Below are 55,512 nucleotides of genomic sequence, written 5' to 3' on the forward strand. Positions count from 1 at the left end.
CGCCCTGCCCGCCACCGGCACCCAGTCCATGCCCGTCCAGGAACCCGGCGAACGCCCCCACCGCCACCTGCCCTACCAGCCCTGGGCCGACATCGCCGTCGACCGCACCACCGGCCTGATCACCTGCACCCTGAGCAACAACGGCACGGTCGCCTTCCCCTACACCGTCTACCCCAACATCGTGTACGCCTTCGCCGGCACCCCGTTCACCGTCGCTCCCGGCGCCACCCGCGGCTACACCTGGGACGCCGCCGCCACCGACGGCCGCTACGACTTCACCGTCCACGGCCCCGACGGCTTCGTCCGCCGCTTCGCCGGCACCGTCGTCCGCACCGACCAGGACGACATCGCCGTGCCCGTGGTGACCGCCACCCCGGGCGCCACCGCGCTCACCGTCCGCCTGGCCAACGCCGGCCGGACCGCGATCACCTTCACCCTCACCCCCAACGACTACGCGGGCACCGTCCAGACCGTCCGGGTCGCCCCGGGGGCCGACACCACCGTCGCCTACCCCCTCGACCGCTCCCGCTACGACGTCGTCGTCACCGCCCCCACCGGCACCCGCTTCACCCAGCGCTACGCGGGCACCCTGCACTGAGCCCGTGCACCGTGCGAGCGGGACGTCGGCCCGCCCGACGTCCCGCTCCTCCTATCCTGCGGACATGATCGAACCGATAGAACTGGTGATATTCGACTGCGACGGCGTCCTGGTCGACAGCGAACGCATCGCGGCCCGGGTCCAGACCGCCCTGGGTGCGGAGTTCGGCTGGCCGCTGACCGAGGCGGAGGTGATCGAGCGCTTCATCGGCCGCTCCCAGGCCTCGATCACCGAGCAGATCACCGCCCGGCTCGGCGAGGCGACGGCCGCGCTCTGGTGGAAGCGCTTCGAGCAGCTCCACGCCGAGGAGGTGGACGCCGGCCTCACCGCCGTCGACGGACTCCCCGAGGCCCTGGCCGCCCTCACCCTGCCGACCTGTGTCGCCTCCAGCGGCTCGCACGAGAAGATGCGCCACACCCTCGGCCGTACCGGCCTCTACGAGCACTTCGCGGGCCGGATCCACAGCGCCACCGAGGTCGACCGCGGCAAGCCCGCCCCGGACCTCTTCCTGTACGCGGCCTCGAAGATGGGCGTCCCGCCGTCCGCCTGCGCCGTGGTCGAGGACAGCGCGCCCGGCGTCCAGGCCGCCCGCGCGGCCGGCATGCGCGCCTTCGGGTACGCCGGCGGTCCCACCCCCGCCGACCGCCTGGCCGGCCCCGGCACCGTCGTCTTCCACGACATGCGCGAACTGCCCGCGCTCCTCGGAGTCCGCTGAACCTCGCCCGGGGCCCGCCTCCGGTGCCCCGGGGGCGGGCGGGAACTCCGCTGCCGGGCGGGCGCGTCCGCCCCGCCGCAGCCGAACGCCCGGGACGCGAACCCGGAAACCCTGTAACGCGCGACCGGTCCCGGCGCGTGCATACGGGTGACATCAGATCGAGAAGGGACCAATCGGTGGGGAACACACCCGCGGACTTCCTGGAGTTCGCCCATGCCCGCAGCGACCAGCTCTTCCGCACGGCGTGCCTGCTCACCGGCGACCGTCACCGCCGCAACGGCCGATCGGTGTGCGCGCACGGGTGCGCCGGGTGGTCCGCGCTCACCCGGAGCGGTCGGCTCCCGGGGGCAGTTCCTTGCGCAGCAGGGTGCACATCGTCTCGTACCGGCGCAGCGAGCCGTCCGGGGCCCGCTCGTCCCACGCGTCGGGCCGGCGGTCGTAGGCGACGTAGCCCAGCCGCTCGTACAGGGCCCGGGCCCGCGGGTTGTCCTCCTCCACCGCGAGCTCGGCACGGCGCAGCCCGCGGCCCCTGATCCGCTGCTCCGCGGCCCCGACGAGGAGCGTGCCGATCCCGCAGGACTGCAACGCGGGGTGGACGGCCAGCTGCCAGATCGTCCCGGCGCCCGCTGCCGCCCGGTAGTCGACACCGGCCTTCGCCACCGGCACGTCCGTCGGCGTGCAGACCGCGAGGTAGTCGACCTCACCGCGCCCGGCACGCACCAACTGTTCCGCCACATCGGCGAGATGGAGATCCGAACCCGACCACCCGCACGACTCCAGGTCGGCGCGCAGCAGATCCCGCACCGACAGTTCCAGTACCACCTCGGTCATGTTCACCGCCTCCGGCCGGTCAGCCTCCCGGCGAACCGGCCCGGGCGCAACGGCTTTTGCGCGACACCGCACCGCCCCCGCCCCGCCGGCGAGGGCGGGACGGGGGCGGTGCGGTGCCGGAACCGGTGTCCGCTCAGCCCTGCGCGAGCAGGCCGGGCAGCTCGGCGATCGACTTCAGCACGTGCGTCGCCCCGTCGGCCCGCAGGCGCGCCTCGTCGTGGGCGCCGGTCAGCACGCCGGCCACCACCGAGGCACCCGCCCGGGTGCCGGTCAGCATGTCGTAGCCGGTGTCCCCGGCGACGGCGATCTGCCGGACCGACTCCGTCCCGGTGCGCAGCAGGGCGGCGAGCGCCAGGTCCGGGTACGGGCGGCCGCGGCCGGCCTCGGCCGGGCAGAGGGTGAGGTCGGCGATCGACTCCCACCCGAGCGCGGCCAGGATGCGGTCCTGGGTGGCCCGGGAGAAGCCGGTGGTGAGGACCACCTTCCGGCCCTGGCCGCGGAGTTCGGCGATCGCCTCGGCCGCGCCCGGCAGCGCGGCGCAGTGGCCCGCGTCGACGAGGTCGTGGTAGGCGGCCTCGAAGGCGGCGTTGGCGGTCTGCGCCTTCTCCTCCGCGCCGAACAGGTGACGGAAGACGGAGATCTTGGACTCGCCCATGGTGACCCGGACGTGCTCCAGCATGCGCGCGTGCTCGGGGCTGCCGGCCTCGACGCCGAGCGAGCCGGCGGCGGCCTGGAAGGCCCGCTCGACCAGGCCGTCGTCGGCCACCGTGGTGCCGGCCATGTCGAGCACGACGAGACGGATATCAATCGACATGTCAACTACCTCTAGAGATTCGTGAGTTCTGCGGTGGTCTCGGCGATGGCCGGCGAGCAGGTCATACCGCGGCCGCCGGGACCGGTGACCAGCCAGACGGCGTCGCGGACCCGCTCCCGGTGGACGACCCGGGTGGTGTCCACGCACTGCGCGTACACCCCGGCCCAGCGGCGGCGCACCCGGGGCAGCGGCCGGCCGAGCAGCTCCTCGGCCACCCCGACCAGGTGGTCGTACGGGTCCTCGACGACGTCGAAGCCGAACGGCTGGTCGTACTCGTGGGTGTCGCCGATGGTGAGGCCGCCGTCCTCGCGCTGGACCATCAGCAGCTGCATCTTGTGCTCGGCGGCGACCGGCGGCTGCGGCTGCGCGGCCTTCAGCCGCTCCAGCGCGTCGCCGGCGAAGGCGGGGTAGTAGCGGAAGCTGTCGCCGTCGGCGACCGAGGTGGTGAGCTCCTCGCCGAGCGGGTCGGTCTGCATCATCTGCAGCCGCACCTTGCGGACCGGCAGCTCGGGCGCCAGCTCGCGCACCAGGCCGCCCAGCCAGGCGCCGGTGCAGAGGATGACCAGGTCGCCGGTGTGGACGTCGCCGTGGTCGTCGCGGACGGCGTTCTCTCCGATCACCTCGCGGACCTCGCGCCCGGGGAGGAAGGTGTACCGGCCGCTGGCGAGCAGCGCGGCGCGCAGTGCGGGCTGGGCGGTGCGCGGCTCGACGGCGGCGTCCCGCTCGCACCACAGCGCGCCGAGCAGCTCGCCGCGCAGTGCCGGGTTGGCGGCCCGCGTCTCGGCCGCGTCGAGCAGCCGGTAGCCGCGCGCGGCCGCGTCGGGCAGGGTCAGCGCCTGCTCGGCGACGGCGAGTTCGGCCTCGGTGCGGATCGCGGTGAGCGAGCCGTTGGCCCGGAAGCCGAGGTCGGGCACCTTCGCGCCGATCCGCTCCCACAGTTCGCGGGCCCGCAGTGCGGTGTCCAGCTCCTCGCCCGCGGCCCGGCCGCTGACCCAGACCAGACCGAAGTTGCGCACGGAGGCGCCGCGCGCCTCGGCCTCGCGCTCCAGGTGGACGACCTCGTGGCCGCGCTCCACGGCCTGCCAGGCGTGCATGCTGCCGAGCACGCCTGCTCCTACGACGATGACTCTCATGCGGCCAGACTGGTGCGGCGAGGTGGCCAAGGGGAGTCCGAACAGCGGCGCACAGGTGAACCGACCGAAAAGTTGTACAGCCAACCTGGTCCGCAAGGGTCGACCGGGACGGGTCCGGCCGACCCGGTCGCGCCCTGCCGGTCGGCGCGGCCCCGCCGCTCAGCGCACCACGGTCGCCCGCAGGTAGTTGCGCCGGCCGAAGTGGAGCTCGTCCACCACCGTCAGCCCCTCCACCTGGAACCGGTAGAGCGCCGCCGCCCCGCCGCCGGTCAGGAACTGCCGCCGGTCGTCCTCCTCCCGGGCGAAGGACGGGAACCGCCCCCGGTAGGCGGCCAGCGCCGACTCCGCCTGGTGCCCCCACGCCTCCCCCGCGCGGCCGGTCAGCTGGATCCCGCGCAGCTGCTCGCCGAAGGCCGGTGGCGGCACGAAGACGGTGGCCGCCGCCCGGGCCTGATCGGCGAGGTGGTGGCTGTGCCGGGTGGCGCGCTCGCCGACGAAGTACAGGACGAGATCGTCGTCGTGGGCGAAGAAGGCCAGGTTGGCGTGCGGGCCGTGCTCGTGGCCGGCGGTGGCGAGCGTGAGCACCATGGCTTCGGCCAGCAGCCCCTCCACGCCCTTGCGGAGTTCCTCGGCGGGCCGGTCGCCCTGGGTGAGGTCGAGTCGGTACGGCATCGGCGGCACTTCCCTCCACGGGCACGCCGGGGTGCCGCGGCAGCCCGGCACGACTGAGCCGGGCGGGTGCCCGTCCGAAGGGGCCCCACGCCCGGCTCACATGCTCTCCCCGCCACCCCCGCCGCACAAGGGTCGGGCAGGTCACGGAACTCAGCGCCGCTGCGCCTCCAGCGACGGCCGGCCACCGGCCGCCGAGGCGACGGCGCCCGCGCCCAGCAGCGGCCGCAGCGCACCGTCGCGCGCCCGGTCCACCAGCGGTGCGGCCCGTCCGGCGGCCAGCGCGAGCGGGACCGCCACCAGGACCCCGACCAGCGCGCCGACCAGCACGTCGTGCGGGTAGTGCACGCCGACCCAGACCCGGGAGGCGCCCATCAGCACGGCGGCGACCGCGGCGACCGCGCCCAGTCGCCGGTCGGCGAACCAGAGCGCCGTCGCGGCGGCGAAGGCGATCACGGTGTGGTTGCTCGGGAAGGACCAGTCACCGGCGCCCGGGCAGGTCTCCAGCGTGCCGCGCACCCCGAGCTGGGCGCACGGCCGGACCTCCTCCACCACGCTCTTGAACCCGGAGTTGACGGCGTAGGCGACGACCACGACCAGCGGCGAGGCCAGCACCCGGGCCATCGCGGTCGAGCCGGCACCGCGCGCCCGCCACCACGCCAGGAGCATGAGGACGGCGAACAGGCCGAGCCCCAGCGCGGACCAGACCTTGATCACCTGGTCGAGCCAGTGCGGCGCGGCGTCCGCCCACCCGACCACCCGGGTGTAGAGGCCGCCGTCGATACCGCTGCCGTCGTAGACGGCCAGCGCGCGGGAGAGGGTCACCGGGCGTCACCACCGTGACGCCGGGCCCTCCGGGCCCGGAACAATTCAAGAACAATCGGAATCACGGAGACAACTACTACCAGACCGATGATGGGAAGCAGGTACCGGTCGATATTGGGCACCGACGAGCCGAGCGCGTACCCGGCCATCACCACCCCGACGGTCCAGACCACGCCGCCCACCACCTGCCAGAGGGTGAAGGTGCGGACCGGCACCTCCAGCACGCCGCAGAGCGGATTGAGCACCGTCCGGACCACCGGGATGAACCGCCCGAGCACGATCGCCTTGCCGTACCCGTACCTGGCGAGCAGCTCCTCGGCCCGCTCGACACCGTGCCGCAGGCTCTTGTTGTCGAACCGCTGCAACAGCGCGCGGCCGCCGCGCCGGCCGATCAGGAAACCGACCTGGGCGCCGATCAGCGCACCGGCCAGGGCCGCGGGCAGCACCTGGTAGAGCTCCAGCTGCGGCCCCTCGGTGGCACCGGGGACGCAGAGCAGCCCGGCGGTGAACAGCAGCGAGTCGCCGGGCAGGAAGAACCCGACGAGCAACCCGGTCTCGGCGAACAGCACGACGGCGATGCCGAGCGCCCCGAAGGCCGCGAGCAGCGACGAGGCGTCCAGCAGGTTCACGGCGAGCGCGTGAACGGCGGGAGCGGCGGACGACTGGAGCAAGGCTGGCGGACCTCTCGTACGTTGGAGGGCGGCTTCTGCGCAGCAGGCCCTCGAACGTCTACAGTGACGTAGACGGTCTACATGACTGTAGACGAGTCCTGGAGGAACCGACGCCATGTCCGACGTACCGTCCGCCCGCCGGCCCGCCGGGGAGCTGGAGGCCGAGGTGCTGACCACCCTCTGGGCCGCACGCGAACCGCTGACGCCGCAGGACGTCCAGACGGCCCTCGGCGGCGACCTGGCGCGGACCACCGTCGCGACGATCCTCGCCCGCCTGCACGACAAGGGCACGGTGGAGCGCACCCGGGCGGGGCGCGCCTACTCCTACACCCCGACCGTCCAGGACCCGGCCGGCCTGGCCGCCCGCCGGATGCACACCGAGCTGGGGCGGGAGGCGGACCACTCCACCGTCCTGGCCCGCTTCGTCTCCGACCTCTCCACCGAGGACGAGCGGCTGCTGCGCGAGCTCCTCGGCGGGGGCGAGGGCGGGAACGACAGCGCGGGCGGGAACGGCGACGCGGGCGGGGGCGCGGACCCGAGGAGCACCACCGGACCGGTCACCCCGTGATCCTCGCCGTCCGGGTCCCGCTGCCGCCGTTCCCCGCCGCCCCGCCGTCCCGGACCGCCACCCGGAGCAGTGGCGCCCGGCCGAACCGCGCGCCGGTGACCAGCATGCGGACATGCGCCCCCCGTGCGCCTCCATGCGCCGCGCGCGCACCCATGGCACCCGCCGGGCCAGTTGTTCACGCGCCCTCACGCACTACCTCCACGCCGTAGCCACCGCACCCACACCCTGCTGCGCCCCGCCGGACCGCACCCCCTGGGCGACGACCGGGCCGACGCCCTCGCCCTCCCCGGCCGCCGACCTCGACCACGCCGTCGAGGCCGCCCAGCAGCGCGCGGGCGGATCGCGCCGATCCGCGCCGGGGGCGGGCCCGGCCCCTCGGTACGGATCGACCCCGGGCGCGCCCGGCCGATTCCCGACGTCAGGACACCCATAGCTTGTTGGCATGTCCACTCTGATACCGCTCACCGGCCCTAGTTGGCAGACCCCATCCCCAGGACCGGACAGCCCCCGTACTCTTTCGTCAGCGCGTCGGCCCCGACGCGCCCTCGATCGGCGGCGAGGAGCAAACCGAGTGCGGCAGACCGGACGGCAGACCCTACGGCCCGAGCGCCGAACTCCGTCGAGCGCGGCGGAGCTGGCCAGGCTCCACGACCACGCCCTGACCGAACCGGCCACCCGCGGCCCGACCCGGGAGGCCGACCCGACCGAACAGGAGCAGCCGCCGACCGGGCCCCGCCCCGAGATCGGCGACTCCTGGGCCCGCCTGCGCCGCCTCGGCCTGGACCCGGACGCCGGCGCCGCCACCGTCCACCTGGGCCCCGCCGAGGTCGAGCACCGCCGCCGCGCCAGCGGCCTCGACGTCCTGCTGCCGGTGCTGCGCGACACCCTGCTGGAGCCGGGCGACCAGGTCCCGCTGATCCTCGCCATAGCCGACGCCGAGGGCCACATCCTCTGGCAGGAGGGCGAGCGCGCCCTGCGCCGCAGCGCCGACCGGATCGGGTTCCTCACCGGCGCCCGCTGGATCGAGGAGAGCGTCGGCACCAACGGCATCGCCGCCGCCCTGCGCGCCCAGCGGCCGATGCACGTCCACTCCGCCGAGCACTACCTGCGCAGCCACCACTCCTGGTCCTGCGTCGCCGCACCCGTGCACGACCCGGGCACCGGCCGGCTGGTCGGCGCCATCAACCTCAGCGGCCCGGCCAGCAACGTCCGGCCGTACCTGCTGCAACTGACCGCCACCGCCGCCCGGCTCGCCGAGACCGAGCTGCGGGCCCGCCGCCTGGAGTCGCTGCACCACCTGCGCACCCTGGCCGCCCCGCTGCTGGCCCGGGTGAACGGCCCGGCCCTGGTGGTCGACGCCGCCGGCTGGATCGCCTGCGCGGCCGGCCTGCCGCCGCCCGCCCGGCTGCGGCTGCCCGCCGAGGGCTGGAGCTCGGCCGCCGTGCACTGGCTGCCCGGCCTCGGCGAGTGCGTCATCGAGCCGTTCGCCGACGGCTGGCTGGTCCGGCCGGTCCGACCGCTGGACGGCGAGCGGGCCGGCGAGGGCGCCACCGCGGTGACCGCCGAGCAGGCCGAGGGGGCCCGGCTCCGGCTGGACCTGCGCCGACCGGACCGCCCCGAGCTGTCGGTGCGCGGGGCCGCCGGCAGCTGGTCGCACGCGCTCAGCCCGCGCCACGCCGAACTGCTGCTGCTGCTCGCCACCGAGCGCTCCGGGCACAGCGCGGCGCAGCTCGCCGACGCGCTCTTCGGCGACCCGGCCCGGACGGTGACCGTGCGGGCCGAACTGTCCCGGCTGCGCCGCTACCTGGGGGGCCTGCTGGCCCACCGGCCGTACCGGTTCGCCGAGTCGGTGCTGGTCACCGTGGACGGGCCGGACGACCCGTACGACCTGCTGCCGGTCTCCTCCGCGCCGGCCGTGCGCCGGCTGCGGGCGGGCCTGGCCACCGGTGCCGTCCGACTCCCGGGGACGCCCCCGTTACCGGGCCCGCGCACCCCGGGCGACACCGTCGCCGCGGCTCCCGCGCGTCAGCCGCCGGTCAGCAAGGCGGACAGCTGGGCGTCGGTCGGGCCGTAGGCGTGCTCGGCCTCCTCCGAGACCAGCGCGTACGTCCGGTCCAGCCACGCCTGCACCCTGGGCTTGGAGACCTCCAACAGTGCACTTCCGTGGGGTGATTCGAGCGCCAGGTGCAACGTCGAGCCGTGGCACGGGCAGTAGGCCGGCCACAGCTTGACGTCGCCCTGGCCGCTCAATGAGCGCAGGCCGTCGCGCAGCAGATCGCGCGAGAACACCCAATCGGCCTCGTCCGGCCGGCCCAGATGGAACGTCAGCAGCACCTCGTACGGGCGCTCGGCGTCGAACCGGAACCGCGTCCGCACCTCACCGACCACTTCCTCGCCCAGCGAGATCCGCAGCGTCAGCACCTCCTCCACCGCCGCCGGAGCGGCGGTGGAGCCTGCCTCTTCGCCGCCCGTGGGGGTGGCGGCGAGAGGGGCACTGGAGGGTGCTGACAGCGGGTCGGACGGCATGACGGTCTCTCCGGGACGGCGTGGGATGCCCCCACCCTGCGGCACCACCGGGCGGACCGGCAAGGGTTGCAAGGAGGTTGCAATAATCCCCGTGCCCACCGGTGGATCCTTACCCGCCTTGTCAGACGGACCGTCAACTTCCGTTCAGTGAAAGGCCGTCCACGGAGTTGATCGATCCCGCCCGAGGGCTGGCCGGCGCCCGGGCGCCCGCTGGTACGCTCGTCCCCCTGCCGGCGCGGGCCCACGCGCGTCCACCGGCGGACCCGCGCGAGCGGCCCCGGACGAACCCGGGCGATTCGGCGGCAGTCCGCCCGTGACGGCGGTTCGGACCCGTCGGTGGCGCATGGGAGAATGCGGCGAATCCGGCGACGACTTCGGGGAGGGAGGGTCGGGTGGCTCTGCGCGAGGAGATCGAGCAGGACGCGCAGCGCGAGCGGCACGGCCGGCACGGCCGTCCCAAGCCGTTCGGCGGCCGGCTCCGGCTGCCGACCCTGCGGTTCTCCGGCGCCGCGATGGCGATGTCCACCGTGGTCGGCATCAGCATCGCCACCACCTGGCTGCTCCACGAGCAGCAGGGCGTCGGACGCCGGGCCGGAGTGGCCCGGGTCGGGTCGAGCCCGCCGCCCACCCCGGGCACCGAACGGGCCGACGCCGCCTCCGCCCCCGACGCCTCGCGCGCCCCGACGGCGCCACTGCCCTCCGGGCGGCCCTCGGGCACGGCCTCCCCCGGCCTCCACGCCTCGTACCCGCCGGCCTCCGCCGTTCCGGCGCCCCGCTCGCCCTCCACGGGCACGACCGTGCCGCTCGCCGAGGGCCGGACCGACAGCCGGGGGCCGTCCGACGGCCCGTCGGCGCACGCCGTCGGCCCCGCCCAGCAGCAGGACGGCCCCGCGACCACCGCCGGGCGGTCTCCCGCGGACCGTCCGCCCTACCAGCAGCCCGAGGCGCCGGAGTCGGCGGCCCAGCCGCTCCCGACCCAATCACCCTCGCCGCAGCGGCCGTTCGCCCCCGCACCGAACCCCGTCGCGCCCGGGGCCCGGCCGCCCGGGGAGTTCGGGGAGCTCGCCGACGGCTGGACCGGCGTGACACCCGAGGCCCCGACGGTCCCGAAGGACCAGAGCGGCGAGACCGACCCGGCCCCGGACGGTACGGTCGACCTCGCGCTCACCGGGGCCGCCCTGGTCCAGCAGCTCGGCCGCGACGGCACCCGCCACGTCCTCGCCCTGACCGTCGCCGAGCCGCTCACCGCGCTCCAGGCCGAGCTCCGCCTCACCCCCGACGAACCGGTCGCCGACGAACCGGCCCGCGGCATCGCCGGCGTCCCCGGCACCGTCTGGACCGACCTCGCCGGCGCCGTGGTCACCACCCACCACGAACGCGGCACCCTGGTCTACCGCTTCACCACCCCGGCCGGTGTCGACGTGGCGCCCGGGCGCTACACCTTCGGCGTCCGCAGCGCCCTGCCCGCCACCGCGCCCACCACCGGCGCATCCGCCACGGGCCGGCCCACGCCCGCCGGGCCCACCCCCGCGGCGCCCACGTCCCCGGCACCCACGTCCGTCGGGCCCAGCCCCGGGGCGACCGCTCCCGGCGGGCCCCGCAAGGCCGCCCCGGTCGAGAGCTGGAGCGCCTCCGCGTTCGGCATCCAGCGCCCGCGGGCCGTCGCCGCGCTGGGCACGTTCGCAGCCCCGCCGAGCTGACCGACCGTCCGACAACCCGACAGGTCACCGCCTTGATCGGGCTCGTCTCGACAACCCCGTTCGTTACTGTGGGTACCACTCGGCACGGCGCCCCCGACTCGGGTCCGCACGCCGTGCCACCGCATCCGAGGAGGAGTTCGTGTCCACGGTCCTGACCCAAGGCGGCAACGCCCCGCTGACCGCCGCGCGGGTGACCGTCGAGGTCACCGCACCCAAGGCGCTGGACGTCTCCGGCCTGCTCCTGACCGATGCCGGAAAGGTCCGCTCGGACGCCGACTTCGTGTTCTTCAACGCCCCGCACGGCCCCGGTGTCACCCACCGCCCGGCCTCCGGCGGCACCCCGGACGCGATCACCATCGACACCTCCGCCGTCCCGGCCGGCATCACCAAGATCGTCGTCACGGCGAGCCCCGACGAGGCCGGCGCCACCTTCGCGGGCATCGAGCCGACCGCGACCGTCCGGGACGCCGACTCCGGCCAGGTCCTGGTCACCTTCACCCCGCCCCAGCTGGGCCGCGAGACCGCGCTGATCGTGGTCGAGGTCTACCAGCGGGGCGGCGCCTGGAAGGTCCGCGCGGTCGGCCAGGGCTACGCCAACGGCCTGGCCGGCATCGCCACCGACTTCGGCGTCACCGTGGAGGACGAGCCCGCCCCGGCGGCCGCCACCGCGGCCCCGGTCACCGCTCCGGTCGCCCCGCCGGTCGCTGCCCCGGTCGCCCCGCCGCTGCCGCAGAGCGCGCCCCCGATGCCGCCGGCCCCGCCCGCACCGCCCGCCGCCGCGCCGAGCCTGACCAAGGTCACCCTGGACAAGGGCCGGGTGAGCCTCACCAAGGGCGGCTCGGTCTCGCTGGAGAAGAACGGCAAGCCCTTCCTCTCCTCCGTCCGGATGGGCCTCGGCTGGGAGCCCGCCGGGCGCGGCCGCAACATCGACCTGGACGCCTCCTGCATCGCCTTCGACGCCAAGCGCGAGAAGCTGGACACCGCCTGGTTCATGAAGCTGGGCATCTTCAACGGCGCCGTCGTCCACTCCGGCGACAACCTCACCGGCGAGGGCGGCGGTGACGACGAGTCGATCACCGTCCACCTCGACGGCCTGCCGCCCGAGGTCTGCGGCCTGGTCTTCGTGGTCAACTCCTTCTCCGGGCAGAAGTTCACCGACGTCAAGAACGCCTACTGCCGCCTGCTGGACGCGGGCTCCAACCAGGAGCTGGTCCGGTTCGACCTCACCCAGTCCGAGCCGCACACCGGCGTGGTGATGTGCAAGCTGGTCCGCCAGTACTCCGGCGAGTGGGTGATGACCGCGATCGGCGAGTACGTGGACGCCAAGACCGCCCGCGCCATGGTCAAGCCCGCCGCCTCGATGCTCTGACATTCCGGGTGCCCGGGCCCACCACCCGGGCACCCGAAAACCGCTGGCCGGCGGACCGCTGAGCTGCCATCCTGTCCGGATGTTGATCAGGGAAGCCACCCCCGAGGACTGGCCGTCCGTCTGGCCGTTCTTCCACGCCATCGCCGCCGCGGGCGAGACGTTCACCTACCCCCTCGACCTGACCTTCGAGCAGGGCCGCGAGTGGTGGCTCCTCCCCGCTCCGAACCGCACCGTCGTCGCGGTCGACGAGGACGGCACGGTCCTCGGCAGCGCCAAGATGAACCGCAACCACATGGGCAACGGCTCGCACATCGCGAGCGCCAGCTACATGGTCGACCCGGCACACTCCGGCCGGGGCGTCGGGCGCGCGCTCACCGAGTACACCCTGGACTGGGCACGCGCAGCGGGCTACCGCGCCATGCAGTTCAACGCCGTGGTGGCCTCCAACGAGCGCGCGGTGAAGCTGTACCGGTCGCTCGGCTTCGAGATCCTGGGCACCCTCCCCGAGGGCTTCCGCCACCCCGTCCACGGCTACGTCGGCCTGCACGTCATGCACCGCGCGCTCTAGGCCCTGTCCGACCCCGGGGTCCTACTCCTCGATGGCGCCGCCGACCCGCCGCAGATGCTGCCGGAAGCTGTACGAGGGATCGGCGGCCCGGCGCGCCAGGTAGTCGTCGAACGCGGTCTGCCGACGCAGCGTGTCGCCCGAGCGGATCCGCTCCGCCTGCGCGCGTTCGGTCCGCGCGATCCCGACGGCCGTCTCCACCACCTCGTCCAGCCGCGCGGCCGGCACGAACAGCAGGCCGTCGGCGTCCCCGAACACCACGTCCTCGGCGCTCACCAGGTGCGCCCCGAACCGGGCGGTGACCAGCGCCTCCGGCTCCCGCGTGTCGAGCCGCACCGGGCCGAGCGGCAACGCACCGTAGCTGAACAGCGGCAGCCCGATCTCCACCAGCTCCGGCGTGTCCCGGTGCAGGCCCCACACCGCCACCCCGGCCACCCCGGCGGACCGCGCCTCCAGCACCGCGAGGTCCCCGACGCAGGCCTCGTCGACCCGCCCGCCGTTGTCGACGACCAGCACGTCCCCGGGCCCGGCGGTGCCGTAGGCCTCCAGGAACACGTCCACGCTCCCGTAGTGCCGCACCGGCAGCACCCGCCCCGCGACCCGGTGCCCCGCCACCACCGGCCCGACCCCCGCCGGCGCCGCCCGCAGCTCCACCCCCAGCCGCACGCACGCGTCCGCCACCAACGGCGTCGACAACTCCGCGAAGGCCTTCAGCATCCCCAACTCCTCTCACCAGACACCAAGTTCACCAGCAACGCGATCGTAGGCCCGCCCCCGGACTCACACCATCGAGTGATCCTCACTCACCATCGCCCCCACCACGCTCGAACCACCTAGCCTGGTGACGAGACTCGATCGAGGGACAACTCATGGACACAGTGGAGAACGCCATCCTTCTCGAACTGTTCCTGGCCCTGGATACGCCTGAGGGTCTGCGAGCCGAGCTCATCGACGGCGAGATCCTCATTGCGCTTCCCCGCGACGGCGATCACGAGGATCTCCTCTCCCGTGTCATCACTCAGCTGTCCCGCAACGCCGCCGTGAACATGCAGGTGTCCGGCAACAAGGGCCTCCGTCTTCGCAGCGGCGGACACCACCCGCCCGACCACGTCATCCCGGACGCGACCTTCGCCCCGGAGGAACTCCGCCTCTTCCGCGGCGCCCCTTCCTGGACGGACCCGCAGGGCGTGGCCATGGTCGCCGAGGTGACGTCCACCAAGCCCGACCAGGACCGGATCGCCAAACGGCACTGCTACGCCCGCGCGGCGATCCCGCTCTACCTGCTCATCGACCGCGAGCGCTCCCAGGTCAGCATCTTCGGCACGCCGCACCGCGACGAGTACACCGAAGTGCACATCGCCGCCTTCGGCGAGCCGCTCGACCTGCCCGCCCCCTTCGGCTTCGAGCTGGACACCAAGCCCTTCCTGTAGGCCGGAAAAGACGAACGGCCCGCACCCCCCTTCCACAAGGGGTGCGGGCCGTTCGCGGCACGGGGGTGAAACAGCGGGCCTCAGCCCCGCGTCGCCATGGCGCGCAGGAAGAAGGTCAGGTTGGCCGGGCGCTCGGCCAGGCGGCGCATGAAGTAGCCGTACCACTCCTCGCCGTAGGGCAGGTACACCCGCATGGTGTTGCCCTCGCCGGCCAGGCGCAGCTGCTCCTCGGGGCGGATGCCGAACAGCATCTGGTACTCGAAGGAGTCGCGCTTGCGGCCGTTCCACTGGGCGAGCTGGCCGGCGATCTTGATCATGTTGGGGTCGTGCGAGGCGATCATCGGGTAGCCCTCGCCGGCCATCAGGATCTTCAGCGCGCGGACGTACGCGAGGTCCACCTCGTGCTTGCCCTGGTAGGCGACCGACTCGGGCTCCTTGTAGGCGCCCTTGCACAGGCGCACCCGGGAGCCGGGGCCGGAGAACTCGCGGCAGTCGGCCTCGGTGCGGCGCAGGTAGGCCTGGAGCACGACGCCCAGCCACGGGAAGTCGACCCGCAGCTCCCGCGCGATGGCGAGGGTGGAGTCGGTGGTGGTGTGGTCCTCCATGTCGAGGGTCACCGTGGTGCCCGCGTCGGCGGCGGCCTCGCAGATCCGGCGGGCGTTCTCCAGCGCGATCTTCTCGCCGTCCACCGGCAGGAACTGGCCGACGGCCGACAGCTTCACCGAGACCTCGGCGCCGGCCGCCAGGCCGGTGTCCTTGAGCGCGGCGAGCAGGTGCTCGTACGCCTCGGCGGTCCCGGCGGCCTGGGCGGCGTCCTTGGTGTCCTCACCGAGGTGGTCCAGGGTGACCTTGCGGCCGGTGGCGACCAGGTCGTCGCAGGCGGTGACGGCGTCGTCGAGGGCCTCGCCGGCGACGAACCGCTCGACTATCGCGTGGGTCGGCGGGAACTTCTCGACGACGGTGCGGACCTGCGGGGAGCGGGAGGCCGCGAGAAGGGCGGAACGGAGCATCGTGACTCCTGGAGCTGGTGCTTCTAAGGGTGGCAGAAGGGGGACCGGGGCGGCGGTGCGGGTCGCCGCCGCCCCGGTGGGGACGCCCGGCTGCGGGGCCGGGCGTCCGGGGGCGGGTACTCAGCCCATGTGCGGGTAGCGGTAGTCCGTCGGCGGGACGAAGGTCTCCTTGACCGAGCGGGTCGAGCTCCAGCGCGCCAGGTTCTGCTTGGCGCCGGCCTTGTCGTTGGTGCCCGAGGCCCGGCCGCCGCCGAAGGGCTGCTGGCCGACGACCGCGCCGGTCGGCTTGTCGTTGATGTAGAAGTTGCCGGCCGCGAACCGCAGCTTGTGCATCGCGTCCTGGGCGGCCGCGCGGTCCTGGGAGATGATCGAGCCGGTCAGGCCGTAGGGCGACACCGACTCCATCTGGGTCAGCATCTCCTCGTACTTCTCGTCCTCGTAGACGTGCACGGCGAGGATCGGGCCGAAGTACTCGTCCTTGAAGTACTCGCTCGCCGGGTCCTGGCAGACCAGCACGGTCGGGCGGACGAAGTAGCCCACCGAGTCGTCGTACGTGCCGCCGGCCAGGACCTCGACCGACGGGTCCGCCTGGGCCCGGTCGATCGCGGCCTTGTTCTTGGCGAAGGAGCGCTCGTCGATGACGGCCGACATGAAGTTCGACAGGTCGCTGACGTCGCCCATGGTGAGGCCCTCGACCTCGTCGCGGAAGGCGTCCTTGAGGCCGGCCCAGAGCGAGGCCGGGACGTACGCCCGGGAGAGCGCCGAACACTTCTGGCCCTGGAACTCGAAGGCGCCGCGGGTCATCGCGGTCTTCAGCACGGCCGGGTCGGCGGACGGGTGGGCGACCAGGAAGTCCTTGCCGCCGGTCTCGCCGACGATCCGCGGGTAGGTGCGGTAGCCGGAGATGTTGTTGCCGACCTCGCGCCACAGGTGCTGGAAGGTCGCGGTGGAGCCGGTGAAGTGGATGCCCGCCAGCGCCGGGTGCTTCAGCGCGACGGCGGAGACGTCCAGGCCGTCGCCGGTCACCATGTTGATGACGCCCTTGGGCAGCCCTGCCTCCTCCAGCAGCTGCATCAGCAGGTGCGCGGAGAACTGCTGGGTGGGGGACGGCTTCCACAGCACCACGTTGCCCATCAGCGCCGGCGCGGTCGGCAGGTTGCCGGCGATGGCGGTGAAGTTGAACGGGGTGATCGCGTAGACGAAGCCCTCCAGCGGGCGGTGGTCGCTGCGGTTCCAGACACCGTCCGAGGAGATCGGCTGCTCGGCCAGGATCTGGCGGGCGAAGTGCACGTTGAAGCGCAGGAAGTCGACCAGCTCGCACGGGGTGTCGATCTCGGCCTGCTGGGCGGTCTTGGACTGGCCGAGCATGGTGGCGGCGGCCAGCGTCTCGCGCCAGGGGCCGGCCAGCAGGTCGGCGGCCCGGAGGAAGATCGCGGCGCGCGAGTCGAAGGAGAGCGCCTGCCAGGCCGGGGCAGCGGCCAGGGCAGCGTCGATGGCGTCCTGCGCGTCGGCCTGGGTGGCGTTGCGCAGCGTTCCGAGCCTCGCCGCGTGGTTGTGCGGCTGGACGACGTGGATCTCGGTGCCGCCGCCGAGGCGGCGCTCACCGTTGATCGTCATGGTCAGCTGGACCGGCTCCTGGCCGCCCAGCTCCTTCAGCTTGGCCTCCAGGCGGGCCCGTTCCGGGCTGCCGGGGGCGTAGCTGTGGACCGGCTCGTTCACCGGCGCGGGGACCTGGGTCACAGCATCCATGAGCGCACGCTCTCCTTCGGTTCATGCGGGGGATGCCGACGCGGGTCGCACGTCGGCCACAGGACGAACGCTATTCCTGCACCGGGCCCCACTTGATTGGCCGGGCGGCTAAAGTCCCCCGTACGGCGTTGTCCGTGCCGACGAAGGAGTCACGGAGAGGTCACGGTGACCGGCGCACGAGCGGGGGTGCCGCGGACCGCTCCGCCGGCCCCGGCCCGGCCGCTCACGACCCCGAGCCCTGTCCGCCCGGCTAAAATCGGCGGTACGCCGTTGTCCGTTCGCATGAAGGAGCCCCCGGTGTCACAGCCCGCCGGCCTCCCGCTCCGTCAACTGCTGATGTCCCTCGGCGAACCGCTGGTCGAGCTCCAGGCCGCCCCCCAGGGGCTGGACGTACCGGTGCGCGACGTCGCGATCCTCGACCCGGAGGACCCTCCCGCCGCCGCTCCCGGCGAACTCGTGCTCGCCATCGGCGCCCGGGGCCGGGCCGCACTGCCCGCACTGCGCGCGGCCGGCCGGGCCGGCGCCGCCGCCGTCGCGGTCAAGCTGGACGGCCCCGGTCAGGCCGACGCCCTGCGGGAGGCGGCCACCGAGGCGGGCGTCGCCCTGCTCTCGGTCCGCCGGGAGACCCGCTGGGAGCACCTGGACTCGCTCGCCCGCGCGATCATCGCCGGGCCGGACACCCCGGACGTCGCGGGCGCTCCCGAGCACAACGCCGGCGACCTCTTCTCGCTCGCCCAGACCGTCGCCGTGCTCACCCACGGCATCGTCTCGATCGAGGACACCTCCAGCCGGGTGCTGGCCTACTCCCGGTCCTCCGACTCCGACGAGGTGGACGACCTGCGCCGGCTGTCCATCCTCGGCTGGCAGGGCCCCGAGCCCTACCTCTCCAAGCTCCGCGAGTGGGGCATCTTCCAGCACCTGCGCAGCTCGGACACGCCGATCGCGGTCGATCCGCACCCGGAGCTCGGCCTGCGCCGGCGCCTGGCGATCGGCATCCGGACGGGGGCGCAGCCGCTCGGGACGATCTGGGTGCAGGAGGGTGCCCAGCCGCTGGCACCGCTCGCCGAGCAGGCGCTGGTCGGCGCGGCCCGGGTGGCGGCGGCGCAGCTGGTCCGGCGGCGGCGGGAGCTGTCGGCGGACGTCCGGCTGACCCGCACCCTGCTGACCGGCCTACTGGAGGGATCGACCGGCCCGCAGTCGCTCGCCACCCACCTGGGGCTGGACCTGCGCCGCCCGGCCACCGTGCTGGCCTACAGCGCGCCGACCACCGAGGCGCTCACCCGCGCCGAGGTGACCGGCCTGATCTCGGTGCACACCGCCGCCCGTCATCGCAGCGCGCTGCTCGCCCCGATCGAGTCCCGGGTCTACGTCCTGCTGCCCGAGCTGCCGGCCGGCCTGCCGATGACGACGGTCCGCGACTGGGCGCAGGAGGTGGTGGAGGCGGCGCGGGACCACCTCGGCGTCCCGCTGCGGGCGGCGATCGGCTCGACCGTGGACGGCCTGGCCCGGGTGCCCGACTCCCGGGCGCAGGCGGACCGGATCCTGGACGCCATGGGCCGCGGCGGGGTGGACCTGGAGGTCGCGGCACTGATCGACGTCCAGGCGGAGGTCCTGGTCAGCGAGATGCTGGCGCTGCTGCAGGAGCGTTCGGGCCTGCGCGACCCGCGGCTGACCGCACTGACCGCGTACGACCGCCGGCACGGCACAAGGCTCGCGGAGTCGGTGCTGGCCTGGCTGGACGCGCTCGGCGAGGTCCGGGTCGCGGCGGACGCCCTGCACATCCACCCCAACACCCTGCGGTACCGGGTGCGCCGGGCCGAGCAGCTCACCGGCGTCGACCTCACGCAGCCGCAGCAACGGCTGCTGGCCATGCTCCAGCTGCGGCTGCCGCAGGAGTGAGACCGCGGACCGGCGGTGGAAAGCCGGGAGGGGCCCGCCGAGGCGAGCCCCTCCCACCGTCCGTGGTGCCGGATCAGGCGCCGTAGCCCTGACCGCGCTTGTGCTCGTTCAGGCGGTGCCAGGGGCCGGTGATGGCCAGCTGGATGCCCGGGGTCTGGATGTTGGCGAACAGCGTCTTGCCGTCGTCCGAGAAGGTCACGCCGGTGAACTCGCTGAACTCCGGCTTCTCGGCGGTGCCGATGTTCAGCTCGTTGCGGGCGATCGGGTAGGTCAGCCCGTCCTCGGTGGCGCCGAACAGGTGCGAGACGCCCTCGCCGTCCTCGGCGATCACGATGCCGCCGTAGGGCGAGACGGTGATGTTGTCCGGGCCGTCGAAGTTGTCGTGGTCGCCCCAGACGTCGCTGTTGACGCCGAGCAGCACCTTCAGGGTGATGGTGCGGCGGACCGGGTTGAAGAACCAGACCTGGCCGTCGTGCTGGAGCGGGCTCTCCGAGCGGGCGAAGCTGGAGACGAAGTAGAAGCCGCCGTCACCCCACCACATGCCCTCCAGCTTGCGGGCGCGGGTGACCTCGCCGTCCTTGAACTGCTTGCGGATCGAGACGGTCCTGGCGTCGCGGTCCTCGACCTTGACCCAGTCCACGCCGTAGGTGGTGCCGACCTTGGTGGCGCGCGACAGGTCGTCGACGAGCTTGCCCTGCGCGTCGAAGACCTTGAAGGCCTCCAGCGTGCCGGCGTCGGCGGCCAGCTTGCGCAGCTGGTAGCGACCGTGCTTGAAGCCGGCCGGCGGGGTCCAGCGGAACAGCAGTCCGTTCGGGTTCGAGGCGTCCTCGGTCAGGTAGGCGTGGCCGCGCTTCGGGTCCACCACGACGGCCTCGTGCGCGAACCGGCCGAAGGCCTTCACCGGCTGCGGGTCGCGGTTGTAGTCGTCGTCGAACGGGTCGACCTCGAAGATGTAGCCGTGGTCCTTGGTGAAGCCGTTCTTGCCGGCCTTGTCCTCGGTCTCCTCACCGGACAGCCAGGTGCCCCAGGGGCTCACGCCACCGGCGCAGTTGGTGGAGGTGCCGGCGATGCCGACCCACTGCTCGACCGTGCCGTTGCGCTTGGCGTGCACGATGGTGCAGCCGCCGGCGGCGCCCGGGTCGTAGACGTGACCCTCGGTCAGCGGCACCGGGTGCGGCCAGTTGGAGCGGGCGCCGCTCAGCTCGTGGTTGACGACCAGCAGGTTGCCGCCGCGCTCGTCCTCGAAGGCGGAGGTGCCGTCGTGGTTGCTGGGGGTGAACTCGCCGGTGCGCAGCTTGGTGACGCCGGCCCGGTTCACCACCTTGTAGCTGAAGCCCTTGGGCAGCGCGAGCAGCTTCTCGGGGTCGTTGGCCAGCGGGCCGTAGCCGACGGCGGCGCGCTCGGCGTCGGCGGTGGCGGCGTCCTGCACCTCGCCACCGACCGGGGCGGCGATCGCACCCGGGGCGCTGGCCAGGGCCTCGGCGCTACCGGCGATCAGGACACCGGCCCCGACGAGGGTGGAACGGTTGACGAAGTCCCGGCGGGACAGCGACATGTGAGTCACTCCTGAAAGGTGAGCCGCCGACCGGGGTGGAGCCCGGTGCGTGGCGTGCGAGGTGTCGAGGCAGGTCGTCGACGCCAGCAGACTCCGCCGGTGCGATGAACGCCCGGTGACGCGGACGCTTCGTCAGGGTGTTCATTTGCCGACCGTATTCGAATCCATGACTCACCCTTTGCCATGCGCACCGCAGGTCACGGCGCTGCGACACCGCGCGACGACCCGCACGACGTCCCGCGCCGCCGCTCACCGCCCCGCGCGCGCCTCCCGCCACTGCTCCCAGGCCGCGAGCCAGAGCTGCTCGCCGAGCCGCTGCTCCTCCCAGCCGTCGCCCGCACCGCCCGCCCGGTCCCGCCAGAGCTGCTCCCAGGCGCGCTGGGCCGGCAGGCTCGCCACCTCGCTGGCGAACACCGTGTAGCGGATGACCTCCTCGATCGCGGCCACCCCCTCCGCCGTACCGACCACCCACTGGGTCTGCCGGGAGAGCCGGTTGAGGTGGTTGACCATCGCCGTGACCGCCGCGACCGCCTCCTCGCGGCCCTCCGAGCCGAGCCGCATCTGCTGGCGCACCGCGGCCTCCCAGCGCAGCGCGCCGGTCTCGCCGCGCAAGCCGCGCGGCAGCCGGGGCGTGCGCCCGGCCCGGACCTGTGCCTCGATCGCCGCGGACTCGGCGATGCAGTGCTCGATCACCGCCCGGTGCGCCTCCAGCCCGGCGGCCGGAGCGAGTTCGCGCTCCTCGACCGGGACGTACCGGGCCCGCCGGGCGGCGAGACCGCGCAGCAGGGCGGTCCGGCCGCGCAGGTGCCGCTCGACGTCCGCGATCGGAGCCAGTTCGAGGCTGCCCGGCGCCACTCCGCGCCCGCAGACGGTGACGGTCAGCCCGTCCACCCGGAGCCGGCCCGCCCAGACCGGTCCGGCGCCGGGGGCGGAGCCGAGACCGAGCAGCGGGGCGTCCGGCCGGTCCCAGAAGTCGCGCAGGTCCTCGTGGACCTCCACCGCGCACGGCTCGCCGTCGACGGTGATCCACTCGCGCAGCGCCCGGACCCGGCCGGGGCAGTCGCCCTCGTCGACACCGAGCTGCTCGTAGACCCGGTCGCGCTCGTCCTCGACCACGTCCTCCAGCTCGGGCAGCGCCCCCGGCCGGTCGGCACCGGGCCGGTAGGTGCGCACGGTGACGTAGGGGCCGTCGGCGGAGGTCCAGTCGCCGGAGCAGACCTCGACCCAGGACAGCCAGCCGTCACAGGTCTCGAACGCGGCCAGCGCGTCGCCGTCCGGGTCCGCGCCCCGCACGACGCCGTACACCGGGAAGTCGGCCGCGGCCAGCGTGCGGCGGGAGAACTCCTCCTGGTCGGCGAAGCGGTCCTCCCGTCCGCACGGGTCGACCCACCGCGCACCGTCCCCCCGGAGACCGTCCTGCCTGCCACCGCTCTCCCGCGTCATCCCGCGCCGCACCCCCATGTCCTCGCTGCCCTCGCACCGCCTGCCGGACACGATACGTGCCCCGACCTGCCGGGTCATCAGCTCCTTTGCCCCGCCGGGCGGATCGGCAACCCGCGCCACCGTGTCAGGACGTCGGTTTGTCAGTGCCGCTTCCTACGCTGTCGGGCATGACAGCAACCCAGGACTTCCCCGCCCGCATCAGCATCGTCACCCTCGGGGTGACCGATCTCGACCGCAGCGCCCGCTTCTACGAGGGCCTCGGGTGGCGCCGTTCCTCGGTCTCCAGCCCGGAGATCGTCTGGTTCCGCACCGCCGACTCGGTGCTCGGCCTCTTCCCGAGCGACGAGCTGGCCGCCGACGCGGGTGTCCCCGCACTCGGCGAGCCGTCGTTCCGGGGTGTCACCCTCGCGGTGAACCTGGAGTCGCCCGGGCGGGTCGACGCCGCCCTGAGGACGGCCGTCGAGGCCGGCGCCACGGTGGTCAAGCCCCCGGCCGCGACCAGCTGGGGCGGCTACTCCGGCTACTTCGAGGACCCGGACGGCCACCTCTGGGAGCTGGCCCACAACCCGTTCTTCCCCTTCGCCGAGGACGGCTCGCTGGACCTCCCGTGACCGGCCGGGGGCCCCGCTCCGCCCCGCCCCGGCGGCGTCCGTCAGGTCTTCGAGCGCGCCTTGAAGGCCGCCTTGCGCGCCTCCTTGGCCACCGCCCGGTCCAGGTGCAGCTCGCCGACCGCCTCCAGCACGTCCGCCGTGTACGGGTGGTCGACCCGCCAGAGCTCGCCGAAGTAGCTCGCCGGGTTGCCGGTCACCGGCAGGTCGGCGATCAGCTCGCGCAGCAGCTCGGCGTCGCCGCCGGTGTCGAGCAGCTGGGCGGCGAAGGTGTCGACCACCGTCCACAGCGCCATCCCCCGCTCCGGCGCGGGCACGTCGGTGGCGCCGAGTTCGACCAGCCAGGCCCGCGCGGCCCCGCCCAGCTCCGGGTCGTCCAGCACCTCCCGGACGGCGGGCTCGGCGGGCCGCCCGATCATGCCCAGTGCCAGCCGGCCGAGCATCCGGCGCATCGGGGCGTACGCGTCGTTGCCGCGCGCCGCCGCCAGCAGCTCGCGCGCCGCTTCCACCGGCTCCCGGCCGGTCACCCAGACCTGCAGCTCCTCGTCGGGCAGCACGTTGGCGGCCTCGCAGATCCCGCGCAGCAGCTCGGCGGCGTCGCCCTGGGCCAGCTCGCCGACCAGCGGCGCGTCGTAGCCGTCCTCCAGCAGCCACTGCCGGATCCCGTACTGGCCGAGCGGGGTGAGCCGGACCAGGCCGAAGCGGGCCGACTCCTCCTCGTCCAGCGGCTCCTCGCCGACCGCGGCTCCGGCGGGCTCCTGCCCCTCCTCCTCGTCGAACAGCTCCGGGTCGATCGGGCGGTAGTCCAGCAGACCGAGCTCGGCGAGGTCGCCCAGCATCGGGTCCAGCGCGACCATCACATCGGTGATGTCGCCGAGCAGCTCCTCGCTCGGCTCCTCGCCCTCCGGGACGACCAGCAGCGCGGCCAGCACCCCCAGCGGCACGGTCTCGGTGCCGGGATCGGCGAAGGCGGTGGTCTCGTAGAGCACCTGGAGCGCCTCGTCGAGCAGTTCGGCGGCCTCCTCCCGGGCCTCCTCGACCCGCGCCAGCCGCTCCTCGTCCTCCTCGCCCGGCTCCGCCCCGGCCCCCGCGCGCTCGGCCGCCTCCTCGGCGGCCTCCTCCTCCGGCAGCGAGTCGGCCTCCACGGCCAGCTCGCGGACGATCCCGGCGGCGGTCAGCCAGAGCTCCAGGACGGTCTCCGCGTCCCCCTGCTCGGCCGGCTCCAGATCCGGCCCGGGAATGGCCACGTGCTCGCCGGCGGCGGTGGTGCCGATCTCGATGAGGTCGAGGTCACAGGCCAGCGACCAGGCCCGCATCGCCTCGACCACGGCCTCCTCCGGCACCTCCCCCTGCTCGGGCGCGAGGCCGAGCAGCCGGGCGGCGGGCTCCCGGTCCGGACCGGTGAGGTCGCCGAACTCGTCCACCGCCCGGTGCGGGGCCGTCCAGCGGGCCAGCTCCAACGCGTACCCGAACATCGGCACGGCCTTCGCCTGCTCGGCCAGCTCGGACTCGGACGGCAGCCGCACCGGCGGTACCAGCACGGCCGCGTCGTCCAGGTCTTCGTCGTCCAGCCCGTGTGCGGCGAACGCCCCATAGAGGTCCTGCAGCTCCAGGTCGGCGGGCAGCACCGCGCCGACCGCCCCCTCGTCCGGCGCACCCGCCGACGAAGCCCCAGCGTTCTTACGACGTCGTCCGGCCATTGTTGCGCGCTCTCCCTACAGCCAGCGGTCGGCCGATCCGTTCCGGCCGCAGTGGACCAGCTCCCTGTGCCGGTCCACTACCTCAGCGTATAGGCCGGGCACCCCCGATGCCCGGCCTCCAGGGGCGCGCGCCGCAACCGTGCGCCCACCCCTTATCCTTCGAATCGGCACCGTGCACACCCCGCGCGGGCCACCGGGCAACGAAGCCCCTCCGCCCTCCTCGCCCGGCATCGGGTGGGAGGGTCCCATGATCACCCGCTCCACCAGGGAGCCCCGCACCGAGGCCACCACCACAGCGCCCGCGGACGGGCGTGCCGGCACACCCCGCCGACCTTGGTGGTGCCCGGCCACAGGAGACCCCTGCCATGGCGGACCTCTCCCCTGCCGGCTCCGGCCTGCGCACCGCGCAGTTCGACGGACGCCGACTGTCGGAGGCCCTGCTTCCCCTGGAGCTCGCGCCCCGCGCCCAGCTCCAGCTCGCCGCGATAAGCCGCTGGAACGCGCTCCGCGGCGTCCGTGTCGGCCTCGTCGCCGGCGCCCTCCTCCTCATGCTGATCGGTGCCAACCTGGCCACGCCGATCTACCCGCTGCTCCAGCAGCGGCTCTCGCTGACCGCGCTCGACACCACGATCCTGTTCACCGTGTACGTGTTCGCGCTGGTCCCGGTGCTCGCCGTGGTCGGCCACTGGTCGGACCACCTCGGCCGCCGCGCGCTGATCCTGCCCGCCGTGGCCCTGGCCGCCGCCGGGGACGCCGTCTTCGCCACCTCGGGCAGCTTCTGGCAGCTCGCCCTCGGCCGCGCCGTCCAGGGCGTCGCGGTGGGCCTGTCCACCGGAGCCGCCGGAGCCGCCCTCGGTGACCTGCTGCCCGACCACCCCACGCTGGCCGCCAAGCTCACCCTGGCCTGTTCGGCGGGCGGCGTGGCGCTCGGCCCGGTGGTCGGCGCCCTGCTGGCCGGCGGCTCCGACCCGCTGATGACGCCCTTCCTGCTGCACGCCGTCGCCCTGCTCGCGCTCTGTGTGCCGCTCGCCCTGGTCCACCCCCGGATGCCCGGCCGCAGCCGCCCGCCGGCCTCCGCGCCGCGCATCACCACCCCGGCGCACCTGCGCCCGCAGCGCCTCGCCCTGCCGACCACCGGCCGCCGCGAGTTCCTGCTGGCCTCGGCCGCCGGCTTCATCTCCTACGCGGTCTTCGGCGTCTACCTCAGCCTGGCCCCGGCCTTCTCCGCCAAGCTGCTGCACACCGACTCCCGGCTGACCGGCGCCGTGGTCGCCGCGCTGCTGCTCGGTTCCTCCGCCCTCGCCCAGCTGCTCGTCCCGCCGACCGCCGACCGCCTGGTCATCGCCCTCGGCATGACCGGCCTCGCGGCGGGCCTCGGCCTGGTCGTCACCGCCCAGTACACCGGTACGCCGGCCCTGCTGTTCATCGGCAGCGTCCTCGGCGGCTCCTGTCAGGGCGTCGCCTTCCGCTCGCTGTTCACCAGCGCGGTGGCCGCGATGAACCCGGAACGCCGGGGCTCCGAACTCAGCTCCCTCTGGGTCATCGTGTACCTGGGCAGCTCGCTGCCGATCGTCGCCGTCGGCGCCCTCGTCCAGCACTACGGCCTGCTCCCGGCCACCAGCGGCTTCGTCGGCCTCGCCGCCCTGCTCTGCATCGGCCTGGCCCTCGCCGTCGCCCGCAAGCCCCGGCGCGCCTGACGCCGAACCGCACGAACGCCGCCGCCGCCCGGTACGGATCTCCGTACCGGGCGGCGGCGTTCTCGGACTCACCGGGGCTTCCGGCTCTTCGTGTGGATCTCGAAACCGAACGGTGCCGAGCATCGGCCGACGATCGTTGTGCGCGTCGGAGGACGACGTCACCTCGACCACAAGTCGAGCTCGCGGCGCCAGTCTCGCCGCCCGTCGGCAGATATACCACTGCCGCGCGAACACGTCCCCCGAAGGAGAGGCTCGCGCGGCAGTGGGTGGACGAAGGCCCGTCGGTCAGACGTTGAAGCCGAGCGCGCGGAGCTGCTCGCGGCCGTCGTCGGTGATCTTGTCCGGGCCCCACGGCGGCATCCAGACCCAGTTGATGCGCAGGTCCTGGACGAGGCCGTCGGTGGCGGTCTTGGCCTGGTCCTCGATGACGTCCGTCAGCGGGCAGGCCGCCGAGGTGAGCGTCATGTCGATGGTGGCCACGTCGGACTCGTCGATGTGGATGCCGTAGATCAGGCCCAGGTTGACGACGTCGATCCCCAACTCGGGGTCGACGACGTCCATCAGGGCCTCGGTCAGGTCCTCGACGGAGACGGTTCCGGCGGTGGTGCCGACGATGACGGTCGGACCCTCCTCGGCGGAAGGGGCGGGCGTCGCGGTGTCACTCATGGTCTGTCCTCCTCTTCTGCTTCAGTCGTTCAGGTCGTTGACGGCGGGCTGGTCGGCCAGGGCCTTGGCGGTGGCGTCCTTCCAGGCCATCCAGCTGAGCAGCGCGCACTTGACCCGGGCCGGGTACTTGGAGACGCCGGCGAAGGCGACCGCGTCCTCCAGCACCTCCTCGTCGCCCTCGCCCTGGCCCTTGCTCTGCATCAGCTCCAGGAACGCCTCCTGGACGGCCTGCGCCTCGCCGACGGTCTTGCCGACCACCAGGTCGTTCAGCACCGAGGCGCTGGCCTGGCTGATGGAACAGCCCTGCGACTCGTACGAGACGTCCACGACCTTGGCGCCGTCGAGCCTCACCCGCAGGGTGATCTCGTCCCCGCAGGTCGGGTTGACGTGGTGCACCTCGGCGTCGCCGTCCCGCAGCCCCTTGCCGTGCGGGTTGCGGTAGTGGTCCAGGATGATGTCCTGGTACATCGAGTCGAGCTTCATGCGTGGGCCGTCCCGTCAGCCGAAGAAGTTCCGGACGTGGTGCAGGCCGTCGATCAGCGCGTCGACCTCGCCCGGCGTCGAGTACAGGTAGAACGACGCCCGCGTGGTCGCCGGAATTCCGTACCGCAGGCAGACCGGCCGCGCGCAGTGGTGGCCGACGCGCACGGCGATGCCCTGCTCGTCCAGCACCTGGCCCACGTCGTGCGGGTGGATGTCGCCGAGCGTGAACGAGATCGCGGCGCCCCGGTCCACGGCGTTGCGCGGACCGATGATCCGCAGGTCGGGGACCTCCAGCAGCCGCTCGACCGCGTACGCGGTGATGGCGTGCTCGTGTGCGGCGATCCGCTCCATGCCGATGTTCGACAGGTAGTCGATGGCCGCACCGAGCCCGACCGCCTGGGCGATCGGCGGGGTGCCGGCCTCGAACTTGTGCGGCGCCGGGGCGTAGGTGGACGAGCCCATCGTGACGGTCTCGATCATCTCGCCACCGCCGAGGAACGGCGGGAGGTCCTCCAGCAGCTCCTGGCGGCCCCAGAGCACGCCGATGCCGGTCGGAGCCAGCATCTTGTGGCCGGTGAAGGCGACGAAGTCGGCCTCCAGGGCCTGCACGTCCAGCACCATGTGCGGCGCGGCCTGCGAGGCGTCGATGACGACCAGCGCGCCGACGTCCTGCGCCTTGCGCACGATGGCCTCGACCGGGTTCACGGTGCCGAGCAGGTTGGAGACCAGGGTGAACGAGACCACCTTGGTCTTCTCGGTGATCAGCTCGTCGATGTTCGACAGGTCGAGCCGGCCCTCGTCGGTCAGCCCGAACCACTTCAGCTTCGCGCCGGTGCGCTGCGAGAGCAGCTGCCACGGGACGATGTTGGAGTGGTGCTCCATCTCGGTGATGACGATCTCGGAGTCGGCGTCCACCCGGTAGGGCTCGTCCGCCCAGGTCAGCATGTTGGCGACCAGGTTGAGCGACTCCGAGGCGTTCTTGGTGAAGACCACCTCGTTGCGGCTCGGCGCGTTGACGAACGCCGCGACCTTGTCGCGGGCGCCCTCGTACAGCGCCGTGGCCTCCTCGGCCAGCACGTGCACCCCGCGGTGCACGTTGGCGTTGTGCCGCTCGTAGTAGGTGTTCAGCGCTTCCAGCACCTGGCGCGGCTTCTGCGAGGTGGCGGCGTTGTCCAGGTAGACCAGGGGCTTGTCGTCGTGCAGCAGGCGCTGCAGGACGGGGAAGTCCTTGCGGATCGCGTCGGTGTCGAGCAGACCCGGCAGGCTCGTGGTCGAGCCACTCGTCTCGGGAGTATGGATCACTCGGAAGCGCCGCCCTTCACGTAGGACTCGTAGCCCTCGTTCTCCAGCTTGTCGGCCAGCTCGGCGCCGCCGGACTCGACGATGCGGCCGGCCGAGAACACGTGGACGTAGTCGGGCTTGACGTACCGCAGGATGCGGGTGTAGTGGGTGACCAGCAGGGTGCCGACCTCGCCGGTCGAGCGGACCCGGTTGATGCCCTCGGAGACCTGGCGGAGCGCGTCGACGTCCAGACCGGAGTCGGTCTCGTCGAGGATCGCGATCTTCGGCTTGAGCAGCTCCAGCTGGAGGATCTCGTGGCGCTTCTTCTCGCCGCCGGAGAAGCCCTCGTTGACGTTGCGCTCGGCGAAGGCCGGGTCCATCTGCAGGGCGGCCATCGCGGCCTTGACCTCCTTGACCCAGAGCCGCAGCTTCGGGGCCTCGCCGCGGACGGCGGTGGCGGCGGTGCGCAGGAAGTTGGACACCGACACACCCGGGACCTCGACCGGGTACTGCATGGCCAGGAAGACGCCGGCGCGGGCGCGCTCGTCGACGGACATCTCCAGGACGTCCTCGCCGTCCAGCAGCACCTGGCCGCCGGTGACGGTGTACTTCGGGTGGCCGGCCAGCGTGTAGGCCAGGGTGGACTTGCCGGAGCCGTTCGGACCCATGATCGCGTGGGTCTCGCCCTGCTTCACGGTCAGGTCGACGCCCTTCAGGATCTCCCGGGGGCCGTTCTCCGCCTCGACGGAGACGTGCAGGTCGCGGATTTCAAGGGTTGCCATATGTACTCAGGACTCCTGGTTGACGGAGACGAGCACATCGTCCCCTTCGATCTTTACGGGGTAGACAGCGACCGGCTTGGTGGCGGGCAGTCCGGAGGGCTTGCCGGTGCGCAGGTCGAAGCTGGAGCCGTGCAGCCAGCACTCGATCATGCAGTCCTCGACCTCGCCCTCGGACAGCGAGACGTTCGCGTGCGAGCAGGTGTCGTTGATCGCGAACACCCCCTCGTCGGTGCGGACGACGGAGACGGGCACGCCGTTGAGGTCGACGCGCCGGGGCACGTCCTCCTGGAGCTCGCTCAGCGCGCAGGCACGGAGAAAACTCATCGGCCTCAGACCGCCGCTTCCAGCTCGGCCTCGATCTTCTCCATGAGCTGCTCCTGGATCTCGGCGACGCCGATCTGCTGGACCAGTTCGGCGAAGAATCCGCGCACCACCAGGCGGCGGGCCTCGTCGGCCGGGATGCCGCGGGACTGCAGGTAGAAGAGCTGCTCGTCGTCGAAGCGGCCGGTCGCGGAGGCGTGGCCGGCGCCGACGATCTCGCCGGTCTCGATCTCCAGGTTGGGGATCGAGTCGACCCGGGCACCGTCGGTCAGCACCAGGTTGCGGTTGTGCTCGTAGGTGTCGGTGCCCTCGGCGGCGGCGCGGATCAGCACGTCGCCGACCCAGACGGCGTGCGCGTCCTGGCCCTGCAGCGCGCCCTTGTAGACCACGTTGGAGCGGCAGTGCGGGGTGTCGTGGTCGATGACCAGACGGTGCTCCAGGTGCTGGCCGGCGTCGGCGAAGTAGAGGCCGAACAGCTCGGCCTCGCCACCGGGCGCGGCGTAGGAGACGCGCGGGTGGATGCGGACCACGTCGCCGCCGAAGGTGACCACCACGGACTTCAGCGTGGCGTCCCGGCCGACCAGGGCGGTCTGCTGGGCGGTGTGCACCGCGTCGCGGTCCCAGTCCTGGACGGAGACGAAGGTCAGCTTGGCGCCGTCGCCGATCAGCAGCTCGACGTTGGACGCGCGGGTGCCCGTCCCGGTGTGGTTGATCACCACGACGGCCTCGGCGAACGGCTTGACGTCGATCACCACGTGGGCGAAGCGGGTGCCGCCCTCGCCGTGCACGTCGATCTTGACCGGCTCGGTGAGCACCGTCTCCTTGGGGACGGTGACCACGAGCGCCTGCTCGAAGGCGCTGAACGCCTGGGCGGCGACCCGGTCGACCGGCTTGCCGGCCTTGCCCAGGCGGGCGTCGTCGCGGCCGACGGTCTCGGCGGTGACGCCGTCCGGCAGGCTCAGCTCGACCTTGTCCGTGCCCTTCTCCGCCTCGACGGCGCTGCCGTCGTGCAGGCCGTTCAGGCGGTGCAGCGGGGTGAACCGCCAGTCCTCCTCGCGGCCGGTCGGCACCGGGAAGTCGCCGACCTCGAAGGAGGGCTTGACGGCGACGCGGGCGTCGATCGGCTGCTGGACGGTGGCGCGGCCGGTACCGGGACCGGCGAGCTGCGCGCCCGCGCCCGCGGTGCCGACCTCGATCGAACCGGCGGTCGTGGAGCCGGTGGGGGTGTTGACGTCAGCCATGGCTGTCGTGGTGCTCTCTTCCTAGGGATGCGGAGTGGACTGCGTGCGGCCGTTCGTCAGCCGACGGAGCCCTCCATCTGCAGCTCGATCAGCCGGTTCAGCTCCAGCGCGTACTCCATCGGCAGCTCGCGCGCGATCGGCTCGACGAAGCCGCGGACGATCATCGCCATCGCCTCGAACTCGGTCATGCCCCGGCTCATCAGGTAGAAGAGCTGGTCCTCGCTGACCTTGGAGACGGTCGCCTCGTGGCCCATCGAGACGTCGTCCTCGCGGACGTCCACGTAGGGGTAGGTGTCCGAGCGGGAGATGGTGTCGACCAGCAGGGCGTCGCAGAGCACGTTGGACTTGGCGCCCTTGGAGCCCTCGCCGATCTCGATCAGACCGCGGTAGGAGGTGCGGCCACCGCCCCGCGCCACCGACTTGGAGACGATGTTGGAGGAGGTGTTCGGCGCCATGTGGACCATCTTGGCGCCGGCGTCCTGGTGCTGGCCCTCACCGGCGAAGGCGATCGACAGGGTCTCGCCCTTGGCGTGCTCGCCCATCAGGTAGACGGCCGGGTACTTCATGGTGACCTTGGAACCGATGTTGCCGTCGATCCACTCCATGGTCGCGCCCTCGTACGCCACGGCGCGCTTGGTGACCAGGTTGTAGACGTTGTTCGACCAGTTCTGGATGGTCGTGTAGCGGCAGCGGCCGCCCTTCTTGACGATGATCTCCACGACCGCGGAGTGCAGCGAGTCCGAGGAGTAGATCGGCGCGGTGCAGCCCTCGACGTAGTGGACGTAGGCGTCCTCGTCGACGATGATCAGCGTCCGCTCGAACTGGCCCATGTTCTCGGTGTTGATCCGGAAGTAGGCCTGCAGCGGGATGTCGACGTGGACACCCTTCGGCACGTAGATGAAGGACCCGCCGGACCACACGGCCGTGTTCAGCGCGGCGAACTTGTTGTCGCCGGCCGGGATGACGGTGCCGAAGTACTCCTTGAAGATCTCCGGGTGCTCCTTGAGCGCGGTGTCGGTGTCCAGGAAGATGACACCCTGCTCCTCCAGGTCCTCGCGGATCTGGTGGTACACCACCTCGGACTCGTACTGCGCGGCCACACCGGCGACCAGCCGCTGCTTCTCCGCCTCCGGGATGCCGAGCCTGTCGTACGTCGCCTTGATGTCGGCGGGCAGGTCCTCCCAGGACTCGGCCTGCTTCTCGGTCGAGCGGACGAAGTACTTGATGTTGTCGAAGTCGATGCCGGTGAGGTCCGAGCCCCAGGTGGGCATGGGCTTCTTGCCGAACAGCTTGAGGCCCTTGAGCCGCAGGTTCAGCATCCACTCGGACTCGTTCTTCTTCGCCGAGATGTCGCGGACGACGTCCTCGCTGAGCCCGCGCTTGGCGACGGCGCCGGCGGCATCCGGGTCCGCCCAGCCGTACTCGTAGGTGCCCAGGCCTTCGAGCTCCGGGTGCGAAACGGTGTCAGTCATGCGAGCTTCCTAACGCGCGGACGCTGAATCTTCGGTGGACGTACCGGCAGTCGGCACTGCATCGGAACCCGGGCCCGCACTGCGCAGGGAGGGCGACGATGCGGCACCGGGTGCCGGCACATAGGTGGTGCAGACCCCGTCGCCGTGGGCGATGGTGGCCAGCCGTTGCACATGGGTGCCCAGCAGTTGGGAGAAGACCTCGGTCTCCGCCTCGCAGAGCTGCGGGAACTGCTCGGCGATGTGCGCGACCGGGCAGTGGTGCTGGCAGAGCTGGGCGCCCGCCGGGGCTTTCGCCGCGGCCGACGGAACCCGCCGCACGGTGGCAGCGTACCCGTCGGCGCTCAGCGCCCGGGCCAGTGCCTCGGTGCGCTCACCGGCCTCGGCCTGGCGCAGGGCGTCGAGGTACTTCTCGCCCTGCTTGCCGAACCGGGCCCGGGCGAAGGCGGCGACCGCCTCCTCGCCCGCGGCGCCGCCGCCCACCGCGTCCGAGATCCAGCGCAGCGCGTCGGCCGCGAGCTGGTCGTACGCCTGGTAGAAGGCGTCCCGGCCGGATTCGGTGAGGGCGAAGACCTTGGCCGGGCGCCCCCGGCCGCGGCTGCCGTAGACCCGCTGCTCGCGGGCGTCGACCAGGCCGGCGGTGACGAGGCCGTCCAGGTGACGGCGGACGGCTGCGGTCGTGAGACCGAGCCGGTTCGCCAGGTCGGTGGCCGAGGAGGGGCCGTGGTCGAGGATCGAGCGGGCGACCCGGTCACGGGTCGCACGGTGACCGTCGAGCAGCACCTCGGTGGCCGTCGCGGGCACGGCGCAGCCGGGGGCCGACTCGGCCTCCTGCTGCGGGAAGTGCTCGCGCATGTTTTTCACAACACGATTGTTGCGTAATTACTTCCGAAGGGACAAGCCGTGATGCAGGCCTCACTCGTGTCATCTGTCACGCAGGTAAGCCTTACCTGACCTGCGAGAACGATCACCGGGGCACCGTTTCCCCGGTCACCGGGGCCGCTCGGACCCGGTTCCGGGGGGCCCGCCGATCCGGAATCCAATCCTCCGACATGCCCGTTCCGCCCCGCGCACCGGCCCCGCCCGGCCTCCCGTCCGGCCGCCGCGTTCGCTCCTCTTAGACTCGCCGGTATGCACTCCGAACCCGCGGTCCGGGTCACCGGGCTGGTCAAGCGCTACGGCGGCAAGACGGCGGTGGACGGTCTCGACCTCACCCTCGCGCGCGGCGGCGTCACCGCCGTGCTCGGCCCCAACGGCGCCGGCAAGACCACCACCATCGAGATCTGCGAGGGCTACCGCCGCCCCGACGCCGGCACCGTCCGCGTACTCGGCCTCGACCCGGTCACCCAGGGCGCCGAGCTGCGCCCCCGGATCGGGGTGATGCTGCAATCCGGCGGCGTGTACGCGGGAGCGCGCGCCGTCGAGATGCTCCGGCACACCGCCAAGCTGCACGCCCACCCGCTGGACGTGGACGCCCTGGTCGAGCGCCTCGGCCTGGGCTCCTGCGGCCGCACCACCTACCGCCGGCTCTCCGGCGGCCAGCAGCAGCGGCTCGCCCTGGCGATGGCCGTGGTCGGCCGCCCCGAGCTGGTCTTCCTGGACGAGCCCACCGCCGGCCTCGACCCGCAGGCCCGCCGTGCCACCTGGGAGCTGGTCCGCGACCTGCGCCGGGACGGCGTCACCGTGGTCATCACCACCCACCACATGGACGAGGCCGAACAGCTCGCCGACCGGGTCGCCGTCGTCGACCGCGGCAGGGTCATCGCCGAGGGCACCCCCGAGGAGCTCTGCCGCGGCGGCGCCGAGTCCTCGCTGCGCTTCGACGGCCCGCCCGGGCTGGACCTCGGCCCCCTGCTCAAGGAACTGCCCGAGGGCGCCACCGCCACCGAGGCCTCCCCCGGCGGCTACCGCATCGAGGCGCCCGTCGACCCGCAGCTGCTGGCCACCGTCACCGGCTGGTGCGCGGCCTCCGGCATCCTCCCCGAGCGGCTCGCCGTGCAGCGCCGCAGCCTTGAGGACGTCTTCCTCGACCTGACCGGACGGGACCTCCGCTCGTGACGACCACCGACTACTCCCCGCAGCCGGGCGCCGCCCCGATCGGGCGGATGCTGCTCGCGCAGACCGCCTTCGAGACGAAGATGCTGCTGCGCAACGGCGAGCAGCTGCTGCTCACCGTGATCATCCCGACCGTCCTGCTGGTGCTGTTCTCCGCCGTCGACATCGTCGCCGTCGACGGCCCCGGCAAGCGCGTCGACTTCCTGGCCCCCGGCCTGCTGGCGCTCGCCGTGATGTCCACCGCCTTCACCGGGCAGGCCATCGCCACCGGCTTCGAGCGCCGCTACGGCGTGCTCAAGCGGCTCGGCGCCAGCCCGCTGCCGCGCTGGGCCCTGCTCACCGCCAAGACGGGGTGCGTGCTGGTCACCGAGGCCCTGCAGGTGGCCCTGCTGAGCGTGATCGCGCTGGCGCTCGGCTGGTCCCCCCAGGGGCTGTTCACACCGCAGGGGGCACTGACCGTCGTCGCCCTGCTGGTGCTCGGCACCGCCGCCTTCTCCGGCCTCGGCCTGCTGATGGCCGGCACGCTGCGCGCCGAGGCCACGCTCGCCGCGGCCAATCTGGTCTTCGTCCTGCTGCTGCTGGCCGGCGGCGTGATCGTGCCGCTCTCGAAGTTCCCCCCGGCCGTCCAGTCGGCACTGGAGCTGACCCCGATCGCCGCCCTCTCCGACGGGCTGCGCTCGGTCCTCCAGACCGGTGCCGGCGTGCCCTGGGCGGACCTCGGCATCCTGGGCGGTTGGGCGGTGCTCGGGCTGGCCGCGGCCGCCCGGTTCTTCCGCTGGGAGTGAGCGGCGGGGCGGGCCCGCCGCACCGCCCGGCGGTGCGGGTGCGCGGTCGCGTCCCGGCTCAGGGTTCGTCCGGTCCCCTGGGTCGGCGGTAGCGGGCGATCTGCCGACGGGTGGTGTGCCACCGTGATCGCGTCTGGTCGATCACGGTGTGCCATTCGCGGCGGATCTCGTCGTCGGGCGGGCGCTCGCCCCCGGCGATGCCGACGAGCTCATCGCGCACCTCCCGCCCGAGTGCGGCCGACCCGACGGTGACCACCATGGCGCCGAAGAGTGCCGAGAGCGTCGCGAAGACGGCGCCCACCGCGCCGTAGCGGGTGGCCGAGGAACTGAACAGGTGCGGCAGGTAGACCGTCGCGCCCACCGCGTACACCGCCGACAGGACGCCCCCGACGACACCGAACGGGAGCAGGGCCCGCCAGGAGACCCGCCGCGCGGTGAGGATCCAGCCGCTCCAGACGAGGAAGGCCGCGGTCACCGGCGCCTCGGCGGCGGCCGCCCCCACCTGAAGGCGCCCGCGGCCGAGGAGGCCGTAGACCAGACCGGTGACCGTCAGGTAGCCGGCGAGGCCGGCCACCCACCACAGGTCGTTCAGCGTGTTGCGCACACTGAGCGGCCTGAGCTCCCAGGCCTGCTCGAACAGGCGCTGGACCGCTCGCGCGAAGCTCAGCACCGAGATCACGAGGAACACCGCCCCGAAGATGCCGACGGTCGTACTCGTGTCGGACGACGGCGAGAGGACCTGCCGGACGGCGTCGGCCCCTTCCCCGGTGAGCTGGTAGCGGCCGATGATCCGGTCCGCCGTGTCGTCGTGTCCCGTGCGCGTCAGGATGCCGCCGGTGAGGATCGAGAGCGGGACCGTCGCCGCCAGCGCGCCGGCGGCCAGGGCCATCGAGCGATCGAATCCCACGAGCTTCTGGAAGCGGCTGACGCAGCGCAGGGCGAAGGCCGGGCGCAGCCAGAAGGTCAGCGTTCTGATGACGCGTTCGCGGCTGGTCTGGGCCGTCATGCCCTCCTCGGATTCTCAGAGGTCCCGTCCTGGTCGTGAGCGTAGCCTGCCCGGGCTGCAACATGAGGGCGGACGACGCCACGCCGGCCGATCCCGGAAATGGCGATAGGTTCGCTCACATCCCGTCGAAGGGCGGGCCCGGACCCACGCGTGAGGGAGCTCATGGCCGCCATCCATCGCACCACAATGACGCCCACCAAGCTGGAACTGCTGACCGGCTGGCTGCCGAAGCAGGCCTGGTACGCGGGCGACGCCGCCACGCCGGAGTTGGTGCGGGCCGGCGGGTTCCGTCTGGACGATCCGGCGGGCGCGGTCGGGATCGAGTTCATGATCCTGGTGGACGCCTCCGGGGAGCGGCCGGTGGCGTACCTGGCGCCGATGGCCTACCGCGGCGCACCGCTGGAGGGCGTCCCCGACGAGGCCTTGATCGGCACGTCCGAGCACGGGGTGCTCGGCACCCGGTGGATCTACGACGGCGTCCACGACCCGGTGGTGATGGCGCAGTTGGGCGCGCTCCTGCGCGGTGAGGCGGTGCCGCAGCACCAGAGCATCAGCGACACCCCCGACCCGACCGTCACCGTGCGCGGAACCGGACCTGCCGACGGGCTCGCCGTTCAGGTCAACCGCGCCCTGCGGCCGACGGAGGCCGCGCAGAGGTCGCCCGCCGTCCTCGTCGCCGGGTGGTCCTGGCCGGACGGAACGGCCGTACGGGGCGTGCTCGCGGCCGCCGCGCCGAACTGAGGGATCACCCAGCCCTCTCTACCCTCCGGCCCCCGCCGCCTCGCCCGGAGTGGGAAGTCGGCCCTGCCGACTTCCCACTCCGGCGGCGGTCGACGAAGGCGTGCCGCTACGCAGCCGAGTTGTCGACGATCGCGGCGATCTCCACGAACTCGATGACCGGCGCCACGCCGTACAGACCGGTCACTCGCTCGCGCAACTCCTCGGTGAAGAACTGTTCCGCCGCCTCCTTCGAATCCCAGACGTAGAAGTTGACCACCTGCCGCTTCTTCTCATCGAAGGTGAAGAACTTGAACCGCAAGCCCGGCATTCCTTCGAACACGCCCCGGGCATTGTCGGCCACCTTGGTTATCCGTGATCGATCGAAGTCGTCGGTGTAGGAAAAGGTGACGGTGGCGCCGATCATGGGTACTCCCCGTATCGATGGATAAGAGCACCTTGCCTCACCTGAAAACGCTACGCCGTTGGGCTCCGAACGGCCAGATCGATCCGGTCCGTCGAGGCAACGCCGCCGGTCAATGCGCTGTCCTGGCGGGCCGCGCCCACTGACGCGGCCCCCTTCTTCCGCGCCTGGGTGTCGTCCGGCACCGGCGAGGACCGAGCGTCCCCGAGATACTCGGCGACGTACGCCCTGATTTCGGACAGCAGCTCTCGCGTCTCCCGGCACCGAAAAGAACTGCTCCCGGAGCGGGAAGTCGGCCACCCCGACCTCCCGCTCCACATGACGAGGCCTTTTCAGCACACCCGGTGCGACGCACAGCCCGGGGAAATGGGGAGGGGCCGTGGCGGCGGCCACCCTCGCACCGCGGGCGGCACGGGCTGCGGTCGCCGCCGACGAGCGCGCTGCCGGGCCGGGGCATGGCCGACGGATCCTCCCGGGCGAACGCAACTGGCATCTCGTCGGGGCGCGTCTCGATGTGCGGCGACGTCAGAGGTCGTCGCCTGCCACGGCCGTCCGAGGTCGAACGGCGTGGCCGAGGATCAGGAGCCGTTCCGTGTCGGATGAGATCACCGTGCCCCCCGCCCCCTGGCCGCCTGCCCCGATCGGCACCGAGCGACTCGTGCTCCGCGAGTCCGAGGCCCGGGACCGTGCGGCCTTCATCGAGCTGTTCGCCTCGCCGGAGGTGAACGCCTACCTGGGCGGCCCTCGGGCGCGTGACGAGCTGGAGCGCGCGGTGCCCGAGGTGCCGGGGCGGCGCTTCGGCCTCTTCGTGGTCGAGCTCGACGGGGCGATGATCGGCACCGTCGAACTCAACCACCGCGACGCGCAGCGTCGGAGCCGGGTCCGTCCGGACGCCGGGGAGGCCGAGCTCGGCTACCTGTTCCTGCCGGAGACATGGGGGCGCGGGTACGCCGCCGAGGCGTGCGCGGCGGCGCTCGGCTGGTTCGCCGACTCGCTTCCCGGCGAGCCGGTGGTGCTCTGCACCCAGACCGCCAACGACCGCTCGATGCGCCTCGCGGCGAAGCTGGGGTTCACCGAGGCGCAGCTCTTCGAGGCGTGGGGCGCCGAACAGTGGATGGGCCTGTGGTCCCCGGTCACACCGTCCGATTGAGCTCGCGCCGCACATCGCGGCGGCCCCCCGCTCGACGGTGCGAGCGGGGGGCCGCCAGGGTTGCCGATCGCCGGCGTCAGCTCTCGTTGCCGCTGCGGCGCTTGCGGGCGAGCAGGACGATCGCACCGCCGAGCAGCAGGACGCCGCCGCCGGCCGCCGCGATGGCGGGGGTGGCGTCGCTGCTACCGGTCTGGGCGAGCACCGGGGCCGGGGTGGCGGTGCTCGGGGCCGGAGTGGGCGTCCGGGTCGCAGTCGGGGTCGGGGACGCCGTGGGGGTCGCGCTGCGCGACGGGGTCGGCGTCGGGGTCGGCGTGGGAGTGCCGGTCTTGGTGGGGGTGGGCGTGGGGGTCGGGGTCGGCGTGGGGGTGGGCGTGGGGGTCGGGGTGGGCGTAGGAGTCGGGGTCGGGGTCGGGGTCTGGCAGACCTCGATCGTCTTGGTCTCCGTCTTGTTCCAGTCGGCGTTCTTCGGGTCCTCGGTGGTGGTCACCACGAAGGTCGCACTGACCGGCTTGGCGTGGTCCTTCACCGGGTACGTCCCGTGGAACTCCTTGCCGAACTGCTTCTGGTCGAGCACCTTCTCGCCGTCGACGGTCAGGCTGACGACGTTCTTCACACCGCTCGCGTCGCTGTAGTTGGTCAGATCGATCACGATCTTGTCGCAGGTCACCTGCCACGCCGGCGCGTGCGCCGAAGCGCTGGTCGCCAGGGCTATGGGCAGCAGGACGGCGACCGCCGCCGTCCCCGCCAGTGCCGCGTTCCTGATGCCGATCTGCCGCCGCTGTCGCGCCATTTCGTTGTCCCCTCCGAACGGTCTTGCGCAGCAGGCTTGTTGAGTGGTTTCGCGGTGGCCCGCCACGACTGTCCGGGGGACTCTACCGGCACACCCGCACCTCCCCACACCCCGCCGTACGACCGGTTTTCGACTGTCCGTCCGGCCTCGGTTGTGCAGGAACCAGCCCATCACATCCGCCACCTCGGACAACACCCGTTCGGCAAACTTGAACGCATTCCGTCACAGTGGCCAAAAAGCGTTGCCCCCAGCGGTCGATTCCGACCACCGAGGGCAACACAACGGTCAACCGGCCGACCGTCAGACCTGCTTGGCCGCCCGGCGCCGCGCGGCCACCACGATCGCGCCACCGGCGGCGATCACGATCGCACCGCCGATCGCCAGCGGGACGACCGGGCCGGAGCCGGTGTGGGCGAGACCGCCGCCGGTACTGGCCTCGACCGACGGACTGGCCGAGGCACTCGGCACCGCCGCCGCCGACGGGGAGGCGGAGGCCGAAGGGCCGCCCGACGCGCTCGGGCTCGGCTTGCCGCCGGTCGGGGTGGACGGGCTGCCGGAGGCGCTCGGGGTCACCGAGGCGCCCGGCGTCCCCGGCGTGCTCGGGGTGCCCGACGCGCTCGGGGTGGTGGTCGCCGACGGCGAACCGCTCGGCACCACCGGCGGCACGGTCGGCGGGGCGGTCGGCGGCACCTCGGTGGTCAGGCAGCCGGTGAACGGGTAGTGGTGCGTCTCCGCGCCGCCCTTGCCGGTCAGCGACTTGGCGATCACCGAACCGTTGACCGGTCCGCCGCTGCCGAGGTCGAAGGCCGCGTTCGGCGCCAGCACGGTGCCGGCCCAGGCGGCCTGGCTGTTCTTGACCACCTTGGTCGCGGTCGGGAAGTTCCAGAGCAGCTTGGCCCGGACGGCCCCGCCCGCCGCGCTCTGCAGCTTGTCGTCCAGGACGTAGGCCTTCTTGCCCTCGTCCCACAGGTGGAAGCCCGTGGTCCTGGCGGCGGCCATGTCGTAGCCGTCACCGGTCACGGTGACGACGGTGACCGACCCGACCGGCACCTTCACGAAGACGTTGGTGGCGCCCTGGAGCGTCGCGGCACTGACGGTGAAGCTGTTGAGCTTGGCGTCGGCGCTGCTCAGGTAGAGGTCCGCGCCCTTCGCCTCGACCGTGGCGCCGGCGGTCTGCGGCGCGGCGGCGAGCGCGGCGGCGGCGGCGCGCAGCTTGGTGAACTCGGCCTTGAAGTCGATCGGGGACGCGCCCTGGCTGATCTTGCCCTGGTGCGCGTCGACGACGGCGCCGGCGGCCTTCGAGCCGTAGACGCCGTTGCCCTTCATCACCTGGGTGTTGTGCCCGGTGATCTTGCCGGCCACGACCAGCGCGTTGCCGCCGGGCAGCGCCGCCACCTGGTCGGCGGTCAGCTCCTGGCCGACCGAGAAGCCGCCGGTGAAGTCCGCGTTGCCGCCGACCGCCACCGCGCCCTCGGCGTCCGGGGTGTGGGTGTCGTCGCCCTCGATGAACTCCCCGTAGAGGTTCGCGACTCCGAGGCCCTGGCACTGCCGGCCGGGCTCCGTCGCGTGCGCGGCGGCCGGGGCGACGAGACCGGCCAGGGCAAGGGATCCGCCGAGCGCGAGCGCGGCGGCGGGTGTGGGTATGCGCATGTGCAGGATCTCCGCTTGCGTGCGGGGGTGGGAGAGGTCCGGAAAATGGTATGGACCAAACCGCACTCTTTCGGCCGAACGAGTGATTGGTCAAGACCAATATCCGCAATGCCCGAACAGTCCCGTTTGGGCGGCTCGGCCCCGCGAAGCCGCCCCGCGAACGCTCCGGACGGCGCGGCGCGGCGGCGGGCCGGTGGACGCTCGCCCGGCACGACACCGCCCCGCCCCAAGATCGGCTGTAAGGCCGCCTACGATTGACCCCGTGCCTACCCCCTTCTCCCTGCTCGCCGACCGCTGGCAGCCGTCCGCCGCCATGGTCCGGCGCGCCGCGTTCGCCGCGCTGGTGATGAGCGTGGTGATCGTCGTCACCGGCGGAGCCGTCCGGCTCACCGCCTCCGGCCTCGGCTGCACCACCTGGCCCCGCTGCACCGGCGAGAGCATCACGCCGACGCCCGAAATGGGCCTCCACGGCGTCATCGAGTTCACCAACCGGATGCTCACCTACGTGCTGAGCGCGGCGGTCGGCTGGGCGATCCTGGCCGCCCGCTGCCACCGCCGGCCCTCGGCCGAGGGGACCGCGAAGCCCTGGCGGCGCAGCCTGACCACGCTGGGCTGGGCGCAGTTCTGGCTGGTGATGAGCAACGCCGTGATCGGCGGGATCACCGTGCTGACCGGCCTCAACCCCTACACCGTCGCCGTCCACCTGATCTCCGCGATGGCGCTGGTCTGGGTCGCGCTGCTGATGTGGGAGCGGTCCCGGGAGGGCGACGGCCCGCCGGTGTCGGCGGTGGCCCGCCCGATCGTCCGGCTCTCCTACGTCCTGGTCACCGTGATCGGCCTGCTGGTCGCGGCCGGGACGCTGGTGACCGGCGCCGGGCACCACCCCGGGACGCCCAAGGACAACAAGCTGGTGCCGCGGATCCCCGTCGACTACGACCGCCTCGCCCAGGTGCACGCCGACCTGGCGTTCGTCTCGGTCGGCCTGGCGATCGCGGTGGTCTTCGTCCTCGCCGCCGTGAAGGCCCCGCCGGCCGCCCGCGCCAGGGCCCGCGAGCTGCTCGTGGTGCTCCTGGTCCAGGGCGTGCTCGGCTTCGTCCAGTACTTCACCGACGTTCCGGAGCTCCTGGTCGGTGTGCACATGCTGGGCGCCACGCTCACCTGGATCGCCGTCCTGCGCATCCCGCTCGCACTGCGGGTCCGTGCGGACGAGGACGCGCCCGTCGCGCCGCTGCCCGCCCGGGCACCGCAGACCGCCGCCGCCTGACAAACCCGGACGCGCGCACGCGAAGGGGCCCCGGGATCATCCGGGGCCCCTTCGCGCGTCCGCGGCGGCGTCAGCCGCCGATCTGGATGCCGGCCATCCGCTTCCACTCGTACGGGCCGGTCTTCACCCGCAGGCCCAGCTCGCCCTCGAAGTCGTCGTGCAGGGTGACCCCGGCCAGCTCGGCGGCCCGGCGGCCGACGGCGTAGCTCGGGGCGACCTGGTCGCCCCAGGCGCCGTCCGCGCCGACCACGACGATCCGGGTGGCGACCGTGCCGACGTACTCGACGACACCGTCGGCGCTGCCGCCGTGCTGTCGGGCGAAGGCGGTCAGGTGCTTGGCGATGCGCTTGGCGCGGCGTTCGACGCGGGCGTCCGGCGCGGCGGGGGTGGCGGTCTCTGCGCTGCTCATGCCCGCATGCTACCCATCGGTAGCGGAGCTGGCGACGGGACCGGACTGTGCACCGGGCCACATACTGGAGCGGTGACCTTCCAAGGCTGGCCGGCCGAGGCCCTCGAGTTCTACGAGCACCTGGAGACCGACAACTCCAGGACCTTCTGGCAGACCCACAAGGACCGGTACGAGGACAGCGTCCGGGAGCCGATGGAACAGCTGCTCGCCGAGCTGGAGCCCGAGTTCGGGCCGGGCAAGATCTTCCGCCCCAACCGGGACGTCCGGTTCAGCGCCGACAAGTCCCCCTACAAGACGCACATCGGCGCCCACCTGGCGGCCGGCGGCTACATCCAGCTCTCCGCCGACGGTCTGGCCTGCGGCAACGGGCTGTACCAGCTCGCCCCGGACCAGCTGGCACGCTACCGGGCGGCCGTCGCCGAGGACGTCGGCGGCACCGAGCTGGAGCGGGTGATCGCCCGGGTCCGCCGGGCCGGCCCGCAGGTGGTCGGCCGGGACAGCCTGAAGTCAGCCCCGCGCGGCTACCCCAGGGACCACCCCCGGATCGAGCTGCTCCGTCACAAGGGGCTGGTCGCCTGGCAGGAGTGGCCGCCGGCGGCGTGGCTCGGCACCCGGGCGGCCCACGACCGGATCACCGGCTTCCTGCGGGCCTCCCAGCCCCTCCGGGACTGGCTGGACGACCGGGTGGGGCCGTCCGAACTGGCACCGCGCTGAAACGCGGGAGGGGCCCCGGTCCGAAGACCGGGGCCCCTCCCGCGTTCCGCGGCTACTTCACGAACGGGTCCACCGCGATCACCACGAACAGCAGCGTCAGGTAGGTGATCGACCAGTGGAAGAGGCGCATCTCCTTGAGCTTCGCGCCGACCAGCCCGGCCTTGGCCCGGGCGTACAGCCCGTGCGCCTCCTTCAGCCAGGCCGCGCCCAGCAGCACCGCCGAGACGGGGTACAGCCAGCTGGTCTCGGCCAGCGGCCAGAGCGCCAGCGACACGGCGACCATGACCCAGGAGTAGATGACGATCTGCTTGGCGACCGCCAGGTTGCCCTTGACCACCGGGAGCATCGGCACGCCGGCCCGCTCGTAGTCCTCGCGCACCTTCATCGACAGCGGCCAGTAGTGCGGCGGCGTCCAGAAGAAGATGACCAGGAAGAGCACCAGCGCCGACCAGGAGACCGAGTTGGTGACCGCCGCCCAGCCGACGAAGACCGGCATGCAGCCGGCGATCCCGCCCCAGACGATGTTCTGCGCGGTGCGCCGCTTCAGCCCCAGCGTGTAGACGAACACGTAGAAGAGCAGGGCCGACAGCGCGAGCAGCGAGGAGAGCGCGTTGACCAGGTAGCCCAGCCAGAGGGTGGAGCCGATCGCCAGCGCGATGCCGAAGACCAGCGCCTCGCGCGGCGACACCATCCCGGTGACGATCGGCCGCCGCTCGGTGCGCGACATCACCGCGTCGATGTCGCGGTCGATGTACATATTGAGGGCGTTGGCACCGCCGGCCGACAGGTAGCCGCCGACGACCACCTCCAGCACCAGCAGCGGATCCGGAACGCCGCGCTGCGCCAGGAACATCACCGGCACGGTGGTGATCAGCAGCAGCTCGATGATCCGGGGCTTGGTCAGGGCGACGAACGCGCCGACACGGGCCCCGAACGGCCGGTGCGCAGGCGTCGCCCCGGTGACCCCGGCGGGACGGGATTCGACGGCGGTCACTAACACCCCAACTGAAGATGAATCTTCGCAGGCGTCCACCGGAACGAAGTTCCCGAATCGTCCGCTCTGCGCGTACCACGCCACCTTAGACGCTCCATATCTCCCCACCGGCTCCGGGGTCCCCCGGCGGGGCGGAACGCACACCCCTGGGTGAACCCCTGGCCGAACACACGAAGCCGACCTGCTGCGATGCACGTCCCCCGTCCTGACCACCGGACGGGCAGACGTCATGAAACCAGGAGAGCCTGGGACAAAAGCACCTCTCGAACCCTCGTGGGAATCGCCATACGGAAATCCCGGTTGTCTCAGCACGGAGGGTGAGCCACGACCCGGACGGTAGGCTCGCACCGAGAAGCGGGATCTACCCTCCGTGACCGGCACCACCCAATGTCCGGCCCCAGCGACGTGGCCGACCCGGTCCCCTTCACGGGGTCACTCTTCACAACGGAAGGAGCCCTGAGACAGGGTGAGCACGACGCCGACGAATGCATTCGAGTGGTCCGAGCTGGACGAGCGGACGGTCGACACCGCCCGCGTCCTGGCCATGGACGCGGTCCAGAAGGTCGGCAACGGACACCCCGGGACGGCCATGTCGCTGGCCCCGGCGGCGTACCTGATCTTCCAGCGCTTCCTGCGCCACGACCCGACCGACCCGGCATGGGTCGGCCGCGACCGGTTCGTCCTCTCTCCCGGGCACACCAGCCTGACCCTCTACACCCAGCTCTACTTCTCGGGCTACGGCCTGGAGCTGGACGACCTCAAGGCCTTCCGGGTCGCCGGCAGCCGCACCCCGGGTCACCCCGAGCACGGCCACACCGCGGGTGTCGAGACCACCACCGGCCCGCTCGGCCAGGGCATCGGCAACGCCGTGGGCATGGCGATGGCCGCCCGTTTCGAGCGCGGCCTGTTCGACCCGGACGCCCCGGCCGGCGAGTCGCCGTTCGACCACACCATCTGGGCCATCGTCTCCGACGGCGACCTGGAGGAGGGCATCTCCGCCGAGGCGTCCTCGCTGGCCGGCCACCAGAAGCTGGGCAACCTGGTCGCGCTCTACGACGACAACCACATCTCGATCGAGGGCGACACCGAGACGGCCTTCTCCGAGGACGTGCTCAAGCGCTACGAGGCGTACGGCTGGCACGTGCAGCGGGTCGCCCCGAAGTCCAACGGCGACATCGACGTGGCCGTGCTGGCCGAGGCGCTGGCCGCGGCCAAGGCCGAGACCTCCCGCCCGTCGATCATCGCGATGCGCACCATCATCGCCTGGCCGGCCCCGGACGCGCAGAACACCGCCAAGGCGCACGGCTCCGCGCTCGGTGCCGCCGAGATCGCCGCCACCAAGAAGGTCCTGGGCTTCGACCCGGAGAAGACCTTCGAGGTCAGCGACAAGGTCATCGAGCACGCCCGCCTGGTGATCAAGCGCGGCAAGGCCGCCCGCGACGAGTGGCAGCAGTCCCTCGGCACCTGGCGCGCCGCCCACCCTCAGCGCGCCGCCGAGTTCGACCGCATCCAGGCCGGCGAGCTCCCCGAGAGCTGGAAGAAGGCCGTCCCGGTCTTCGCCGCCGGCAAGGACGTCGCCACCCGCAAGGCCTCCGGCGAGACCCTCAAGGCGCTCGGCGCGGTGATCCCGGAGCTGTGGGGCGGCTCGGCCGACCTCGCGGAGTCCAACCTCACCACCATCGACGAGGACAGCTCCTTCCTCCCCGAGGGCAACCCGCTGAAGAGCGCGAGCCCCTACGGCCGGACGATCCACTTCGGCATCCGCGAGCACGCCATGGGCTCGACCATGAACGGCATCGCCCTGCACGGCAGGACGCGGGTCTTCGGCGGCACCTTCCTGGTCTTCGCCGACTACATGCGCCCGGCCGTCCGGCTGGCCGCGCTGATGAAGCTGCCGGTCACCTACGTCTGGACGCACGACTCGATCGGCCTCGGCGAGGACGGCCCGACCCACCAGCCGGTCGAGCACCTGGCCTCGCTGCGCGCCATCCCGGGCCTGGCCATGGTCCGCCCGGCCGACGCCAACGAGACGGCCGTCGCCTGGCGCACCGTCATCGAGCGGCAGACCAGCCACCCGGGCCCGGTCGGCCTGGCGCTCACCCGCCAGAACGTCCCGACCTTCGACCGCGAGGTCTTCGGCTCCGCCGAGGGCACCGCGAAGGGCGGCTACATCCTGGCCGAGGCCTCCAACGGCGACCCGCAGCTGATCCTGCTCGCCACCGGCTCCGAGGTCCAGCTGGCCGTCCAGGCCCGCGAGGTCCTGGAGGCCGAGGGCACCGCGACCCGCGTGGTCTCGGTGCCGTCCTTCGAGTGGTTCCAGGAGCAGGACCAGGCCTACCGCGACAGCGTGCTGCCGCCGTCGGTCAAGGCCCGCGTCTCGGTCGAGGCCGGCATCGCCCAGGGCTGGCGCGAGCTGGTCGGCGACCACGGCCGGATCGTCTCGCTGGAGCACTTCGGCGCCTCCGCCGACTACAAGGTGCTCTTCGAGGAGTTCGGCCTGACCGCCGAGCGGGTGGTGGCCGAGGCCCACAACGCCCTGCGCTCGCTCGAAGCCGTCAACCGCTAGCACCACCTGGGCCGCGTGCCCGCCCGCACAGCGGGCACGCGGCCCGTCTGACGACCCCACAGACAGACAGATGAAGACAGAAGAAGGACTGAGCACCATGACTGACGCACTGAAGCGCCTCAGCGACGAAGGCGTGGCGATCTGGCTGGACGACCTCAGCCGCAAGCGCCTGAACACCGGCAACCTCGCCGAGCTGGTGCAGAACAAGCACGTGGTGGGCGTCACCACCAACCCGACCATCTTCCAGAAGGCCATCGGCGGCGGGGACTCCTCCTACGACGGCCAGCTGCGTGACCTCGCCGTCCGCAAGGTCACCACCGACGAAGCCGTCCGCATGATCACCACCTCGGACGTGCGCGACGCCGCCGACGTGCTGCGCCCGGTCTACGACGCCTCCAACGGCCGCGACGGCCGGGTCTCCATCGAGGTCGACCCGCGCCTGGCCCACGAGACGGCCGCCACCGTCGCCGAGGCCAAGCAGCTCTGGTGGCTCGTCGACCGCCCGAACGTCTTCATCAAGATCCCCGCCACCAAGGCCGGCCTGCCCGCGATCGCCGAGGTCATCGGCAAGGGCATCAGCGTCAACGTCACGCTGATCTTCTCGCTGGAGCGCTACCGCGCGGTGATCGACGCCTACCTGACCGGTCTGGAGGCCGCCAAGGCCAAGGGCCTGGACCTCTCGCAGATCGAGTCGGTCGCCTCCTTCTTCGTCTCCCGCGTGGACACCGAGATCGACAAGCGCCTCGACAAGGTCGGCGGCGACGCCAAGCAGCTGCGCTCCAAGGCCGCCCTGGCCAACGCCCGTCTGGCCTACCAGGCGTACGAGGAGATCTTCGGCAGCGTCGACGGCAAGACCGCCGGCAGCGCCCGCTGGAAGGCCCTGGAGGCCGCCGGCGCCAAGCCGCAGCGCCCGCTCTGGGCCTCCACCGGCGTCAAGGACCCGGCCCTGCCGGACACCCTGTACGTCACCGAGCTGATCGCCCCCGGGACCGTCAACACCATGCCCGAGGCCACCCTGGAGGCCACCGGCGACCACGGCGTGATCACCGGCGGCACCATCGTCCCCAACTACGCCGACGCCAAGGCCGTGATGGACGCCATCGCCGCCGCCGGCGTGGACTACGACGACGTCGTCCAGGTGCTGGAGGACGAGGGCGTCGAGAAGTTCGAGCAGTCCTGGAACGAGCTGCTCGACACCGTCACCGCCTCGCTCGCCTCCTTCGCCGACGAGAAGTGACCCCTGCTCACAGCCAGCGCACGAAAGCGGAGCACATCAAGTGAGCACTGACTTCCCTGAGTTGACGTCGGACTCGGACGCGAGCGACTCTCCCCCGGCCCCCGTCAACCCGCTTCGTGACCCCACCGACCGGCGGCTCCCGCGCATCGCGGGGCCGTCCGGCCTGGTCATCTTCGGGGTCACCGGTGACCTGTCCCGCAAGAAGCTGATGCCGGCCATCTACGACCTGGCCAACCGCGGCCTGCTGCCGCCGGGCTTCTCGCTCGTCGGCTTCGCCCGCCGCGAGTGGAAGGACGAGGACTTCGCCAAGGAGGTCCACGACGCGGTCAAGGAGCACGCCCGGACCCCCTTCCGCGAGGAGGTCTGGCAGCAGCTCGCCAAGGGCATGCGCTTCGTCCACGGCACCTTCGACGACGACGACGCCTTCGACAAGCTCCGCGAGACCATCGTGGAGCTCGACAAGGCCCAGGGCACCGGCGGCAACTTCGCCTTCTACCTCTCGGTGCCGCCGAAGTTCTTCCCGACCGTCGTCCAGCAGCTGAAGAAGCACGGCCTGGCCGACCCGCCGCAGGGCTCCTGGCGGCGCGCCGTCATCGAGAAGCCCTTCGGTCACGACCTGGAGAGCGCCCAGGAGCTGAACCGGATCGTCCACGAGGTCTTCCCCCGTGACGAGGTCTTCCGGATCGACCACTACCTGGGCAAGGAGACCGTCCAGAACATCCTGGCGCTGCGCTTCGCCAACCAGATGTTCGAGCCGATCTGGAACCGGTCGTACGTCGACCACGTGCAGATCACCATGGCCGAGGACATCGGCATCGGCGGCCGGGCCGGCTACTACGACGGCATCGGCTCGGCCCGGGACGTCATCCAGAACCACCTGCTCCAGCTGATGGCGCTCACCGCCATCGAGGAGCCGGCGTCGTTCCACCCCAAGGCGCTGGTGGCCGAGAAGCTCAAGGTGCTCAGCGCCGTCAAGCTCCCGGCCGACCTCGGCAAGCACACCGTGCGCGGCCAGTACGCGTCCGGCTGGCAGGGCGGCGAGGAGGTCGGCGGCTACCTCGACGAGGACGGCATCAACCCGGACTCCAAGACCGACACCTACGCGGCCATCAAGCTGGAGATCAACAACCGCCGCTGGGCGGGCGTGCCGTTCTACCTGCGCACCGGCAAGCGGCTCGGCCGCCGGGTCACCGAGATCGCGGTGGTCTTCCAGCGCGCCCCGTACCTGCCGTTCGACTCCTACGCGACCGAGGAGCTGGGGCAGAACGCCCTGGTCATCCGGGTCCAGCCGGACGAGGGCGTGACGGTGCGGTTCGGCTCCAAGGTGCCGGGCACCTCCTTCGAGGTCCGGGACGTCACGATGGACTTCGCCTACGGCGAGTCGTTCACCGAGTCCAGCCCGGAGGCCTACGAGCGGCTCATCCTCGATGTGCTGCTCGGCGACGCCAACCTGTTCCCGCGCCACCAGGAGGTCGAACTCTCCTGGCAGATCCTCGACCCGATCGAGAAGTACTGGGACACCCACGGCAAGCCCGCCCAGTACCCGGCAGGGACCTGGGGTCCGGTCGAGGCCGACGAGATGCTCGCACGAGACGGCAGGAGCTGGCGCCGGCCATGAAGATCGACCTCACGGACACCACGTCCAGCAAGATCAACGCAACGCTGATGGAGGCGCGCCGGGCCAGCGGCTCCACCGCCGCCGGCATGGTGCTCACCCTGGTGATCGTGACCGACGAGGGCAGCGCCTACGACGCCCTCAAGGCCGCCAACGACGCCTCCCGCGAGCACCCCTCGCGCACCCTGGCGGTCATCAAGCGCGCCGGGCGCTCGCCCCGGGCCCGGGCCGAGACCCGCCTCGACGCCGAGATCCTGGTCGGCACCGACGCCGGCTCCGGCGAGACGGTCGTGCTGCGCATGCACGGCGAACTCGCCGCGCACGCCCAGTCGGTCGTCCTGCCGCTGCTGCTGCCGGACGCTCCGGTGGTGGTCTGGTGGCCCGAGAACGCGCCGCTGCACCCGGCACAGGACCCTCTGGGCTCGATCGCCCAGCGCCGGATCACCGACGCCGTCACCGCCGAGTCCCCGGTGGGCCAGCTCGCCCAGCGGGCCCAGAGCTACACCCCGGGCGACACCGACCTGGCCTGGACCAGGATCACCGGCTGGCGCTCGATGCTGGCCGCCGCACTGGACCAGCGGCCCTCCCAGGTCACCGCCGCGGTGGTCGAGGGCGAGTCGTACAACCCCAGCGTCGAGCTGCTCGGCCTCTGGCTGCACAACCGGCTGCACGTGCCGGTCGAGCGGGTCGTCACCGGCGGCCCCGGCATCACCGCGGTGCACCTGCGCACCAAGGACGGGGACATCACCCTGGACCGCCCGGACGGCCTGATGGGCACGCTCTCCATGCCCGGCTCGCCGGACCGCCAGGTGGCGCTGAAGCGCCGCGAGACGTCCGAGCTGATCGCGGAGGAGCTGCGCCGGCTCGACCCGGACGACATCTACGCGACGGCCGTCCGCACCCCCGTCGAGCGGCTGCACGAGCCGGCCAACGCCGAGACGGCGGCGGCCGAGAAGGCCGCCGAGGCGGTCGTCTCCGATGCCGCGGTGGCCAACCCGACGCGGGTGACCGCCAAGGTCCTGGACGCGCCGGAGGAGACCGGGGAGTCCGCCCCGGCGAAGAAGGCCCCGGCCAAGCGCGCCGCCAAGAAGGCGGGCTCGTGACGGCCTCGACCCCGCAGCTGGTCGTCCACCGGGACAAGGAGCTGATGGCCCAGGCGGCCGCGGCCCGGCTGATCACCCGGATCGTGGACGCCCAGGCCGCCCGCGGCACCGCCTCGGTGGTGCTCACGGGCGGGCGCAACGGCAACGCCCTGCTGGCCGCCATCGCCGCCTCCCCCGCCCGGGACGCGGTCGACTGGGCCCGGCTGGACCTCTGGTGGGGCGACGAGCGCTTCGTGCCCGCCGGGAGCACCGAGCGCAACGCCGTCCAGGCCCGGGCGGAGCTGCTCGACGCCGTCCCGCTCGACCCCGCCCGGGTGCACGAGATGCCCGCCTCGGACGGTGTGGACGGCTCGGACGTCGAGGCCGCCGCCGCCCGCTACGCCGAGGAGTTGGCCAAGGCCGCCGGACCGGGCGACCGCCTCGGCGTGCCCGCCTTCGACGTGCTGCTGCTCGGCGTCGGCCCGGACACCCATGTCGCCTCGCTCTTCCCCGAGCACCCGGGCGTCCGGGAGACCGCGCTGACGGTGGTCGGCGTGCGCGGTGCGCCCAAGCCCCCGCCGAACCGGATCTCGCTCACCCTCCCGGCCATCCGGGCGGCCCGCGAGGTCTGGCTGCTGGCGGCCGGCGAGGACAAGGCCGGCGCCGTCGCGCTGGCGCTGTCCGGCCCGGGCGAACTCCAGGCACCCGCCTCGGGCGCGTACGGGCGCGGCCGGACGCTGTGGCTGCTGGACCGCGCCGCCGCGGCACAGCTCCCACCGCAGCTGTACCCGCCGGCCTCGGCCTGATCGACCGAACGTCGAAGGGCGCCACCGTTCTCGACGGTGGCGCCCTTCGTACGTGTGCTCGTCTCTCGCCTCCGGCGCCTCCGGGCACTCTGTCCCGTGCGCCCTTCGGCTCGCGGCGGGCCGGCTCTCAGATCTCACCGCGCAGCTTGGCCAGCGCCTCGGCGAGGATCGCCTCGCCGTCGGCGTCGGTGCGCCGCTCACGGACGTAGGCGAGGTGGGTCTTGTAGGGCTCGTTGCGCGAGGGGGCCGGCGGGTTGTGCTCGTCCTGGCCGGCCGGAAACCCACAGCGCGGGCAGTCCCAGGTGTCCGGGATGACCGCCTCCGCGGCGAAGCTGGGACGGGTCTCGTGCTTGTTGGCACACCAGAAGGTGATCCGGTTGCGGGGGGCGGATTCGCCGCGCTCCGCCTCGCCCATCGGGCCCGCTCCGACCCTGCTGCCACGGATGGCGTTGCCACTTGCCACGGTCTGACTCCCTGCGTGCTGGTGCGCCGACCCGCCGCGGTGCGCGTAGGTGGCGAAAGTCGTCCTAGTGTAAGCAGGAGTTAAGGATGCACCGCCACCGACTCCGCCCCGGACCGTTCCAGCATAGGCCGCGGGGCGACAGGGCGTCAGAGATACGTCAGCTCTTGTACTTGAGCACCAGGCCGAGCACGATGATGCACGCGAACCAGGCGACACCGACGATGACCGTAATGCGGTCCAGGTTGCGCTCGGCCACGGCCGAGCCGCCGCCGGTGGACATCGCGCCGCCGCCGAACATGTCGGACAGGCCGCCGCCCTTCCCCTTGTGCAGCAGCACCAGGAGGACCATCAGCAGGCTGAAGATGATCAGGGCAATCGAGAACCCGAGAACCACGGCGGGACCAACTCTCTCGTATCTTCGGCGAAGGGGCCGGGCCGCCACGATGCGGTCCCGGCCCCAAAGCCTACGTTGCTGCGGCGGCGTTAGCCTACTGCCTGGTCACGGTACCGCACGATCTTGACGAACTCGTCGGCGTCCAGGGAGGCACCGCCGATCAGACCGCCGTCGACGTCGGGCTTGGCCATCAGGCCGGCCGCGCTGGACGACTTGACCGAACCGCCGTACAGCACGCGGACCTTCTCGGCCAGCGGGGCGTCGTACAGCTCGGCGATCCGCTTGCGGATGGCCGAGCAGACCTCCTGGGCGTCCTCGGGGGTCGCCACCTCGCCGGTGCCGATCGCCCAGACCGGCTCGTAGGCGATCACGACGGACTCGGCCTGGTCGGCCGGGACGTCCTGCAGGCCGCCGTCGAGCTGGGCCAGGGTGTACTCGACGTGGGTGCCGGCCTTGCGGATCTCCAGCGGCTCGCCGATGCAGAGGATCGGGGTGATCCCGCTGCGGTAGGCGGCCTTGACCTTGGCGTTGACGATCTCCTCGTTCTCGCCGTGGTACTGGCGGCGCTCCGAGTGGCCGATCACCGCGTAGGTGCACTTCAGCTTGGACAGCATCGGGCCGGAGATCTCGCCGGTGTAGGCACCGGAGTCGTGCCGCGAGATGTCCTGCGAGCCGTACTTGATCTTCAGCTTGTCGCCGTCGACCAGGGTCTGCACCGAACGCAGGTCGGTGAACGGCACCAGAACGGCGACCTCGACCGACTCGTAGTCCTTGTCGGCCAGCGCGAAGGCCAGCTTCTGGGTGTGCTGGATGGCCTCAAGGTGGTTGAGGTTCATCTTCCAGTTGCCCGCCATCAGCGGGAGACGCTCAGTCATTGCCTCAGCCTTCCAGGGCGGCGAGACCGGGGAGCGACTTGCCCTCCAGGTACTCAAGGCTGGCGCCACCGCCGGTCGAGATGTGCCCGAACTTCGTCTCGTCGAAGCCCAGGATGCGGACGGCCGCGGCGGAGTCGCCGCCACCGACCACGGTGAACGCGTCGCTGTCGAGCAGGGCCTGCGCGACGGCCTTGGTGCCCTCGGCGAAGGTCGGGTGCTCGAAGACACCGACCGGGCCGTTCCAGAACACCGTCCTGGCGTCGGCCAGCTTCGCCGCGAACAGCTCCCGCGTCTTCGGGCCGATGTCCAGGCCCTCCTTGTCCGCGGGGATCTTGTCGGCGTCGACGACCGCGAAGTCCTCGACCGGCTTGTGGGTCTTGGTGTCGGGGAACGACCCGGAGACCGCGATGTCCACCGGCAGCACGAACTCCACGCCGTTCGCCTTCGCCCGCTCCAGGTACTCCAGGACGACCGGGATCTGGTCCTTCTGCAGCAGCGAGATGCCGACCTCGTGGCCCAGGGCCGCGAGGAAGGTGTACGCCATGCCGCCGCCGATGAGGATGCGGTCGGCCTTGCCGAGCAGGTTGTCGATCACGCCGACCTTGTCGGACACCTTGGAGCCGCCGAGCACGACCGCGTACGGACGCTCGACCTCCTCGGTGAGGCGCTTGAGCACGTCCACCTCGACGGCGATCAGGTCACCGACGGCGTGCGGCAGGCGGGCCGGCAGGTCGTACACCGAGGCGTGCTTGCGGTGCACCGCGCCGAAGCCGTCGCCCACGTACAGCTCGGCCAACTCGGCCAGCTCGTCGGCGAAGGCGCCGCGCTCGGCGTCGTCGTTGCTGGTCTCACCGGCGTTGAAGCGCAGGTTCTCTAGCAGCGTGACCTCGCCGTCGGCCAGGGCGGCGACGGTGGCCTTCGCGCTCTCGCCCACGGTGTCGGTCGCGAACGAGACCGGCGTGCCGAGGATCTCGCCGAGGCGGACGGCCACCGGCGCGAGGGAGAACTGCGGGTCGGGCTCGCCCTTCGGGCGGCCGAGGTGGGAGGCGACGACGACCTTCGCACCGCGCTCGACGAGCTTGGCGATGGTCGGGGCGACGGCGCGGATCCGGCCGTCGTCGGTGATCGTGCCGTCGGACAACGGGACGTTCAGGTCGGCGCGGACGAACACGCGCTTGCCGGCGACGTCGAGGTCTTCGATGGTCTTCACGGTCTTCGGTCTCCTGGGGAGATGGTTGCGCTGTTGGCAGCGGCACAACGGCGGGCCGCCTGGGAGTTGAGGTTGAGGGTGCGCAGACGGAGGGCCCGGACGGCGTGCACAGTGTCCGGGCCCTCCCCCCTACTTCACGTCAGCTCCCGCTGCGTCAGAGCTGGCCGCCGACGAGGGTGGTCAGGTTGACGAGGCGGTTCGAGTAGCCCCACTCGTTGTCGTACCAGCCGAAGACCTTGACCTGGTTGCCCTGGACCATGGTCATCAGCGAGTCGAAGATCGTGGAGAACGGCGAGTTCACGATGTCGGAGGAGACGATCGGGTCCTCGGTGTACTGCAGGATGCCCTTGAGGGAGCCCTCGGACGCCTTCTGGAAGGCCGCGTTGACCTCCTCGACGGTGACATCGCGCTCAAGGGTGACGACCAGGTCGGTGATCGAACCGGTCGGGACCGGGACGCGCAGCGAGGTGCCGTCCAGCTTGCCCTTCAGCTCCGGCAGGACCAGCGCGGTGGCCTTGGCGGCACCGGTGGAGGTCGGGATGATGTTGAGGGCCGCGGCGCGGGCGCGACGCAGGTCCTTGTGCGGGAAGTCCAGGGTGACCTGGTCGTTGGTGTACGCGTGCACCGTGGTCATCAGACCCTTGACGATGCCGAAGTTCTCGTTCAGCACCTTGGCCAGCGGCGCCACGCAGTTCGTGGTGCAGGAGGCGTTGGAGATGACGGTGTGCTTCGCGGCGTCGTACTTCTCGTCGTTGACGCCCATGACGATGGTGACGTCCTCGTCGGTGGCGGGCGCCGAGATGATGACCTTCTTGGCACCGGCGGTGACGTGCTTCTTGGCCGCCTCGGCCTTGGTGAAGATGCCGGTGGACTCGATCACGATGTCCACGCCCAGCTCGCCCCAGGGGAGGCTGGCCGGGTCACGCTCGGCGATGACCTTGAAGGTCTTGCCGTCGACGGTGATGCTGTTCTCGGTGTGCGAGACCTC

General features: G+C 72.4%; 54 protein-coding genes (1 of these 54 only partly in view). 22 read left to right on the forward strand and 32 right to left on the reverse strand.

Annotated features, from left to right (window positions below; genetic code table 11):
• Together ACFVYI_RS32705 and ACFVYI_RS32710 are read left to right on the forward strand one after the other, a co-directional pair.
• Positions 1 to 598, forward strand: a 598-nt coding sequence (locus tag ACFVYI_RS32705; protein ID WP_387892298.1) for a phospholipase domain-containing protein, incomplete at its 5' end; no start/stop codon positions are given.
• Positions 599 to 662: 64 nt separating this feature from the next.
• The gene (locus ACFVYI_RS32710) at positions 663 to 1,313 is read left to right on the forward strand and encodes an HAD family hydrolase (RefSeq protein WP_387892300.1); all 651 of its coding nucleotides are present in this window, start codon (positions 663 to 665) and stop codon (positions 1,311 to 1,313) included.
• A 321-nt stretch (positions 1,314 to 1,634) separates the two neighbouring features.
• Here ACFVYI_RS32710 and ACFVYI_RS32715 read toward each other — a convergent pair whose 3' ends face one another.
• The 6 genes from ACFVYI_RS32715 to ACFVYI_RS32740 form a co-directional block, all read right to left on the reverse strand.
• Positions 1,635 to 2,144: a GNAT family N-acetyltransferase gene (locus ACFVYI_RS32715; RefSeq protein WP_387892302.1), complete on the reverse strand. Its 510-nt coding sequence runs from the start codon at positions 2,142 to 2,144 to the stop codon at positions 1,635 to 1,637.
• Positions 2,145 to 2,277: 133 nt separating this feature from the next.
• Complete coding sequence (locus tag ACFVYI_RS32720; protein ID WP_387892304.1) at positions 2,278 to 2,958, reverse strand: phosphonatase-like hydrolase; 681 nt, start codon at positions 2,956 to 2,958, stop codon at positions 2,278 to 2,280.
• An 11-nt stretch (positions 2,959 to 2,969) separates the two neighbouring features.
• A complete protein-coding gene (locus tag ACFVYI_RS32725; RefSeq protein WP_387892306.1) occupies positions 2,970 to 4,091 on the reverse strand; it encodes a TIGR03364 family FAD-dependent oxidoreductase in 1,122 nt (373 codons plus the stop codon).
• Between the two features lie 159 nt (positions 4,092 to 4,250).
• Positions 4,251 to 4,763, reverse strand: a complete 513-nt coding sequence (locus tag ACFVYI_RS32730; protein WP_387892308.1) for a pyridoxamine 5'-phosphate oxidase family protein — start codon at positions 4,761 to 4,763, stop codon at positions 4,251 to 4,253.
• 150 nt (positions 4,764 to 4,913) lie between these two features.
• A complete protein-coding gene (locus ACFVYI_RS32735; protein ID WP_387892310.1) occupies positions 4,914 to 5,585 on the reverse strand; it encodes a phosphatase PAP2 family protein in 672 nt (223 codons plus the stop codon).
• Complete coding sequence (locus ACFVYI_RS32740) at positions 5,582 to 6,256, reverse strand: DedA family protein (RefSeq protein ID WP_387892312.1); 675 nt, start codon at positions 6,254 to 6,256, stop codon at positions 5,582 to 5,584. Before ACFVYI_RS32740 ends, ACFVYI_RS32735 begins: the two co-directional genes overlap by 4 nt.
• Positions 6,257 to 6,371: 115 nt before the next feature.
• Between ACFVYI_RS32740 and ACFVYI_RS32745 the strand changes: the two genes are divergently transcribed.
• Together ACFVYI_RS32745 and ACFVYI_RS32750 are read left to right on the forward strand one after the other, a co-directional pair.
• The gene (locus ACFVYI_RS32745) at positions 6,372 to 6,824 is read left to right on the forward strand and encodes a BlaI/MecI/CopY family transcriptional regulator (RefSeq protein ID WP_387892314.1); all 453 of its coding nucleotides are present in this window, start codon (positions 6,372 to 6,374) and stop codon (positions 6,822 to 6,824) included.
• A 571-nt stretch (positions 6,825 to 7,395) separates the two neighbouring features.
• Complete coding sequence (locus ACFVYI_RS32750) at positions 7,396 to 8,898, forward strand: GAF domain-containing protein (RefSeq protein ID WP_387892316.1); 1,503 nt, start codon at positions 7,396 to 7,398, stop codon at positions 8,896 to 8,898.
• Here ACFVYI_RS32750 and ACFVYI_RS32755 read toward each other — a convergent pair.
• Positions 8,850 to 9,350: an SsgA family sporulation/cell division regulator gene (locus ACFVYI_RS32755; RefSeq protein WP_387892318.1), complete on the reverse strand. Its 501-nt coding sequence runs from the start codon at positions 9,348 to 9,350 to the stop codon at positions 8,850 to 8,852. The genes ACFVYI_RS32750 and ACFVYI_RS32755 overlap by 49 nt on opposite strands.
• Before the next feature lie 392 nt (positions 9,351 to 9,742).
• Between ACFVYI_RS32755 and ACFVYI_RS32760 the strand changes: the two genes are divergently transcribed.
• From ACFVYI_RS32760 to ACFVYI_RS32770, 3 genes are all read left to right on the forward strand, one after another.
• Positions 9,743 to 11,050, forward strand: coding sequence for a hypothetical protein (locus ACFVYI_RS32760; protein WP_387892320.1), 1,308 nt, complete (start codon positions 9,743 to 9,745; stop codon positions 11,048 to 11,050).
• A gap of 151 nt (positions 11,051 to 11,201) precedes the next feature.
• Positions 11,202 to 12,419, forward strand: coding sequence for a TerD family protein (locus ACFVYI_RS32765; protein WP_387892394.1), 1,218 nt, complete (start codon positions 11,202 to 11,204; stop codon positions 12,417 to 12,419).
• A 79-nt stretch (positions 12,420 to 12,498) separates the two neighbouring features.
• Complete coding sequence (locus tag ACFVYI_RS32770; RefSeq protein WP_387892322.1) at positions 12,499 to 12,987, forward strand: GNAT family N-acetyltransferase; 489 nt, start codon at positions 12,499 to 12,501, stop codon at positions 12,985 to 12,987.
• A 21-nt stretch (positions 12,988 to 13,008) separates the two neighbouring features.
• Here ACFVYI_RS32770 and ACFVYI_RS32775 read toward each other — a convergent pair whose 3' ends face one another.
• Positions 13,009 to 13,701, reverse strand: a complete 693-nt coding sequence (locus ACFVYI_RS32775; protein WP_387892324.1) for an RraA family protein — start codon at positions 13,699 to 13,701, stop codon at positions 13,009 to 13,011.
• 152 nt (positions 13,702 to 13,853) lie between these two features.
• Between ACFVYI_RS32775 and ACFVYI_RS32780 the strand changes: the two genes are divergently transcribed.
• Positions 13,854 to 14,414, forward strand: coding sequence for a Uma2 family endonuclease (locus ACFVYI_RS32780; RefSeq protein WP_387892326.1), 561 nt, complete (start codon positions 13,854 to 13,856; stop codon positions 14,412 to 14,414).
• 80 nt (positions 14,415 to 14,494) lie between these two features.
• Here ACFVYI_RS32780 and ACFVYI_RS32785 read toward each other — a convergent pair whose 3' ends face one another.
• Together ACFVYI_RS32785 and pruA are read right to left on the reverse strand one after the other, a co-directional pair.
• Positions 14,495 to 15,424 (reverse strand): proline dehydrogenase family protein, encoded by a 930-nt coding sequence (locus ACFVYI_RS32785; RefSeq protein WP_387892327.1) that lies wholly within the window; start codon positions 15,422 to 15,424, stop codon positions 14,495 to 14,497.
• A gap of 120 nt (positions 15,425 to 15,544) precedes the next feature.
• Positions 15,545 to 17,173: an L-glutamate gamma-semialdehyde dehydrogenase gene (gene pruA, locus ACFVYI_RS32790; protein WP_387892329.1), complete on the reverse strand. Its 1,629-nt coding sequence runs from the start codon at positions 17,171 to 17,173 to the stop codon at positions 15,545 to 15,547.
• A 297-nt stretch (positions 17,174 to 17,470) separates the two neighbouring features.
• Between pruA and ACFVYI_RS32795 the strand changes: the two genes are divergently transcribed.
• Positions 17,471 to 19,072, forward strand: coding sequence for a PucR family transcriptional regulator (locus ACFVYI_RS32795; RefSeq protein ID WP_387892331.1), 1,602 nt, complete (start codon positions 17,471 to 17,473; stop codon positions 19,070 to 19,072).
• 73 nt (positions 19,073 to 19,145) lie between these two features.
• On the opposite strand, the gene ACFVYI_RS32800 is transcribed toward ACFVYI_RS32795, so the two are convergent.
• Together ACFVYI_RS32800 and ACFVYI_RS32805 are read right to left on the reverse strand one after the other, a co-directional pair.
• Entirely contained in the window at positions 19,146 to 20,627 is a 1,482-nt protein-coding gene (locus tag ACFVYI_RS32800; RefSeq protein WP_387892332.1) for an alkaline phosphatase PhoX, read from the reverse strand.
• A gap of 249 nt (positions 20,628 to 20,876) precedes the next feature.
• A complete protein-coding gene (locus ACFVYI_RS32805) occupies positions 20,877 to 22,148 on the reverse strand; it encodes a hypothetical protein (protein WP_387892334.1) in 1,272 nt (423 codons plus the stop codon).
• Positions 22,149 to 22,237: 89 nt separating this feature from the next.
• Here ACFVYI_RS32805 and ACFVYI_RS32810 point away from each other — a divergent pair, with 89 nt between their 5' ends.
• On the forward strand, positions 22,238 to 22,681 hold the full coding sequence (locus ACFVYI_RS32810; protein WP_387892338.1) for a VOC family protein: 444 nt from the start codon (positions 22,238 to 22,240) through the stop codon (positions 22,679 to 22,681).
• A 41-nt stretch (positions 22,682 to 22,722) separates the two neighbouring features.
• Here ACFVYI_RS32810 and ACFVYI_RS32815 read toward each other — a convergent pair whose 3' ends face one another.
• A complete protein-coding gene (locus tag ACFVYI_RS32815; protein WP_387892340.1) occupies positions 22,723 to 24,378 on the reverse strand; it encodes a hypothetical protein in 1,656 nt (551 codons plus the stop codon).
• A 365-nt stretch (positions 24,379 to 24,743) separates the two neighbouring features.
• On the opposite strand from ACFVYI_RS32815, the gene ACFVYI_RS32820 reads away from it, so the two are divergent.
• The gene (locus ACFVYI_RS32820; protein ID WP_387892342.1) at positions 24,744 to 26,075 is read left to right on the forward strand and encodes an MFS transporter; all 1,332 of its coding nucleotides are present in this window, start codon (positions 24,744 to 24,746) and stop codon (positions 26,073 to 26,075) included.
• 285 nt (positions 26,076 to 26,360) lie between these two features.
• Here ACFVYI_RS32820 and ACFVYI_RS32825 read toward each other — a convergent pair whose 3' ends face one another.
• The 8 genes from ACFVYI_RS32825 to ACFVYI_RS32860 are packed head-to-tail and all read right to left on the reverse strand — an operon-like array spanning position 26,361 to position 33,173.
• Positions 26,361 to 26,741, reverse strand: coding sequence for a metal-sulfur cluster assembly factor (locus ACFVYI_RS32825; protein ID WP_387892344.1), 381 nt, complete (start codon positions 26,739 to 26,741; stop codon positions 26,361 to 26,363).
• 21 nt (positions 26,742 to 26,762) lie between these two features.
• A complete protein-coding gene (sufU, locus tag ACFVYI_RS32830; RefSeq protein WP_387892346.1) occupies positions 26,763 to 27,224 on the reverse strand; it encodes a Fe-S cluster assembly sulfur transfer protein SufU in 462 nt (153 codons plus the stop codon).
• Positions 27,225 to 27,239: 15 nt separating this feature from the next.
• Positions 27,240 to 28,523 (reverse strand): cysteine desulfurase, encoded by a 1,284-nt coding sequence (locus tag ACFVYI_RS32835; RefSeq protein WP_387892396.1) that lies wholly within the window; start codon positions 28,521 to 28,523, stop codon positions 27,240 to 27,242.
• The gene (sufC, locus tag ACFVYI_RS32840; RefSeq protein ID WP_387892348.1) at positions 28,523 to 29,287 is read right to left on the reverse strand and encodes a Fe-S cluster assembly ATPase SufC; all 765 of its coding nucleotides are present in this window, start codon (positions 29,285 to 29,287) and stop codon (positions 28,523 to 28,525) included. The genes ACFVYI_RS32835 and sufC overlap by 1 nt, the downstream gene beginning before the upstream one ends.
• Positions 29,288 to 29,293: 6 nt before the next feature.
• Positions 29,294 to 29,611 carry a bifunctional 3-phenylpropionate/cinnamic acid dioxygenase ferredoxin subunit gene (locus tag ACFVYI_RS32845; protein WP_352288157.1) on the reverse strand — a complete coding sequence of 106 codons (318 nt, stop codon included), beginning with the start codon at positions 29,609 to 29,611 and terminating at the stop codon, positions 29,294 to 29,296.
• Between the two features lie 5 nt (positions 29,612 to 29,616).
• A complete protein-coding gene (sufD, locus tag ACFVYI_RS32850) occupies positions 29,617 to 30,849 on the reverse strand; it encodes a Fe-S cluster assembly protein SufD (protein ID WP_387892351.1) in 1,233 nt (410 codons plus the stop codon).
• A 56-nt stretch (positions 30,850 to 30,905) separates the two neighbouring features.
• Positions 30,906 to 32,321 (reverse strand): Fe-S cluster assembly protein SufB, encoded by a 1,416-nt coding sequence (gene sufB / locus ACFVYI_RS32855; protein ID WP_387892352.1) that lies wholly within the window; start codon positions 32,319 to 32,321, stop codon positions 30,906 to 30,908.
• A gap of 9 nt (positions 32,322 to 32,330) precedes the next feature.
• A complete protein-coding gene (locus ACFVYI_RS32860) occupies positions 32,331 to 33,173 on the reverse strand; it encodes a helix-turn-helix transcriptional regulator (RefSeq protein ID WP_387892354.1) in 843 nt (280 codons plus the stop codon).
• A gap of 276 nt (positions 33,174 to 33,449) precedes the next feature.
• On the opposite strand from ACFVYI_RS32860, the gene ACFVYI_RS32865 reads away from it, so the two are divergent.
• Positions 33,450 to 34,376 carry an ABC transporter ATP-binding protein gene (locus ACFVYI_RS32865; protein WP_387892356.1) on the forward strand — a complete coding sequence of 309 codons (927 nt, stop codon included), beginning with the start codon at positions 33,450 to 33,452 and terminating at the stop codon, positions 34,374 to 34,376.
• A 47-nt stretch (positions 34,377 to 34,423) separates the two neighbouring features.
• Entirely contained in the window at positions 34,424 to 35,158 is a 735-nt protein-coding gene (locus tag ACFVYI_RS32870) for an ABC transporter permease (RefSeq protein ID WP_387892397.1), read from the forward strand.
• Positions 35,159 to 35,216: 58 nt separating this feature from the next.
• Here ACFVYI_RS32870 and ACFVYI_RS32875 read toward each other — a convergent pair whose 3' ends face one another.
• Complete coding sequence (locus ACFVYI_RS32875) at positions 35,217 to 36,164, reverse strand: YhjD/YihY/BrkB family envelope integrity protein (protein ID WP_387892358.1); 948 nt, start codon at positions 36,162 to 36,164, stop codon at positions 35,217 to 35,219.
• Positions 36,165 to 36,326: 162 nt separating this feature from the next.
• Here ACFVYI_RS32875 and ACFVYI_RS32880 point away from each other — a divergent pair, with 162 nt between their 5' ends.
• Entirely contained in the window at positions 36,327 to 36,905 is a 579-nt protein-coding gene (locus ACFVYI_RS32880; RefSeq protein ID WP_387892359.1) for a 1,4-alpha-glucan branching protein, read from the forward strand.
• Positions 36,906 to 37,011: 106 nt separating this feature from the next.
• On the opposite strand, the gene ACFVYI_RS32885 is transcribed toward ACFVYI_RS32880, so the two are convergent.
• Positions 37,012 to 37,308, reverse strand: a complete 297-nt coding sequence (locus ACFVYI_RS32885; RefSeq protein ID WP_387892361.1) for a hypothetical protein — start codon at positions 37,306 to 37,308, stop codon at positions 37,012 to 37,014.
• A 589-nt stretch (positions 37,309 to 37,897) separates the two neighbouring features.
• Between ACFVYI_RS32885 and ACFVYI_RS32890 the strand changes: the two genes are divergently transcribed.
• Positions 37,898 to 38,455, forward strand: a complete 558-nt coding sequence (locus ACFVYI_RS32890; protein WP_387892362.1) for a GNAT family N-acetyltransferase — start codon at positions 37,898 to 37,900, stop codon at positions 38,453 to 38,455.
• Between the two features lie 76 nt (positions 38,456 to 38,531).
• Here the strand turns inward: ACFVYI_RS32890 and ACFVYI_RS32895 are convergent, their stop codons facing one another.
• Positions 38,532 to 39,245, reverse strand: coding sequence for an LAETG motif-containing sortase-dependent surface protein (locus tag ACFVYI_RS32895; RefSeq protein WP_387892364.1), 714 nt, complete (start codon positions 39,243 to 39,245; stop codon positions 38,532 to 38,534).
• 300 nt (positions 39,246 to 39,545) lie between these two features.
• Positions 39,546 to 40,895 carry a choice-of-anchor A family protein gene (locus tag ACFVYI_RS32900; protein ID WP_387892366.1) on the reverse strand — a complete coding sequence of 450 codons (1,350 nt, stop codon included), beginning with the start codon at positions 40,893 to 40,895 and terminating at the stop codon, positions 39,546 to 39,548.
• 313 nt (positions 40,896 to 41,208) lie between these two features.
• Between ACFVYI_RS32900 and ACFVYI_RS32905 the strand changes: the two genes are divergently transcribed.
• A complete protein-coding gene (locus tag ACFVYI_RS32905; RefSeq protein WP_387892398.1) occupies positions 41,209 to 42,159 on the forward strand; it encodes a heme A synthase in 951 nt (316 codons plus the stop codon).
• A 70-nt stretch (positions 42,160 to 42,229) separates the two neighbouring features.
• Here ACFVYI_RS32905 and ACFVYI_RS32910 read toward each other — a convergent pair whose 3' ends face one another.
• Complete coding sequence (locus ACFVYI_RS32910) at positions 42,230 to 42,568, reverse strand: hypothetical protein (protein WP_387892368.1); 339 nt, start codon at positions 42,566 to 42,568, stop codon at positions 42,230 to 42,232.
• A gap of 72 nt (positions 42,569 to 42,640) precedes the next feature.
• On the opposite strand from ACFVYI_RS32910, the gene ACFVYI_RS32915 reads away from it, so the two are divergent.
• On the forward strand, positions 42,641 to 43,282 hold the full coding sequence (locus ACFVYI_RS32915) for a DUF2461 domain-containing protein (RefSeq protein WP_387892370.1): 642 nt from the start codon (positions 42,641 to 42,643) through the stop codon (positions 43,280 to 43,282).
• A gap of 52 nt (positions 43,283 to 43,334) precedes the next feature.
• Here ACFVYI_RS32915 and ACFVYI_RS32920 read toward each other — a convergent pair whose 3' ends face one another.
• Complete coding sequence (locus ACFVYI_RS32920; RefSeq protein ID WP_387892372.1) at positions 43,335 to 44,276, reverse strand: heme o synthase; 942 nt, start codon at positions 44,274 to 44,276, stop codon at positions 43,335 to 43,337.
• 466 nt (positions 44,277 to 44,742) lie between these two features.
• Here ACFVYI_RS32920 and tkt point away from each other — a divergent pair, with 466 nt between their 5' ends.
• From tkt to pgl, 5 genes are all read left to right on the forward strand, one after another.
• Entirely contained in the window at positions 44,743 to 46,842 is a 2,100-nt protein-coding gene (tkt, locus tag ACFVYI_RS32925) for a transketolase (protein ID WP_387892373.1), read from the forward strand.
• 97 nt (positions 46,843 to 46,939) lie between these two features.
• Positions 46,940 to 48,079, forward strand: a complete 1,140-nt coding sequence (tal, locus tag ACFVYI_RS32930) for a transaldolase (RefSeq protein WP_387892375.1) — start codon at positions 46,940 to 46,942, stop codon at positions 48,077 to 48,079.
• Positions 48,080 to 48,140: 61 nt separating this feature from the next.
• Positions 48,141 to 49,697, forward strand: a complete 1,557-nt coding sequence (gene zwf, locus ACFVYI_RS32935; protein WP_387892400.1) for a glucose-6-phosphate dehydrogenase — start codon at positions 48,141 to 48,143, stop codon at positions 49,695 to 49,697.
• A complete protein-coding gene (gene opcA / locus ACFVYI_RS32940) occupies positions 49,694 to 50,797 on the forward strand; it encodes a glucose-6-phosphate dehydrogenase assembly protein OpcA (RefSeq protein WP_387892377.1) in 1,104 nt (367 codons plus the stop codon). The genes zwf and opcA overlap by 4 nt, the downstream gene beginning before the upstream one ends.
• Entirely contained in the window at positions 50,794 to 51,582 is a 789-nt protein-coding gene (gene pgl / locus ACFVYI_RS32945) for a 6-phosphogluconolactonase (RefSeq protein WP_387892379.1), read from the forward strand. Before opcA ends, pgl begins: the two co-directional genes overlap by 4 nt.
• Positions 51,583 to 51,709: 127 nt before the next feature.
• Here pgl and ACFVYI_RS32950 read toward each other — a convergent pair whose 3' ends face one another.
• From ACFVYI_RS32950 to gap, 5 genes are all read right to left on the reverse strand, one after another.
• Positions 51,710 to 51,997 carry an RNA polymerase-binding protein RbpA gene (locus ACFVYI_RS32950; RefSeq protein ID WP_063349510.1) on the reverse strand — a complete coding sequence of 96 codons (288 nt, stop codon included), beginning with the start codon at positions 51,995 to 51,997 and terminating at the stop codon, positions 51,710 to 51,712.
• Positions 51,998 to 52,202: 205 nt separating this feature from the next.
• The gene (gene secG, locus ACFVYI_RS32955; RefSeq protein WP_387892380.1) at positions 52,203 to 52,439 is read right to left on the reverse strand and encodes a preprotein translocase subunit SecG; all 237 of its coding nucleotides are present in this window, start codon (positions 52,437 to 52,439) and stop codon (positions 52,203 to 52,205) included.
• Positions 52,440 to 52,528: 89 nt separating this feature from the next.
• Positions 52,529 to 53,314 (reverse strand): triose-phosphate isomerase, encoded by a 786-nt coding sequence (gene tpiA, locus ACFVYI_RS32960; RefSeq protein WP_387892381.1) that lies wholly within the window; start codon positions 53,312 to 53,314, stop codon positions 52,529 to 52,531.
• A gap of 4 nt (positions 53,315 to 53,318) precedes the next feature.
• Positions 53,319 to 54,524 (reverse strand): phosphoglycerate kinase, encoded by a 1,206-nt coding sequence (locus tag ACFVYI_RS32965; RefSeq protein WP_387892383.1) that lies wholly within the window; start codon positions 54,522 to 54,524, stop codon positions 53,319 to 53,321.
• Positions 54,525 to 54,678: 154 nt separating this feature from the next.
• Positions 54,679 to 55,512, reverse strand: the 3' portion of a protein-coding gene (gene gap, locus ACFVYI_RS32970) for a type I glyceraldehyde-3-phosphate dehydrogenase (RefSeq protein WP_380576967.1). It continues 171 nt past the right edge of the window; only the last 834 of its 1,005 coding nucleotides appear in the window; its start codon lies off the right edge, out of view — the gene reads right to left on this strand; its stop codon occupies positions 54,679 to 54,681.

Source organism: Kitasatospora sp. NPDC058218 (assembly GCF_042882445.1).
Taxonomy (GTDB): Bacteria; Actinomycetota; Actinomycetes; order Streptomycetales; family Streptomycetaceae; genus Kitasatospora.

Excerpts from the sequence above, each read along its gene's own strand:
- ACFVYI_RS32710 (WP_387892300.1), top strand. The coding sequence starts at position 663 with ATGATCGAACCGATAGAACTGGTGATATTCGACTGCGACGGCGTCCTG.
- ACFVYI_RS32715 (WP_387892302.1), bottom strand. The coding sequence starts at position 2,144 with ATGACCGAGGTGGTACTGGAACTGTCGGTGCGGGATCTGCTGCGCGCC.
- ACFVYI_RS32720 (WP_387892304.1), bottom strand. The coding sequence starts at position 2,958 with ATGTCGATTGATATCCGTCTCGTCGTGCTCGACATGGCCGGCACCACG.
- ACFVYI_RS32725 (WP_387892306.1), bottom strand. The coding sequence starts at position 4,091 with ATGAGAGTCATCGTCGTAGGAGCAGGCGTGCTCGGCAGCATGCACGCC.
- ACFVYI_RS32730 (WP_387892308.1), bottom strand. The coding sequence starts at position 4,763 with ATGCCGTACCGACTCGACCTCACCCAGGGCGACCGGCCCGCCGAGGAA.
- ACFVYI_RS32745 (WP_387892314.1), top strand. The coding sequence starts at position 6,372 with ATGTCCGACGTACCGTCCGCCCGCCGGCCCGCCGGGGAGCTGGAGGCC.
- ACFVYI_RS32755 (WP_387892318.1), bottom strand. The coding sequence starts at position 9,350 with ATGCCGTCCGACCCGCTGTCAGCACCCTCCAGTGCCCCTCTCGCCGCC.
- ACFVYI_RS32770 (WP_387892322.1), top strand. The coding sequence starts at position 12,499 with ATGTTGATCAGGGAAGCCACCCCCGAGGACTGGCCGTCCGTCTGGCCG.
- ACFVYI_RS32775 (WP_387892324.1), bottom strand. The coding sequence starts at position 13,701 with ATGCTGAAGGCCTTCGCGGAGTTGTCGACGCCGTTGGTGGCGGACGCG.
- ACFVYI_RS32780 (WP_387892326.1), top strand. The coding sequence starts at position 13,854 with ATGGACACAGTGGAGAACGCCATCCTTCTCGAACTGTTCCTGGCCCTG.
- ACFVYI_RS32785 (WP_387892327.1), bottom strand. The coding sequence starts at position 15,424 with ATGCTCCGTTCCGCCCTTCTCGCGGCCTCCCGCTCCCCGCAGGTCCGC.
- pruA (WP_387892329.1), bottom strand. The coding sequence starts at position 17,173 with ATGGATGCTGTGACCCAGGTCCCCGCGCCGGTGAACGAGCCGGTCCAC.
- ACFVYI_RS32800 (WP_387892332.1), bottom strand. The coding sequence starts at position 20,627 with ATGTCGCTGTCCCGCCGGGACTTCGTCAACCGTTCCACCCTCGTCGGG.
- ACFVYI_RS32805 (WP_387892334.1), bottom strand. The coding sequence starts at position 22,148 with ATGACCCGGCAGGTCGGGGCACGTATCGTGTCCGGCAGGCGGTGCGAG.
- ACFVYI_RS32810 (WP_387892338.1), top strand. The coding sequence starts at position 22,238 with ATGACAGCAACCCAGGACTTCCCCGCCCGCATCAGCATCGTCACCCTC.
- ACFVYI_RS32815 (WP_387892340.1), bottom strand. The coding sequence starts at position 24,378 with ATGGCCGGACGACGTCGTAAGAACGCTGGGGCTTCGTCGGCGGGTGCG.
- ACFVYI_RS32820 (WP_387892342.1), top strand. The coding sequence starts at position 24,744 with ATGGCGGACCTCTCCCCTGCCGGCTCCGGCCTGCGCACCGCGCAGTTC.
- ACFVYI_RS32825 (WP_387892344.1), bottom strand. The coding sequence starts at position 26,741 with ATGAGTGACACCGCGACGCCCGCCCCTTCCGCCGAGGAGGGTCCGACC.
- sufU (WP_387892346.1), bottom strand. The coding sequence starts at position 27,224 with ATGAAGCTCGACTCGATGTACCAGGACATCATCCTGGACCACTACCGC.
- sufC (WP_387892348.1), bottom strand. The coding sequence starts at position 29,287 with ATGGCAACCCTTGAAATCCGCGACCTGCACGTCTCCGTCGAGGCGGAG.
- ACFVYI_RS32845 (WP_352288157.1), bottom strand. The coding sequence starts at position 29,611 with ATGAGTTTTCTCCGTGCCTGCGCGCTGAGCGAGCTCCAGGAGGACGTG.
- sufD (WP_387892351.1), bottom strand. The coding sequence starts at position 30,849 with ATGGCTGACGTCAACACCCCCACCGGCTCCACGACCGCCGGTTCGATC.
- sufB (WP_387892352.1), bottom strand. The coding sequence starts at position 32,321 with ATGACTGACACCGTTTCGCACCCGGAGCTCGAAGGCCTGGGCACCTAC.
- ACFVYI_RS32860 (WP_387892354.1), bottom strand. The coding sequence starts at position 33,173 with ATGCGCGAGCACTTCCCGCAGCAGGAGGCCGAGTCGGCCCCCGGCTGC.
- ACFVYI_RS32865 (WP_387892356.1), top strand. The coding sequence starts at position 33,450 with ATGCACTCCGAACCCGCGGTCCGGGTCACCGGGCTGGTCAAGCGCTAC.
- ACFVYI_RS32870 (WP_387892397.1), top strand. The coding sequence starts at position 34,424 with ATGCTGCTCGCGCAGACCGCCTTCGAGACGAAGATGCTGCTGCGCAAC.
- ACFVYI_RS32875 (WP_387892358.1), bottom strand. The coding sequence starts at position 36,164 with ATGACGGCCCAGACCAGCCGCGAACGCGTCATCAGAACGCTGACCTTC.
- ACFVYI_RS32880 (WP_387892359.1), top strand. The coding sequence starts at position 36,327 with ATGGCCGCCATCCATCGCACCACAATGACGCCCACCAAGCTGGAACTG.
- ACFVYI_RS32885 (WP_387892361.1), bottom strand. The coding sequence starts at position 37,308 with ATGATCGGCGCCACCGTCACCTTTTCCTACACCGACGACTTCGATCGA.
- ACFVYI_RS32895 (WP_387892364.1), bottom strand. The coding sequence starts at position 39,245 with ATGGCGCGACAGCGGCGGCAGATCGGCATCAGGAACGCGGCACTGGCG.
- ACFVYI_RS32900 (WP_387892366.1), bottom strand. The coding sequence starts at position 40,895 with ATGCGCATACCCACACCCGCCGCCGCGCTCGCGCTCGGCGGATCCCTT.
- ACFVYI_RS32905 (WP_387892398.1), top strand. The coding sequence starts at position 41,209 with ATGGTCCGGCGCGCCGCGTTCGCCGCGCTGGTGATGAGCGTGGTGATC.
- ACFVYI_RS32910 (WP_387892368.1), bottom strand. The coding sequence starts at position 42,568 with ATGAGCAGCGCAGAGACCGCCACCCCCGCCGCGCCGGACGCCCGCGTC.
- tal (WP_387892375.1), top strand. The coding sequence starts at position 46,940 with ATGACTGACGCACTGAAGCGCCTCAGCGACGAAGGCGTGGCGATCTGG.
- opcA (WP_387892377.1), top strand. The coding sequence starts at position 49,694 with ATGAAGATCGACCTCACGGACACCACGTCCAGCAAGATCAACGCAACG.
- ACFVYI_RS32950 (WP_063349510.1), bottom strand. The coding sequence starts at position 51,997 with ATGGGCGAGGCGGAGCGCGGCGAATCCGCCCCCCGCAACCGGATCACC.
- tpiA (WP_387892381.1), bottom strand. The coding sequence starts at position 53,314 with ATGACTGAGCGTCTCCCGCTGATGGCGGGCAACTGGAAGATGAACCTC.